This window comes from Marinifilum sp. D737 (genome assembly GCF_026672275.1).
In the GTDB taxonomy this organism is placed as follows: domain Bacteria; phylum Bacteroidota; class Bacteroidia; order Bacteroidales; family Marinifilaceae; genus Marinifilum.
The window spans coordinates 1-47180 of sequence record NZ_JANQCD010000032.1 but is presented as its reverse complement, the minus strand read 5'-3'; the positions used below and the strand labels follow the sequence as shown (position 1 = coordinate 47180).

Genomic DNA, 47180 nt, shown 5'->3' with positions numbered 1-47180 from the left:
TGCAAAATGGCAACTTGTAATTTTGCAGGAAGGAACTATCAGGCCTGGTATACTATTGAAATTCCAATTAGTGATGGACCATATAAGTTTAAGGGGTTACCGGGTTTAATTGTTCGCATTGCGGATGTAAATAAAGAGCATGTTTTTCAGCTGTATAAAATGAAAAATTGTAAAAGGTATGAAGACATGATATATGCCCATGAAAAACAAACGAAAGATGCAACAGCCCCTAAGTTTGCCAAAGCTATGAAAGCCTACATTGCTGATATGTATAGAAGGTATAATGGAAATGCTAACATCCAATATTCGAATTCGGACGGAGAGGCAAAAACCTTAAGAAACATACGCTCATGGAACAATTATATTGAGAAGTATTAGGATGCAGAAAGTACTTTTAACTTTTCTATTTAATTTCAGCGCACTTTTCCTTTTTTCTCAAAACACCATTCAAGGTTATTTATTAATCGATAATCAAGAATCGGTAGAGGGAATTGTAGTTAGCTTGCATGCCGATGCAAATACCAAAAAGTTCCTGGCTTATTCAATAAGCAATGCTGAAGGGTTTTACCAATTAAACTACGATGGTGATATTGAAGGCAAGGCACTTCGCTTGCGTTCTTTAATGTGTCGCGATACCTGTATTATTTTAAGTGGTGCAAAGCATGAATACAATATTTGCCTAAAGGAAAGTATTAAAATGCTAAAGGAGGTGGAGGTAAAGTCGACACCAATTATTGGTAAAGGCGATACGGTCACCTATATAACTGCTGCTTTTGCTCAAAAAAGAGATTTTTCGATAGCTGAAGTGATTAATCGAATGCCTGGGTTTGAGTTAATGGATAATGGTAAGGTGTTGTATCATGGACGTGAAATAGAAAAGTATTATATAGAGGGATCAGACTTGCTAGAGGAAAGGTATGCTTTGGCCAATAAAAATCTACCTCATAAGGCGGTGGCTTCGGTGGATGTAATGCACAATCATCAAAGTAAAAAAATATTTGAGAATAGAATTGCCTCTGATCAAACCTCGCTAAATATTAAACTAAAAAAATCAGTTGCTTTTACAGGGCGTGGTGAACTTGGTGCTGCCTACGAGCCTTGGGGAAGGTATGTAAATCTTACCCCAATGATGTTTACCAAAAAATATCAGTTTATTGGTTCCTATCAATCTAACAATATTGGTTCCGATTTATCCGATCAGATATCTGTTTTAAGGTATAAAAATGGCAAACTGGAAGGTGAAGAGAAAATGCATTTTAGCTTTTTAGGCTTGCCGTCGCTTCATTATCCTAAGATTAAGAAAAGCCGATACTTAGACAATGATGCCAACTTGGTAAGCATTAATGGGCTTCGTAAATTAAATGATAAAACGGAGTTGAAAATTAATTCCGCTTACCTATCGGATAATATCGATGAGCTAAAGAATAGTGAAACGTCTTACTATTTGGATGAGGGTTTGTATAAAACAAATGAGCGTTATGAAAATCGTTTTAAGAACCGTTCCTTTTTTACCGATTTAAATTTAAGGAAGAATCTTTCATCGGTTTACTTTAATAATAAAATAGGTTACATTCAGTTTTGGGACAAATCCAAAGCAATTATTCAGGAAGGTACAACTCAACAAATAAATGCACGAACTCCTCACCGTAGCTTGTATAATATTTTAGATTGTACACTGCCTTTTTTTAAGGGGTTTGCTAGTTTTTATTCATCGGTAGATTTAAACGAAAGCGACGAAGATTTGACTTTTACGCCAAATGTTTTTAATAACATTTTAGAGTATGGAGAAGACATATCCGTAAACAAACAAAACTTGAAGAATAGAAGTTTTGTGAGTAAAAACCATTTTAAATTTACAAAAAAATGGCATGCATTTATTTTAGAATCCTTAGTAGGATTTAATTACGAAAGCCAGGAATTAGAGTCTTCTATGTATTCATCAGAGGGGATTTTAGACTTCGATGGTTTATCTAATGATATCACTTGGAATAAAAAGGATTATGTGTTTAATCCTTGTTTAAAGTACGAAACCAGCGATTTAAAACTATCTTTTGATTTGCCTTTGAATTACTATTTTTTCAAGTATGATGATCACAAATATTCCTCAAAAATCCGACAGGATAAATTACTATTTAACCCTCGATTTTTTTTAAAGTATGAATGGAACTCCGCTTTTGATGCAAGGCTTACGCTAAGTGAAGTAAAATCGATGGGAAATCCCAATTCTATGCTGCAAGGCAATATTGTATACGATCATAGAAGTATGCGCAGTAGAGTAGCTCAAATCGATGAAAGTAAAAGTAGATCGTTTAGGCTTAATATTGGATATAGAGATGCGATTAATGGCTTGTTTATGCGGTTTGGTTACAATAAGCGAATAAAAGAAAAGGACTTCATACTCGATAAATCTATTTTATCGCCAGGCGTATTTCAATATAGCTTAATTGAAAAGGATAATGAGGTTGACATTAACCAACTTACAGGTGATGTTTCGCTTTACCTTTCCAATCTACATTTAAATTTGGCTTTGAAATCTGATTTTACCAATCAAAAATCGGATTACCTATTAAATGGCGATCTTAAAGAATTTAAGTTGAATAGCTACAAGAATCATTTTAAGCTGAATTTTGACAAGTGGAATTTCTTAGCCTTGGATTATGGCTATTCTATATTATGGGCTAGGCAGGAGAGTAATGGAAATAGCACCAAATCAACAGAACAAGTGCATAATGCTCGCATTTGCTACTATTTTAATTCTAAACAATGGCTTGAACTTCGACCGGAGTATACCATTTTTAGTCAATCAGAAAATAAAACACAGGAATCATTATTTACAGACCTAATTTATTCTTTTACGCCCAAAGGAAGCCGTTTTTCTTACTTATTGGAGTGTAGAAACATCTTTAATAGTAAGAATGTATATTCCAGCTTTAATTCGGATTTAAGCTCGGTTTATAGTGAATTTAATCTACGACCAAGGGCTTTTGTGGCCCGAGTAAGGTTTTCTTTTGGGAAGAATTAAAAGCAAAAAAAAAGCTGCCATCAGGCAGCTTTCTTTCTATTATATGGTCATTATATCTTTCTCTTTTTCTGCAAGCATAGCGTCAATTTTTTTACCGTAGCTATCGGTCATGTTTTGCACTTCTGCTTCGGCATCTTTTTCAAGATCTTCTGATAATCCTTCTTTAATCAATTTTTTCAACTCTACGTTGGTATCGCGGCGAGCGTTACGAATACTAACTTTAGCATTTTCACACTCTGCTTTCGATTGTTTTACCAGGTCGCCACGACGCTCCTCGGTTAAAGCAGGAATATTAATACGGATAATTTCACCGTTGTTATCAGGGTTGAAACCTAAGTTTGCATTCATAATTGCTTTTTCGATAGGAGAAATCATAGTTTTTTCCCAAGGTTGAACAGCAATTGTTCTAGGATCAGGAACACTCACATTAGCAACCTGAGCTAAAGGAGTCATGCTTCCATAGTAATCAACCATAACACCATTTAACATGCTAGGGCTTGCTTTTCCAGCACGAATTTTAAGTAATTCTTTTTCAAGATGGTCTACTGCAGATTCCATCTTTTCCTTTGCATCATCCAGATACATTTGAACTTCTTCGGTCATAGGAGAAAGATTTTAATTGTAATTATTGATCAATGTATGTGTTTACAAAAATAATAAAATTTAGCTTTTAGCTGTTGGCTATTGGCCTTTAGCTTCTTGTCTTTCTAGTATTGAGAATGCTTATGTAATGGAGCAATCTCAAAAGTCCTCCTTCAAATATCACTAATAAAGATAACATTTTTTCTTAAAGCTAACAGCTAAAGGCTAATAGCCAACAACTTTTAGTTGTGCACTACCGTTCCAATGTTCTCTCCTTCAATCACTTTTTTCAGGTTTCCTTTGGTGTCCATATCGAACACTACAATGTTCAAATCGTTTTCTTTGCACATGGTTGTAGCTGTAAGATCCATAATACGAAGATTGCGATTGTAAATTTCGTCGAAAGTAATATTTTCAAATTTAGTTGCCGAAGGATCTTTTTCAGGATCTGCTGTGTAAATACCGTCAACACGAGTACCTTTTAGCATTGCATCAGCTTCAATTTCGATACCTCTTAATGAAGATCCGGTATCGGTGGTAAAGTAAGGGTTACCTGTTCCTGCAGAGAAAATGGTAACATAGCCATCGTTTAGGTAATCAACGGCTTTTTGCTTCGAATAAAACTCACCAATTGGCTCCATTCTAATGGCTGTAAGTACTCTTGATTTGCATCCGATTGCATCCAGGGCAGAGTTTAGGGCTAAACTATTAATAACGGTTGCCATCATTCCCATTTGGTCTCCTTTAACACGATCGAAACCTTTGGCTGCTCCGCTTAAACCACGGAAAATATTTCCACCGCCAATAACAATTCCAACTTGAACGCCAAGTTCGGTGATTTCCTTAATTTGTTCTGCATAATCGTTCAAACGTTGCGAATCGATACCATATTGTTGTTCACCCATTAATGATTCGCCACTTAATTTTAAAAGTACTCTTTTGTATTTAGCCATGTTTTATTCAGCTGCAAGCTTCAAGCTTCGAGGCTCAAGCTTTGGTTATTGATTTTTTTAGCTACAGGCTTCAAGCTATCAGCTTCAAGCTTTTCTTATGTAAGAATTTTTGAACACCTTGGTTCACAATAATTTCTTTAAAAACAATTCCTTGATCAGGATCTTAAGAGGCAAGTTAGGAAAAAACTTGCAGCTTGTGACTGATAGTTTGTTGCTTTTCTGATTTATACAGTATCCAACAAGTGTAATTTGGCCTTGTTTTGAAGTAATTACAGTGAAATTAAGATGAATTGGATACAAAAAAAGAGTTCCGAAAAGGAACTCTTTTTATATGTAATAATAATTGTATTAAGCATTCAAAGTAAAACGCTTCATTGCAGTAACAGTAAGGTCTTTGTCAGCATCTGCAAGATATTGCTTCACTGATTTCTTACCATCTTTTACGAAGTCTTGGTTCAATAAAGTAACCTCTTTGAAGAATTTACCTAAACGACCTTGAGCAATTTTGTCAAGGATCTGCTCTGGCTTACCTTCAAGACGAGCTTTTTCTTTACCAATCTCCAACTCTTTAGCTACAACGTCAGCAGGAACTTCCTCTTCGTTAATAGCAATAGGAGCCATAGCTGCTGCTTGCATAGCAACGTCTTTACCCATTTGTTCTTCAACTTCTTTGTTGAATCCAATCAAAGTCGCCAATTTGTTACCTGCGTGGATATATGCAACTGCTGCTTCAGCTTCGATTGTTTCGTATGTACTCAAATCGATTTTTTCGCCGATAACACCAGTTTGCTCAGTAACGTGCGCTTCAACTGTTCTACCATCCATTTCCAAAGCTTTCAAAGCTTCCAAATCAGCTGGCTTGTTTGCTAAAGCAAGATCAAGGATCTGAGTAGCGAAAGCTACAAAGTTTTCATTCTTTGCTACGAAATCAGTTTCGCAGTTCAAAGTAATCAAAGCACCTGTTTTCTTGTCTTCTGAAACTTTTGCTAATACAACACCTTCAGTTGCTTCTCTGTCGGCACGTTTGTTAGCAATTGCCATACCTTTTTTACGAATGATTTCTACTGCTGCGTCAAAATCTCCTTCTGCTTCAGTAAGAGCTTTTTTACAATCCATCATTCCTGCGCCAGTTGCTTTACGCAATTTGGCTACGTCTGCTGCTTTAATAGACATGATATATCGAATTTTTTTGTGTGAATAAATTACTCCTTATCATTCTTTCCTGCTTCAGTAGCTGGGGCTTCTGGTGCAGCTGGAGCTTCTGCTTTAGTCGCTTTTTTAGCTTTAGCTGATTTCTTATCTGCAGATTCTTTTTCTTTCTCTACTTTTCTTTCAGCTAAACCGTCTTTAATAGCTCCGGTAACTTTATCAAGGATAATAGAAATTGAGTTAGAAGCATCGTCATTCGCTGGAATTACGAAATCAACACCTTCCGGGCTTGAGTTAGTATCTACCATAGCAAATACAGGAATACCCAAACGGTTAGCTTCTTTAACTGCGATGTATTCTTTCATTACATCAACTACAAATAATGCCGCTGGTAATCTGGTCAGATCAGCAATAGAACCTAAGTTTTTCTCTAACTTAGCTCTCTGGCGAGATACCTGTAGTCTTTCTCTTTTAGAAAGGTGGTTTAAAGTTCCATCAGACTCCATTTTATCAATAGAAGTCATTTTCTTAACTGCCTTTCTGATAGTAGGGAAGTTAGTTAACATACCACCTGGCCAACGCTCAGTTACATATGGCATGTTTACAGCACTTACTTTTTCTGAAACGATAGCTTTAGCTTGCTTTTTCGTTGCAACAAAAAGAATTTTTCTTCCTGATTTAGCAATTTGTCTTAATGCTGCAGCAGCATCGTCAACTTTAACCGCTGTTTTGTGTAGGTCAATAATGTGGATTCCGTTACGCTCCATGAAAATGTAAGGAGCCATTTTTGGATTCCATTTTCTTGTTAAGTGACCGAAGTGACATCCGGCTTCTAACAATTCTTCAAATGTAGTATTTGACATTTTTTTGTTTTTTTAATCGTTTACATTCATTTTATGGCAATTGTCAAGTAGTTCGAAAAACGAAGTCTTAACAATTTAGATACTAAACCTGCCACAAAAACATTAACGTTTACTAAATTGAAATCTTTTACGTGCTTTAGGCTGACCTGGCTTCTTACGCTCAACCTCACGAGGGTCACGTGTCATGAAACCTGCAGTTCTAAGAGCAGATTTTGATTCTGCATCAATTTTTACTAGAGCTCTAGCGATAGCCAAACGAAGTGCTTCTGCTTGACCTTTTACACCACCACCATCAAGGTTTACTTTGATGTCATACTTGTCAGCAACCTCAAGAAGGTTTAATGGCTGAGTAACGATGTATTGTAGAGTTCCGGTAGTAAAGTACTCTTTAAGCTCTTTTTTATTGATGGTAATCTGACCCTTACCTTCGCTAACGTATACACGAGCAACTGCTGCTTTTCTACGTCCGATAGCATTAATTACTTCCATACCTCTTATTTAATAGTGTTTAAATCTAATTTCTTTGGCTGTTGTGCTTCGTGCTTGTGCTCACCACCTACGTAAACGTGAAGGTTAGTGTAAAGCTTTCTACCTAAACGGTTTTTAGGAAGCATACCTTTTACAGCTTTTTCAATCAATCTCTCAGGGTGCTTAGCCATAAGGTCAGCAGGAGATTTAATTCTTTGTCCACCTGGGTGTCCAGTGTAAGAGAAATACTGACGGTCAGTCATTTTGTTTCCAGTCAAACGAACCTTTTCAGCATTAATAATAACCACGTTGTCTCCACAATCAACATGAGGAGTGTAGTTAGGCTTGTATTTACCTCTAAGTAGTTTAGCTACTTTCGAAGCAAGTCTACCTAACACTTCATTTTCTGCATCGATAACAACCCACTCTTTGTTAGCAGTTGCTTCGTTAGCAGAAACAGTTTTGTAACTTAATGTATCCACTTCTAAAACTTTTAATAATTAATACTTTAATACAATTATTCCAAATTGGCTTGCAAAAGTACAAGAATCTCCCAAATACACCAATTTTTTTCTTGATTAATTGATGGATACTTAACCAGTTGTGGATAATCGGGATGATGTGGAGTGATTAAGTGTATCAAAAAATCAAAATTGATATATTACCCAGTATTGAATTTGGTACTTGCTAAGGGTAGTCAAATCAACATGTTGGGGAGGGATTCGTTCTCAAGAAAGCCCATCGTCACAATTTCACTGCAAAAGTATGAAATAATTTTTGCTTCACCTGTAATTTTTGCTCTTTTTTTAATACAAAATGATTTCTGATTCTTTGATATGCAGTTGGTAAGATGTGAAATTGTTATTTTGGGAATGTTTTATTTTGAAATAGATTCTGATGATAGAAAAATTGGAAAAAGAATTTTTTACACGTGACATTAAATTAGTTGCTGAAGAATTGATGGGGAAATTGATTGTGCACAGGAAACCCGATGGAGAAATCGAAAAATTCAGAATTACCGAGATTGAAATGTATATAGGTGAAGAAGATTTGGCATGTCATGCGGCAAAGGGACGTACAGCCCGTACCGAAGTAATGTATGCTGAAGGTGGTTTGGTGTATGTATATTTGATTTATGGAATGTATTGGCTACTTAATATTGTAACTGGACCAGTAAATAAACCTCAAGCCATTTTGGTTAGGGGAGTAGAGAAAATAAATGGTCCTGGTAGAGTAGGGCGAATTCTAAATTTGGATAAGACTTATTATGGAGAGGATTTAGTTTTGTCCGAAAGGTTATGGCTTGAGGATGACGGGCAACAATGCAGTTTTACGCATCATCCTCGTATTAATATCGATTATGCTGGTGAAATCTGGAAAAATAAAGCTTATCGCTACCTGTTGGTTGAATCGAACTCAGGTTATTAGGCTAAGGTTCGGGAATTAATTGTTTTGCACTTTTACCCTGTCCTTGTCACTTAATCCTTCCAGTATTTCTATTCGTAAGCCGTCGGACAGGCCGGTTTTTACCCCTTTCATTACTGTTGTATAATCTTTAGTTAATATTTCTACAAAAGAGGAATCTCCCTTAAAAATTAAATTTCGTTCACTAACTGTTAGTATGGAATCTTTGCTCTGTAAAACAATATTGGCTATTGCACTATAACCGGAACGAATCATTTTTGTTTGATCTGAAATTTTGATTTTAGCTTCAATTTCAAATTTCATAATCCCGTTTTGCTTACTACCCTTTGGCGAAATTCTTGATAAGCTTGCATTTGATTTAAAATTGTGAAGGGCCGGAATGTTCACATTTAACAATTTGTTTTTCTCCAGGTATAAGATGTCATTTTCGTTTACAAATCCTTTAAAGATTAGATTTTCAAGGTCGGCAATCACAGCTATTGTTGTTCCTTCGTTGTAGGTGTTTCTCTCAATAACCGAAGAGCCTTCGCGCAATGGTAGCTCAAGTATGGTTCCGTTTGATGTTGCAGTTACGATGTTCGAAACCTCTTTTTGTTTTGTTGAAAATCCTTGTTGGATAATTTCATGTTGAATTTTAGCCGACTTGTACTCCTCCTGTGCCAGTTGATAGGTCTCTTCCGATTTTTCGATTTCTACAAGCGGAATAATATTTTTCCTGAAAAGAGATTGGTTGCGTTCATATTTTTTCTTTTCATTTTGTAACCTGATGAATGATGTTTTAAGATTCTTTTGAGAAATTTCCAGGTTATTGGGATCTGCCAGAATCCTAATTCTTGCAACTTGTTCTCCTTTTTTAACTTTATCTCCAATTTCAACATACAATTTATCCAGTATTCCCGACAGTTGTGGTTTGATTGAAATTTCCCTGGCAGGCTCCAGAACACCGGAAATAAGTCGTTCAATTTTTATTGATTTAATTTGCGGTTGTTCTGTTTCGGTATTTTTCAATTTGGTATTATTCTCTACTTTCAGGTAAATCACCAGAGCGATAATGGAAAGAAGAACCAGCGAGAATATTATTTTAAAACCTGTACTCATGATATTACATTTGTCCGTAATTAAGTGCTTTTGCCGGTAAAATTTCCACTGCCTTTTTTGCGGGAATCAATCCTGCCAAACAGCCGGTAATTATTAATAAAATCAAAGCTCCTATACTCATTGGTATATTAATGGTAAATTGTGTGAAAATCGAATCAGGATCATTACTGGTAAAATTTAATATGAGATTGCCCAGTTGTATGATGCCTATCCCCGATATCATTCCTATAAGTCCCGATAATACAGTTATCACAACTGATTCCAGGAGGATGAGTTGAATAATGCTTTTGGGTGTTGCTCCTATTGCTTTTCGAATTCCAATTTCTTTTGTTCTTTCCTTAACAATGATTAGCATGATATTGCCTATGCCTACCATTCCGCTAATCAGGAAACAGACACCGATAAACCAAAGGAAAGCCTTTAAAACAGTAAAAAGTTTATTGAAACTCTTTACCTGTTCTTCGAAGTTGAAGATGAATATTGCTTTTTCATCTAAAGGATCGAAACGTAAGTTGCGGGCAAGGAATTTTTTAAACAGAGACTCAAACGAACGGCTTTTTACATTGCTTTTTAAGGTAAAACCAAACTTCGTGTAATGTTCTGTTTTAGAAAGGCTATTGTTTATAGTTCCAACGGGTAAAAAAATACTGTTCTGATCATTTTGATTAAATATTGACCCGGATTCTAAAATTCCAATCACTAGAAAAAAGCTGCCATTTATATTTATGGAATTGCCAATGGCATTTGAGTTAGGAAATAGTGTTTTCCTTACTTTTTCTCCAATTACAGCTACATGTTTACAATGATTAAAATCATTTACATTAAATAAGCGCCCGCTTTCATTTTTAAGCAGTTTAATCTTAAAGTACCCTTTATTAATTCCAATAACTGGGAAAATTCCTGACTTGTATTGATGGATTACATTTAAATTACCTAAAGAATATTCTACAGAAATATTTTCAATCTCCCGATATCTTTTCTTGATAAGATCAATGAATTCATCGGTAAAAAGGATTTGCTTTCCCTCAGCTTGCCCTTCTGAGTTTATTGAGCTTTGCCCCCCGTAAACCCAAAAGCTATTCTGTGCAAAACCACCAAATAATTTCATTACCCCCTGGTGCAAACCTTCTCCTGCTCCCAAAAGGATGATTAGGATAAAAATTCCCCAGGCAACACCAAAGCCGGTTAAAATATTACGCAACTTGTGTTGTTTTAAGGAGTGGAATATTTCTTCAAATAACAGTCTGTTGAACATGGGCAATATTTTTCCAGTATTGAGAATACAGGTTATTAAAACTCATCAGTTCCCGGTGGTTTCCTTTAGCCTTAATTGTGTTTTCTTCAATGATATATATGCAGTTGCTTATATTGTGAAGAATGTGCAAGCGGTGCGAAATAAAAACAACGGCAATCTCTTTTTTAAGCCTTTCCAAAAGCTGAAGAGTAAACAGTTCGGTTGTGCGGTCCATTGCTGAAGTTGCTTCATCTAAAATTAACAATTGTGGTTTTTTGTATAAAGCTCTTGCCAGTGCTATAACCTGTTTTTGCCCGCCTGATAAATTAATGCCTTCTTCGCCTACAATGCTTAGATAGCTTTGAGGGAATGTTTCAATAATATCATGAAAGCCATATTTTTTGCAAAATTTCAAAGCCTGTTCGGCCTCTTCGTTTGCATTTGCCAGGCAGATGTTATCGAGCACCGTTCCATTAAAAATATGTATCTCCTGTGGTACAACACCAACTATGCTTCTCCAGTTTGTTGTACTGATTTCATTTAGTTCGTATTGTTCATTAATTAATATAGACCCGCTTTCACGGGGGTAAAATTTTTCCATAACCTGGCAAAGTGTGCTTTTTCCGCAACCGCTTTCCCCTACGATTGAGATCAATTCATTTTTTCTCAGGCTGATGTTGATATTGCTAAGCAATTGCTTTCTGCCGGGAAAGCGAAAATTGAGATTTTTAATTTCCAAAGATTCAAACCTGTGGATTTGAAGGCCGGAATCTTCCTGTTCAGGGTTCAGTGAAACAAATTCAAACATTCGGTTAAAAGCAACTTTGGCCTCGTTAACCGGGATTGCAACCAATGCTAAACTTGCGACCGAAGGCAACAGGCTTGAGCTAATGCTGAGAATGGCCATCAGCTCACCTAGCTGTAAATTATCAGCATAAACCATGTAAGAACCGTAGGCAAGAATGGCTCCAAGAAACAAAACACCTGTTATACCTGATAACAAGCCAAGTTTAATATTAATTCTTCCCAGTGAAAATATTTTATCCTGGAAACTTCCGTAAATCATCTTGTTTGTGGATGCGAAAAAACGCTGCTTGTTAAAGTTTTTGATATCCGAAATTCCCTGCATGGTGCTGATGTAATTGCTTTCGGTTTGTGCATAAGATACCATTACCTCTTTTTGTGCCGCTATTATTTTCCTGTTAAAACGATATACCAAAATAAAAAACAGAGGAAGACCAACAATAGCTATTATTCCGGTTTGTAAAGAGTAAATACAAAGGAATACAATTGATATGATTGCAATTAGTGCATCAATAACAATGTTGCCTGCAATTTGGCTGATTACCTGTTGAATTCTTCGTGTATCGTTTAACCTTGCTGTTAGCTCTCCAATTTTACGGGTATCGAAAAATGGCTTTGGCAGGGAAAGTAAGGTACTGTAAAACCGGTCGATAATTCGGTTATTGAAATCCTTACTTTGGGTGATGATTAAAAATTGACGCACAGCTGATAAACCTGCTCTTGCAACAAGTAAAATTACAGCCAGTACGATTCCCATTATTAGTTTGGTCAAATCCTTGGAAGGGAGAATTTCGTCAATCAGTTTTTGTGAAAACACAGCCATTACCATTCCCAGTACAGCTATTGCTATTCCTACGGCAATACTAACCGACAGGATGTTGATATCTTCTTTTATAAGGTTTTTAATCCATTTTAGCTTATTGTTTTTAATGTCTTTGGCTTTTGTGAAATTTTCACCGGGTTCAAGAGTCAGGCAGGCTTTCGATTTCCATACTTTTTCCAGTTCTTCATTGTTGTACTGTACAATGCCTTTTCCGGGGTCGCCAATAACAAATTTTTCATTTTCGTATTGGTAACACACTACATAGTGCTGTAAGTTATTTTCGAGTAACAGGTGAAGAATTACAGGCCGGGCATGTTTTATCAGCTCTTTAATATTGGCTTCGCAACCTTCTGCATCAAAACCCAATTGATTGGCTGCCTGGTACAATCCCAAAAGGCTTGTACCTGTTTTTGTTGTGCCACTTAGCTCGCGTATTTTTTCCAGGCTGGAGTTGCCATTGTAATAATTTACCATGGAGAGCAGGCAGGCAACACCACAATCCGATTGGTCATGCTGCAAAACAAATGTTCTTTCAGGATTGTGCATCTTCTTCATCTTGCAGGTATTTTAGTAATGCTTCTATTTTTACTTCTCCCTTAAAAATCTTTTTCAGTTTGTGTTCTTTGCTGTAAATAAAGCTTGTAGGAATTATTTTGGTTCCGAATATTTTTGGGAAATCACCAGCAGGATCGTGAAGAATGGTAACATTTTCCATCTCATTCAAATGATATTGTTCTTCAAATTGCTTCAGGTTGGGTATAGAATCATACGATATCATTACAATTTGGTAAGGCGATAATTCGGGTGCATAGTTGATGAATTGTTCTGCCTCGTAGCAACAATGTTCACATTCGGGGTGAAAATACATGAGCAAACAGGCCTGGTTTTCCGGTATAAAACTACTTTCAAAAACCTCATTGTATAAATCGGTAAAACTAAACACAGGTAGGTTTTGTATGCGCCTGGTAATTGCTTCTTTTTCTTTTGCAGTGCCAATAATATTAATTGCCATGTAGGCAAGAACTCCTAAAATAAGAACAAGAAGGAATAGTTTAACTGCCCGTTTCATTTCAGTTCAGGTTAATGGTTAAAAACATAACAAATACAATCCAAATTAATAAGCCAACGCCATAAGTACTCATTACAAATTCGAAAGATTTCCAGAATTTAATTTTTAATTCTTTGGATAATAACCAGGAGAGGGTGAACCAGTAAAGAATTTCGAAGGCGTTTAGGGTTTGTAAGGGATAGAGTATCCATCTCTCAATTTCAAATGTATCGAAAAAGTTACTTAAAGCAAGAGGGGAAAAGTTTTGGACGTATTCTAAAGTTAATATGTCCTTATGCCAGTAGAGCCAAATGTATTTTGACAAAATCATGAATAAGAATACAAATTCTGCAAGTAAGACAGTATGTAAAAGTTTCTTTATTTTATAATTTAATAGGATAGTCCCAATTTTTAAGCAAGTTGTTATTATTCCAATTTTTATGAGCAAAATAAATGGGAGCAAAATGTAATTTACCCATTCCCACTTTGAATAATTTGAAATCAATTCTGCAATTCGATCACTTCCTATTTGATCCTTTAAGCTAAGTTGTAGTAGTTTGGTTAGAGATAATGTTTCTTTTAAAAGAAAAAATATTGCAAATTGAAATAATATAATACAGAAGAACAATGTACCATTAGTAATATTTTGTATTGATAATTTCATATGATCCTTAAAATCAAATTTGAATATTAATTATTTTCTGTTTTTGGGGAATTGTAAATCTCTGAAATTGAATTATTGAGTATGGTTAGAGGATAATCTCTTTCATTAAATCATCATATTTGTTTTTCAATGTATCTCTAATGTAAATTTTCTTGCAATCAGCTAGTTCATTTATTCCTTGATTTTCTATAAAGTAATATGTATCACACACCCCTTCCAATACATTAATATTATGAGATGATATGATAATTGTTCTGCCTTTTGATTTAAGGATTTTTATGATTTCTTGAAATATATATAAAGAGTCAACGTCAAGATTTTCAAATGGTTCATCTAATAGAAATATATTTCGATTGAGGAGTAGAATTCCAACCAGAGCCAATTTTTTTTTCATTCCAGATGAATATTCTTTTATAAACTTGTCTAAAGGAAGATTAAAAAGTGCTTGGAACTCATTAACTTTCTTTTGATTACTTTTTTTTGAAAAAATACTAAGATATTCTCTACCGGTAAGATTGTAGTAATAGTAGTTCTCTGAAGGTAGGTAGGCAATATTTGATCGCTTAACTTTTTTTTTGTTAATGGTAATAGTGCCTTGGTAATTTTTAAATTTGTAAAGAACATTAAATAGTGTTGTTTTACCAGAACCGTTTAATCCTAAAATTCCATAACACATTCCTTTTTGAAAATATGCACTTGAATTATTAAAGATAAGATTACTTCCATATCTTACCGTTAGATTCTTAATATCAATCATTTGTAAAGTTTTTTAGGTTATTAATAGCAGGTTTGAAATAATAGGTGAGAAAAACAATTGAAACGAACAGTAAAAAGCTAAATGGAAAAATACAAACACCTATTATACTGCCAATTAATTCATTTTTGAAAGAGTGAGAATTAGGCTTGTAGTAATAGTATTTTGAAATATTAAACCAAACAATAAGTACAACTGAAAAAGCAAATAAGATTGCAATCAAATAAGTGTTATTAAAATTTAGTACTATATATGGAAGGGATATGAGAAAGTAAATTCCATTTAATTTTATGTGTTCTGTTATTTTTCTTCTTAACAGTTTATTTGCTGATAAATTCTGACATTCAAGAAATATGCTTGGTTCAAAATACTTGTAGAATCCTTGAATTAAAAGAATATAAAACCCAAGAAAAATTAATGAAAGATAAGAATGCCAGGAAAAACTAATTGTTAAAATAATTAAAAGAGTAATGCTCAAATAGAATTTCCTAACTCCGGCAATCCATTCATAATTATTATATAAAATCCATAATGTTGATGCTTTTTTTAGCAGTTTAAATGGGTTTTTATTAGAACTTTTTACTAATGGTATGAATAGAATATTTGGGAGTGTAGCCAATTGCAACATTGACCAGTTATTCAAAAAACAGATCCACAGGAAAGGCAAAGAGATAATCAGGTAATCAAAAACTTGCAGCAAATAAATACTTTTAAAAACTGTCTTTAAAAAAAACAGATCTCTTCTATTGGCTTGTATTGTTATTAATAAAATAAAATGACATGCAAATACAAAAAACTCAAGATTATTAATTGTTACTTTTTGTAATTGGCTGTTAATTGCCAACATTAGCACAAAAAAGGCACATAAAATTAATAAGCCATATAAAAATCCTATGTCTTTCAATATGTTTATTAATTGTCTTATTCTAAGCTGTACGTATTTTGTCATCAGGAAAATATAAAAGCTGCCTTAATTGATGAATGAGGTAAGATTATTCGGAAACTAAGGCAGCTAAAGGAATTAATTAGTAAGCGTCATAAGCACCATAAGTCATATGACAAAGAATGCCAGACGCGACACCAACAACTGGGGTGAATAATATTCCTAGTGTTGCCCCAACTACAGCACAAACAATACCTCCCTCAAACTTCTCCATTTCTTCTACGTGTAATTTTCTCATAATTTTATATTTTAATTTGATAAAAAATAATTCACCCACATTGCCACGAAGTAACTGTGGGTATGCACTATAAAGTTAACTACTGTAAATTATAAATACAAATTATGTTAATATAGTGCCATAATGTGGCAGGGAGTAAATTTTTATTTAGTCCAGATAGTGTTGTAAGAATATTGTTGGTAGTAGGTTTTACATATTTCAGATAATAATTTTTTATATTATTCTAAATTAGGACTTTAAATGAGGCTTCTTTTTTGTGGTGGGGGGTGATTTTTAATATCTGAACATTCACAATATGAAATTGCCCATTTCATCATTACAGTGGTAAAGAGATTATTTTTTTAGGGATTGATGAATTAAAATTCTGGTAATGACAAATGCAATAGCAAGATACTTTTTGGTGTTTATTAGGTTAATAATCACTGCGTACAGTATGATTAATTCAACTAATACCAGGATGGCGATGTGTTTGTTGATTTTCTGTAAATCTTGGTTTATATTGAACAGTTACATAGTTATCCAACTATTATTAGTAATAACGCTTTGCTTCTAAGATATCGCATGTTTTCACTGTGTTTAACCTGCTCTTTTAAAAATCTGTCGGCATTAACTCCCTAATAATATGGGGGGCAGATTATTGTAAGATATAAAACCAGTGTTACATGACATTTTACATTGAAATTCGTGTAACATTACCCAAATGGTTGAACAGGTTTAGACTTTCTTATCAGTAAAATAATATTGACGATTGGTTCTGTCGTACTTTAAATTACCATATTTTTTTTCAACGATATTACGTATCCTGTAAAATGTGCGCTCCGATAAATACAGTTTTTTAGCAAATTCTTTGGGGCTTGCTTTGTAACCACTATGAATTAATTTGTAGAATTGAGCTACTTTTTCGTCAAGTTTTAAATATTTCATGAATCGTTAGCTTTGTATTTACATCATAAAATTTTAGTTAAAACAATCCTTATTTATAGTTATAAGGTAAGTATGAGAGATTTGAGGCGATATTTCTTTTCTTTATTCGTATTTTAAGCGGTTAAAATGTGCTTTGGTATTGTAAAATGCAAAAGCAATAAACTGTTTAATAATACTTAAATTTATAAAACAGTTAAGAAATTAGATTTATAATAAACGTTTATTTTGGTGGAGCTGTAATTTTGTTTGACAGAATGAGGTTTATTGTTGGCGGTTGTGTTCTGTTAATCAGAGAGTTCTAGGAGAAATAAGTTTCCTTTATTATTGTGTAGGTGCCGTTTTTTAGTTTAGGTACAGAATTGTTTGTAATTTTTATAAAGACCATGTGACTACTGCCACGTGATTTTTTTCAGGAAGAAATCACCATTAATTCTTAGGTAGATGGCAGCAGCCCAATTCTCCGAAGAATTTTTAAGATCATAGTAAACATCTAATTTGCCACCAAAGTGAATGCCATTGGCAATTTTATGCTCGTGGTAATAGTTTAGTGTAGCCAATTCTCTTCTGTCTTCGAAATATCCTGGAGTATCCATTGCGATAGATTGGAATAATTTTGATCCGCGTGAAGATGCAAAATGATATGCGTTCCAGTAACCCAGGTTTAGTTTAGACTTTTTTGTTGTGATACCCACTTGTGGATAAAACGCATGTCCTTTATCGAATAGGTAGTCTTTTACTGAGGAGTTATCCGAAAAGAAATAGCCCATTGCTTTTACATACCATGATGTAATTTTTGAATTCGATATGTTTTTCGTCAATACAAGTCCCGAGCCATAATTCCCTACGGTTTGAACCGATCCTTCCGAACTATCAATTTCACCACCACGATGTGTAAAAATCGCCTCAAGCGGTATAGATAACTTGGTCTTAGAAGATTGGTTTACTTGCCAGTTTCCTGATAAACCAAAGGTAAATCTTTCTTGAAAAGGATCATTTTCTAAAATGAACTTTTCCCAGTTTATCCAGGTTTGAAATTGCAATTTGGGCGCATTGTATAAGAATTGAAATCCATTTTCGGCAGTTTCCATAAAGTATCTTTCTGGTTCGAACATTGGTTCGGAAAGATTATGGTTGTTGTTCTGATTTAAACTACCCATAATAAACTCAATTTTATCCGAAGGTTTATAGATAGCCGAAAATATAGGTTCTGTTTCAGTAAAATCTTCTCTGCCCGAATATTTTTGGAGACGAACGCCAGCTTCAATTCTAAAATTAGAACTTGGATAATAAACTAGCTTGGGTGATGCAACATATCCAATCCAGGTAGCACCTTTTGAGAACTCACCACTATATTCGTTGTTTTTTACAAAGTTTAGGTTTTCGAAACGAAAAAACAGCTTATTGCTGTCAGCTACCTGAAACTCTTTATGGTGTATGTAAGGAGTGTTGACTTGGGCAAAAGTGTTATTGATAAAAGTTGTAAGGGACAATATCAATATTAGGGCATTTAGTTTTTTCATCTGTTTAGTTTACTTTTTACGCTGCAAAAATACGATTATCTATCTTGATTGATTGTTAATAATATATAAAAAGTTTAAATCGAATTTAAATAACGAAGGCTTTAGTTAAAAAATGTAAAAAAAGATATGTAAATATAAGGCAATTTGTAAATTTAACAATTAACGGATTATATTATAATATACTTCGAAGATTAATAAACTAAACCAAAACAGGTTATGTGGATCGCACAAGGTTTAAAATCTTTTGCGAATAGAAGGGTTTGTGGATGTTGTGTGGTTGACATGATCATTTAAAACCAAACAAACAATGAAGAAAGTTAATGTTCTTTTTGCCTTTATGTTGGGAGTAATTTTATTTGCTTGCACGCCAAAGGAAAAGTATCAAACTGTTCAAAACACAGACAAGAATGGTTATCGGTACGAAACAGTTACCAATGATCCCATGGGAGTAAGAATTTACACTCTTGACAATGGATTAAAGGTATACTTATCCGTTAATCGAGACGCTCCAAGAATTCAAACCTTTATTCCGGTAAAAGCTGGTTCTACCTATGATCCTTCAGAAACTACAGGACTTGCTCACTATTTAGAGCATATGATGTTTAAAGGTACTGATGATTTTGGTACTGTAGATTGGCAAAAAGAGGAAGCCTTAATTCATGAGATTTCTGATTTGTATGAGGAGCACAAGTTAGCCTCTACAAAAGAGGCAAAAGCAAAAGTTTATGCAAAAATCGACAGTATATCTGCTTTGGCTTCAAAGTTTGCTGTAGCAAACGAGTATGATAAGCTGGTGTCATCAATTGGTGCTAAGGGAACTAATGCTTATACTACTTACGAACGAACAGTTTATATGAATGATATTCCATCGAATGAACTTGAGAAATGGTTGAATATCGAAAAAGAAAGGTTTAGTAAACTGGTTCTTCGTTTATTCCATACCGAATTGGAAACGGTTTATGAGGAGTTTAATATGTCTCAGGATAATGACTTTAGAAAGTTGCGTTATGCCTTAATGTCTGGTTTGTATAAAAAACACCCTTACGGAACACAAACTACATTGGGAAGAGCTGAGCATCTTAAAAATCCATCGATGGAAAATATTCACAAGTATTTTGATACTTATTACGTTCCTAACAATATGGCAATTGCCATGTCTGGAGATTTGGATTTTGAAGAGACCATTAAATTAATTGATCAGACTTTTGGAAAACTAGAATCAAGAGAGGTTCCTAAGTTTGTTGCTCCGGTAGAAGATCCAATTACAAAGCCAATTGTTAAAGAAGTATTTGGTCCTGATGCAGAAAGGTTATCAATGGCATTCAGATTTGATGGAATTGGTTCGGAAGATCAGAAATTTGTAACTCTCATTGATGGGATCTTAAATAATTCAAAAGCGGGTTTAATGGATTTGAACCTGAATCAGAAACAAAAAGTGCTAAGAGCTGGTTGTTACGCAAGTTTTAATATTGACTATGGAATGCATTCATTTTATGGGGTTCCTCGTCAGGGTCAAAAAATGGAAGAAGTAACAGAATTGATTCTTGGTGAAATCGAAAAAATCAAAAAAGGAGAGTTTGAAGATTGGATGCTTGAGGCTGTAATTAATGATTATCGTTTGGGTAAAATTAGAGGACAGGAATCAAATGGAAGAGCTCATGAATTTGCAGTTGCTTTTGCAAACAATGTAGCTTGGGCTGATAACCTAAAAATGCTTGATGAACTTGAATTGGTAACAAAAGAACAATTGGTTGAGTTTGCAAACAAGCACTACAATAACAACTATGTTGTAGTTTACAAGAGAAAAGGTGAGGATAATAAGGTTGTAAAGGTTGAAAAGCCGGCTATTACTCCAGTTAAAATCGACCGCAAAAAACAATCGGAATTTTATAAGGAACTAACAGCAAAAGAAACTCCTGCATTAAAACCTTTGTGGGTTGATTTTGAAAAAGAAATCCAGTCGGAAGAGCTGAAACCTGGTGTAACTTACGATTACTTGGAAAACAAATCGAACGAGCTATTCAAGTTGATTTACATTTACGAAATGGGTAAAAATCATGATAAAATGTTGCCTATAGCTGTAAATTACTTGCCATACATTGGAACCGATAAGTATTCGGCTGCTGAATTGCAAAAAGAATTGTTTAAGTATGGTTTATCCTTTGGTGTTGAAGCTGGTGATGACAGATGCTATGTATATATCTCTGGTTTGAAAAAATCATTCGACAAAGGAGTAGAGTTAATGGAACATGTGTTGGCCAATGCCAAGGCTGAGAGTGATTCTTACTCAAAGTATGTTGATGGTATTATTAAGGATCGTGCAGACAGTAAGCTAAACAAGGGTGAAATTTTGTGGGGTGCAATGTATAGTTACGCAAAATATGGAAAAAAATCGCCTTATACAGATATCTTGTTGGAAGATGAATTAAGAAGTGTGGATCCAAATCAGTTAACTGAAATGTTGTCACAGCTGAAAGACTATAAACATAGAGTATTTTATTATGGAGCTGAAGGAAAACAACAAATTGCTGAGAATTTAAAGGCAAAGCATAAAGTTTCGGAGCAGTTAAAAGAAATTCCGGAACCAACAAAATATCCTGAATTGGATTACACCAAGAATGAAATCTTCTTTGTTAACTATGATATGGTGCAGGCAAACATCATCATGTTGGCAAAAGATGAAAAGTTGGATATGAACCTAATGCCAGAAATCAGATTATTCAATGAATATTATGGTGGAAGTATGGCATCAATTATTTTTCAGGAAATTCGCGAGTCAAGAGCTCTTGCATATTCTGCATTTTCATCTTACAGCACTCCTTCAAAATTGGATGATTATGGCTACTCATTCTCATATGTTGCAACAAGCGCTGATAAAGTGAAAGATGCTACTGAAGCATTGGTTGAGTTGTTAAATGAAATGCCTTACGAGGAGAAGCAATTTAACGAAGCCAAGACGAACATGCTTAAAAAGATTCAATCAGAACGAATCACTAAAGAAAGAGTTTACTGGACATATTTGAGTAACCTTAGAAAAGGTGTGAAGCATGATTACCGAAAAGATGTTTACGAGAAGGTGAAGAATCAGAATATTGATGATTTGAACAAATTCTTTAAGGAACATATTGCCAATAAAAACCATTGTTATTTGGTGGTTGGTAACAAGAAAGATATCAATATGAACGTACTTAAAAAATTAGGTAATGTTCATGAGTTGAGCTTGGAAGAAGTATTTAATTTTTAATAGAACTTAGGTAATTAAATGAAAAGGCCTCTTCCGTAAATGGGAGAGGCCTAACTTTTTGAATACTTTTGGTAAAGCAGGTGAAAAAGACAAACCCTTCTTCACCAAATTGGGGTAAAGATCGCATTCAAATTTATACCGTTTCGCAGTTTGTGTCGGGTAGCACCATTGCCAGAATAAAATAAACCAACAACATTAACGGATTGAATAATGATAGAATTAGATATCCTGCTCTAATAATTACCGGATCGAGTTCCGGATTGATGTATTGAGAAATACCACCGCAAACACCTGCTATCTTTTTATCTCTTGATTTGAATAATCGTTTCATAGTATACTGTTTTAATTACTCTTCATCTTTGTCGATGCTGTAATGCGACAAAGTTTTTAATTCGTCCACATGGAAGTCTCCAAAAAATGAAATCAATGATGTTCTGTGTTCATTGTAGTGAAGGATGTGGAATTCGCTAAACTTCTTTCCTTTTCCTTTGGCAAAGAAATGAACTTCGTCGCTATCTTTATCTCTATCCTCAGTCAACACTTCTTTGTAAGAGTTCCCTTTCGAAAGCTGCGATACTACAATCTTTTTAAACTTAGATTCATCGCCGGTTTCGTGTTTAAAACTTAAGAGTTTAATGGATTTACAATCGCCTGTTACATTTTTCTCCAATTCATCCTCGTCGACGTCAAAGTCCAGGTTTTTTAAGAATGATCCTGCGAAACTAAAACTATTGAAGCCATCAAGATTTGAATATTTGGCATGTAATTTTTCTCCCTTGGTTTGAGCCTGTGAAAGGATTGGTAGGGCTATTGCAATCAGAATTACTACTAATTTTCTCATAATGTTTGTTTTAAAATTAGCCATGTTTGCACCGATTGTTGTGTGTGATGAAACGAGCCTTCAGGAATTGCCTAATTACCGCATTGCTTTATTTAGGCGACTTCCATCTGGTCGTAAGGAGAAAATGATCTCCAGATGAAAAAGGTATCGGTGCAAAACATGGATAGAACAACTATTTATTATTCAACTAGGCTTAAGCCTTCTTTTTTCATGATCCATTTTTCGCCAAGCATGTCGAAATCCCAGGTGTTACTAACGTTGTCGATGTCGTGAATAATTTTGCTCATTGAATCATCGAGGTAAATAACTTTTCCTTCCGGAACTTTAACCGTAATATGTAATCTTTGATTTCTCCATTTGGAATCATTTTCCAATGTGAAAAATTGATTGAATACGATTATAGAATCATTTTGAACCCATTTGTAATTAATTCCTTCTGCGTTTTCCACAGCTCTGTCTAAAGTTCTTCCGCGGGCTTTTTTCTTTAGTTTGATCTCGAAATTATCCGAATAACTTCTTTCTATATCCAAAGTTGGTTCACCTACAATAATTTCTTCATCATCATTCATGTATACTTTAACATTGTCCAGGTCAATATGGCCTTCATACCAATGGTCTCCAATGTTATTTGTACTTTGTAAATACAATGTATCATTGGCTATTTTTTCGATTGGTTGATTTTCAGAGTATCTGGTGCTGCTGTGCATGTAACCTTTGATCTGTGAAAAACTCAGGCTAATTAAAAGTATAATCCCTGTAAGCCAAACTGCCAGAGCTGTAAAACCTATAATCTTGTTGTTGGTTTTGAAGTTAAAAAGCAATTTAATTCCTGCAAAAATCAATAGCATTAAAGGAATGGCAATTACAACAATGATTCCAATGGTAAATAAAGTAATGCTTGTTCCATCAAGAAATAATTTGGGAAACATTGCACCTGGAAAATGGAAATCTGCAAAAGGTCCAAAGAAGCTATGAGCAAATATCATCGATCCAATAAAGCTTATAAGCGAAACAAATCCTGCAAAGATAAACCCAATACCGAGTAAAATGATAATCACTTTAAGTACCAAGCGGAGAGCAGAGCCAAGGAAGTCAACAGATCTATCGAAACCATCTTTTACCTGAGGTCCGTTTTTTTCTCTCATTTTATCGAAGTTTTCTTTTACTTCGTTGTATTCGTCTTTAATAGATTCTTCGATATTGGATATGTTGACCTTTTTGCCTTTCATCTCAAGCTTTTGACTTGTAGTGGTTGCTTTGGGAACAACAATCCATAAGATGATGTACAGTAGGAAAGCAAAACCATAACCAAGGAAGAAGAAGAGTACGAATAGCAATCTGAATACGACTACATCTATACCAAAGTATGCTGATAAACCACTTGATACACCTCCAAATACTCTTTTGTCTGGATCGCGATACAATCTACGTTTCTTTCTGCTGGTAGTTGTGGTTTGTGATTGATTTTGTGAATCTTCGGTAGTTTCATCATCAGTTTCGAAAATTTCTTCCGGTCTACCCATAATGGTTATTACCTCTTCAACCATATCAACATTTACGACCTGGTCTTTGCTACTTAGTTTTTCCTGGAAAATCTCAGCAATTCTGGATTCGATATCAGAAATGATTTCTCTTCCTTCTTCGCCAGCGCCATAGTGACTATTGATCGTTCGCAGGTAATCTTGTAATTTTTCAAAAGCATCTTCATCTATGTGAAATATACTTCCGCTTATATTAATTGTTAATGTCTTTTTCATAGTGTTAACAGTTTTTGGACTTACTTTTTAATCGTATTTACGGCATCAACCAATTCTTGCCAGGAACCATCCAGTTCTTTTAAAAATTCATTGCCTACTTCTGTACTTGTGTAATACTTTCTTGGAGGTCCTTGTGTTGACTCTTCCCATCTGTAGCTTAATAATCCAGCGTTTTTTAGCCTGGTTAGTAAGGGATAAAGTGTCCCTTCCACTACAATCATTTTGGCTTCTTTAAGTTCCTTAATGATATCTGATGCATAAGCATCGCTTTTTGAGAGAATGGAAAGAATACAATATTCCAGCACTCCTTTTCGCATTTGGGCTTTTGTGTTTTCTATTTTCATACTTGGAATATTTATATTGATTAAATTGTTGATCTGATGTTACCAGGGAAATTCCTGAAATTTTTAGATCTTTTCTTTTTTGATGTTATTATCGTTGTGTTCTGTTTTACAGTGATCGTATCCTTACAAGTCTTACATCTCACTGATGTATCGATGTTTAGCTTTGGAGAGATGTAATCTTCCTTATTTCCTGATACGATGTCTTTACAAACTTTAAGATTTTCTTTAAAGATTAAGATTCCATTATCTAAATATCCTCTCTCATTAGTTATTTCCTCTGCTGGAGATTCACCGCTATTATTGTATTCGATTTTAAAAAATGGTAGAAGAAATTTATCGATTGTTAACAATTGAGCCTTAGACTCAATGGAGAAAGCTACTACTGTTAATGTCAGGAGTGAATATCTCAATATTTTGTCTTTTAATAAGGATTTCATTTGTCTTCGTTTTTTTTATAATACTATCTCTAACCTATAAGTTTGTATTACAAATATACGGACAAAAAAAGGTAATATGCAATACATAGTACTAGATATTTTAAAACAAAAACGTTAACTAGCTGTAAATCAGGATGAAAAATTTTAAAATATTTTATCCTATATTTGAGATTCTCTTGAATTTTTATTAAAACAGTAATTTTTGTGATGATGAAACAGGTGTATCAAAAAAGAAGTAAGTGCATTGGATGTGCGTATTGTGTAGGGGTGGCACCTGGATTTTGGCTTATGAATGAGAGTGATGGGAAATGTGATTTATTGGGAGCAAACCTCGTAAAAGATGAATTTGTACTTGATCTTTTTGATGATGAGCTAGAACAAAATCAGAAAGCTGCAGAAATATGTCCCGCCAATTGTATTAGAATAAAGTAAGTTTTATTTGAAAGTCTATTCATGAAGTAAAAAAGTAGAAAAGTAGAAAAGTGAAAAAGTAGAAAAGTGAAAAAGTAGAAAAGTCAATGATCAAACGCCAACGGCTGATTGTAGCTATCAAATAGATAAAGTATCTGAAAGTAGTTGAGGTCAGTAATTAGAGGCAAATGCTTTCCGAAATCGAACTCAGGTTAATATTAGGGCATAAAAAAAAGGAACTTTATAAATAAAGTTCCTTTGTGTATATCTCAATTGTTTAGCTTATCTATTCTTTCGAAGCTCTTTTTCTGTCGTGTTCAGAAAGTAAGATCTTACGAAGTCTGATATTATTTGGCGTTACTTCAACATATTCATCACCTTGAATATACTCTAAAGCTTCTTCCAATGAGAAAATCACTGGAGGAGCCAATCTAATCTTATCATCAGTACCTGAAGTACGCATGTTGGTAAGCTTCTTTGTTTTGGTAACATTGATATCCAAATCACCAGCACGAGTATTTTCACCCACAACCTGTCCTTTATAAATTTCGGTTTGAGGAGCTACAAAGAATCTACCACGATCCTGTAGTTTACCCAATGCATAAGCAAATGTAGTACCTGTTTCCATTGCAATTAATGAACCATTAATACGTCCTGGAATTTCACCTTTGAATGCTTGATACTCGTGGAAACGATGCGACATTACAGCTTCACCTGCAGTTGCAGTCAAAATCTGGTTTCTTAAGCCAATAATTCCTCGCGATGGAATGTGGAATTCAAGGTGAATACGATCAGCCTTACGTTCCATGGTTAACATTTCACCTTTACGCTGAGTAATTAATTCGATGGCTTTTCCTGATACATCTTCCGGAAGATCGATGTATAGAATCTCCACTGGTTCACATTTTTCACCAGCTATATCTTTAATAATTACCTGTGGCTGTCCAACCTGAAGTTCGTAACCTTCACGTCTCATAGTCTCTATCAATACAGACAAGTGAAGTACACCACGACCAAATACATTGTATGAATCGGCCGAATCAGTTGGAACAACGCGTAAAGCCAAATTCTTTTCTAATTCTAATTCCAAACGATCGATCAGGTGACGAGAGGTTACATATTTACCATCCTGACCGTAAAATGGAGAGTTATTAATGGTAAACAACATACTCATTGTTGGCTCATCAATAGCAATTGGATCCAATGGTTCAGGATTTTCTACATCACAAATTGAATCCCCAATATCAAAACCATCGATACCTACTAAAGCACAAAGTTCACCAGATTTAACACTTGATACTCTTTCTTTACCTAAACCGGTAAATACGTGTAATTCTTTTATACGAGATTTTTTAATGCTACCATCGCGTTTGGCAAGGCTAACATTCATGCCTTCTCTTAATTCACCTCGATGAACTCTACCTACGGCAATACGGCCAACATAGTTCGAGAAGTCAAGAGATGTAATAAGCATTTGTGGTGTCCCTTCCAAAACTTTTGGCTCAGGAATGTATTCAATAATTGCATCAAGAATAGCGGTAATGTCATTGGTTGGTTTTTTCCAATCTTTCGACATCCAACCTTCTTTAGCAGAACCATAAATAGTTGGGAAATCAAGCTGTTCTTCTGTAGCTTCAAGGTTGAACATTAGTTCGAACACTTGCTCCTGTACTTCTTCAGGACGACAGTTTGGTTTGTCAACTTTGTTTACAACAACTACAGGTTTAAGGCCTAATGCAAGCGCTTTAGACAATACAAAACGAGTTTGAGGCATGGTTCCTTCAAAGGCATCTACCAATAAAAGTACTCCATCTGCCATATTCAAAACACGCTCAACCTCTCCTCCAAAGTCGGAGTGACCAGGGGTATCGATGATGTTAATTTTCACATCCTTGTATTCAAGAGATACGTTTTTCGATAAAATGGTAATACCTCTCTCTCTTTCCAGGTCGTTATTGTCAAGGATAAGGTCACCCGGATTTTCATTCTTTCTAAAAATGTTACTGTGCATTATCATTTTATCAACCAAGGTGGTTTTACCGTGGTCAACGTGAGCGATAATTGCAATGTTTCTTAGTTTCTTCATCTCGTATCTTCTTTATGACTCTGTGTCTTAAAAATCAGTCAATATCACTGAAAAAGGATGCTTTCATTGTAAAGCTTCTCCTTGTAAATGTCAAGATTTGCACACAAATTTTGTGAATTAATTGTGGCAGAATCGATTGCGCTGCTAAAAATGCGGCTGCAAAAGTACGGTTTATTTTTGTGAATCAATCTATTTAGATGGAATAATTTAAAACTTAGGAGAATTAGCCTCTAAACTTATCGCTTAATTAAAATTAATTTAACATGCAGTTCTGTATTATCTGATAGATTTGTGTTGGGGTTTTCTAACGAGAGAATATAATTTAGAATCATATCAATTAAACTAGTGATAAAAGGAAAAAACTGTACCTTCGCAGAATTATTGACGAGTTCAAGAATTACATTGTTTTGCAGATGGAATGGAATTGCTTTTAAACTAAATATTTGGGAGGTTTTAGATTGTGTAAATTGAATAAAAAGCACTATCTTCCGATTCCTAAATTTTAGAAGTGATGAACTTATAATTCGATATAATTTTTAGGTTTTTAGAAAAAATTGCCTCGGTATTTTAATGTCAAAATATTTTTTCGACGAACTGCATATTTTATCGGATGAATCCCAAGCAAGTGATTGTTGATTATTTGTTAATAAGTTTTAAACGAACCATTTTTGTAATCCTTTTCTCCAAGGAATGTGAGATGATTTTGTAGCAATTTTGCTACACTATTACTAACCTAACAATTCATTTTATGAAAAATGCAATGAGAAGTATTTTGACAATGGCGGCTGTATTGATGCTGTCCGTTGCAGCTATTGCTCAAACCACCGTAAAAGGTGTAGTCGTGGATGGAGATTCTGGTGAAAGTTTGCCAGGAGCTTCAATTGTTGTACCAGGAACCACTTCGGGTACAGTTTCAGGTTTTGATGGTTCTTTTGCTTTGCAAGTGCCTCAAGGAGCATCAAAAGTTATAGTAAGTTTTGTTGGTTTCCTTGATAAGGAAATCGCTTTGTCAGGAGCTCAGGATTTGGGGACTATTAAACTTGAGTCTGATGCTGTTGGTTTGAATGAAGTAAGTGTTATGGCTTCGATCGTAACAGACAGACAAACTCCTGTATCTGTGTCAACAATTTCTACTGAATTAATTGAAAACAAATTGGGAACTCAGGAATTTCCTGAAATCTTAAAGTCTACTCCATCTATTTATACTTCGAAAGAGGGTGGTGGATTTGGAGATGCTTCAGTTTATGTTCGTGGATTTGACTCAAACAATGTTGGAGTATTGATTAACGGTATCCCTGTTAACGATATGGAATCAGGTAAGGTTTATTGGTCGAACTGGGCTGGTCTTTCTGATGTAACTCGTACAATGCAGGTGCAAAGAGGACTTGGAGCTTCTAAACTTGGACTTTCTTCTGTAGGGGGTACAATTAACGTGCTTTTAAAATCGTCAGATGCTAAAAAAGGTGGTGTTGTTAAAACAAGTGTAGCAAACGATGGTCGTAAAAAGCAATTGTTTTCTGTTTCAACAGGGCTAATGGATAATGGTTGGGCTGTTACTTTATTAGGATCTCATACCTATGGAAGTATGTGGGCTAAGGGTACTGAGTTCGATGCTTGGGCTTATTATGCAAATATCTCTAAGAAAATTAATGAAAAGCACTCTCTTGCTTTCATGATAACAGGTGCACCTCAATGGCACAATCAACGTGGTAACAAGCACACAATTCAGCAGTATAGAGATCATAAGGATGAATTTAAATACAATTCAGATTATGGTATTCGTGATGGAAAAGAATATGGTGGAGCTTACGGTTACAACTACTACCACAAGCCACAAGCTCAGTTGAATCACTACTGGAATATCGATGATAAAACAAATCTGACGACTTCTCTATATGCTTCTATTGGTTCAGGTGGAGGACGTCGTGTAGATGGTGCTCAGAAAAATTGGTTGGGTGTTAACAGATATACTGGTGCTGACTATGATGAGACAATGAGAACTGGTGATGGTTTACTTGATTTTGATGGAGTTGCAGCAAGAAATGCAACTTACGTTGCTGAAGGTTCACAAGCTATTATTGGTAACTCGGTAAATAATCACACTTGGGTTGGTTTGTTATCGACATTCACTAAGGATATTGATAATTTAAAGCTAACAGCTGGTTTTGACGGACGTTACTATAAAGGAGAACACTATAAAGAAATTGATGATTTATTAGGTGGTGCTTTCTTCCTTGATGGTCATAAGAACAGAGATGATTATACAAAATTGAAGAAAGGGGACAAATATTCTTACTACAATGATGGTGAGGTATTGTACACCGGAGTATTCGGACAAGGTGAATATGTTGCAGATGATTATTCAGCCTTTGTTTCTGCTGCAATTTCAAGAAAAGCATACAAGCGTGTTGATTACTTCAACTACCTTCCAGGTGAGCAGGAATCAGATTGGGAAGATTTCTTTCCTTGGAACGTAAAAGCAGGTTTCAATTATAAGATTAATTCAGTTCACAATGTATTTGTAAACGGAGGTTACGTTCAAAGATCACCTTATTTTAGAAATGTATTCTTGAATTATACCAATGAAGTGAATGAAGATGTGAAGTATGAGAAGATCATTACTGCTGAATTGGGTTATGGATATACTTCAACAAATTTTGATGCCAAAGTAACAGCTTACTGGACCAATTGGATTGACAAAGGTTTGGTAATGAGTCTTCAGGGACAAACTGCTAATATTACAGGTTTGAATCAATTACACAAAGGGATTGAAATTGAAGCGACTTACAAGCCTAGCAAGAAGTTAACTGTTAAAGGTATGTTATCAGTTGGAGACTGGGTTTATGAAGATGATGTAAACTTTAGTTTATATGATGATAACAATGTATTAATCGATGAGTTTAATGCATATATCAAGGATGTACATGTTGGTAACTCTGCTCAGTTAACAGGAGCTCTTGAAATTAATTATGAAGTACTTCCTAAATTAAGAGTTGGAATTGATTACTTATACAATGGAAGACACTTTGCTGATTTCGATCCTACAAACAGAACCAATGGTGCTGAAGATAGAGTAGATTCTTGGGAAATGCCAGATGTAAGCTTGGTAGATATGAACTTCGTTTACAAGTTTAAAATTGGTAACCTTGATGCATCGGTTAATGGTAAGGTAAATAACTTGTTTAATGTAGAGTATGTTTCTAAAGCTGATGATGGAAACCAACACAATGCAGCTTCTGCTTTGGTATGGTATGGTTACGGAACAACTTGGTCAACAGGTTTAAAAGTTAAATTTTAATCATTATCAAAACCTTTAAATTAATTAAGATGAAAAAATTTATATATATGCTTTCATTACTTGCAATTGTATTTGCAAGTTGTGATCCGATGGAGGACACTTATGATGAGCTTGATGCTTTGGATAAGGTGACTTTCGACCCAACTCAGCTGGAAATTACATTAAACGCTGATCAATATGCAGCTATTAGCAAGTTGGCTTTAGAAACAGCTAAAAATGCAGAAGATACTGCAAGAGCAAAAGAAATCGCTTCTTTATTAAGTTTTAGCGATAACAGACCTGCTTCTGCTTATATGCCTGCAGCTTTAAATGCTGCGTACCAAACATTGGATGAAACATCTTCAATTAAGGTGAACTATAATTTTGATACAAGAGATTTGGCATATCTAACAGCTTATACTGATGCTCCTTATTTTAAATTAGGAGAAGATCAGTATGCAATGGTAAACGAATTGATTGCTGCTGCTCAGTATTTCTCTCCAAGTTATCCGGCAAATGACTTCTTGCCTGAAATTCTTGCAGCAAAATATCCTGATGCTGTAGACGGAGATGTTAGCTTGGTTCGTTATGACTATAGAAATGTAGATCCAGATCCAAATGAGTACTCTGAAGTTACCCTTTTCTCTGCTAGCTTTTCAGATTTATCTCAGTTTACAACAGTATCTGTAACAGGAGATGATCAAGAATGGTATGATTCAGGTTATGGTGGAGTTGATTATGCTAAAATTTCAGGTTATTCTAGTGGTACACGCTATGAAAATGAAGATTGGTTGATTTCTGCTGAAATTGATTTGGCTGATGTAGTTGATCCATTCCTTAATCTCTCACAGGCTTTAAATTATTTATCAGGAGATTGGCAGCAAACTTTTGTTTACGTTTCAGACAAGTATGATGCAACCCAAGCACCAGATGTTGCAGATTGGACAGAATTAACCATTGAGAATGCACCAGCGGGTGATAGCTGGACTTTTGTTGAGTCTGGAAATATTGATTTGTCTGCTTACGCAGGTAAGAAAATTCATGTTGCTTTTGTATACAAATCTAACGCTACTGATGCGGCAACCTGGGAAATTTCTCAACTTGATGTAAAAGGTGTAACTCAAGGAGCTGAAGGTGAAAAAGTAGAAGAGTATTACGAGTTTGACGGAAGCGAATGGGCAAAATCAGATGTATACTACTTACAAAGAGGTGATTATACTGAAATGGGAAGTGGCCCTGGTAAATATGGTAACTTCTCTAGTTCTGTTCCTGCTGAAGATTACCTTCCAACTTTCTTAAGTATGAAATATCCATACGCACAAGAAGGTGAAGTAAAGGTAATGATTTACAGATATTATGCTGGAGGTACTAGAACCGTTGCAGCTGAATATACTTATTCAGAAGGTGTATGGAGCTCGATGCCAACCAAAATGGATCAGTTTGTATTCTATGGAGCTGAAGGTTGGAAATTTGATCCTACAGTAACCTATACAATGGTTTCTGAAGATTACCAGATTATTGTAGACTATTCGGTAGATACACATGGTAAGACTTCTGATTATAGCGATTCTGAGTATTATTATGGTGCAGGTTCTAAGTATGTAAACTTTGACATTAGAAGTGGAAAATTCGATGAGAGTTTTGCTACTTGGCAAGATGCGGTTAAGGAAGGTATTAAAACAGCTTACCTGCCAAACAAATATCCTGACGCTGTAACTCAAGTACAAGGAGTAGATGTACATTATATTATTGGATTTACAACTTATGATGGATCAAATACCAATTATACTATTGAGTTCAAGTGTACTAAATCAGGTCCAAATCCTGAATTTGAGTACGTAGAAGGTCCTACATTGAAGTAATTATAATTACAATATTTTTAAAACCCCGAATCATTGCGATTCGGGGTTTTTTGTTTCAGAAAAGTAAAGTTCAATGACGTATTAATGAGGGTCTTATTGTATAAAATCCTGTGTTTAATGACATGATAAATATCCTTGACATTGTATGTAAACTGTATGAACTTGTTTAGTGTTTAATAAAAAATAATCAAATCACTAAAATTTTAAGTTATGAATAGAATTGATTTATGGTTACAAGACAACCCTTTAACACCAAGACCTAATGATTTTTTATGCCCGGGTAAAACCAATGGGGAATATTAAAATTGAGGACATTGCCAAAGAGATTATTAAAGGGGGATCGGAGCACAACGAGGCAACCATTATTGATATCCTTTCGCGTAGCAATCAGGTGATTATTGAAAAGATGGCGCAGGGCTATAGTGTGAATACAGGAGTGTTTCATGGCCACCTTACCGTAAATGGAGTTTTTAATGGGGTTACCGATAGATTCAATCCCGAACAGCACCGTTTAATTGCTTCTTTTACCTCAGGTAATGAATTGCGCGAAGTGCTAAAGAAAACACAAGTAGAAATTCTTGGGAAACAAACTGGTGAGCCTGTAATAGGGAAAGTAATTGATAGCCTAAGCGAGAAGGAGGACAGTATCATCACTCCTAACAATGTAATTATTGTGAAAGGCAATCGCTTAAAAGTTGCTGGTGAAGATGCATCTGTGGGGGTTTACCTTATCAACCAATCCGATGATATACGCCACAAGTGCGATCAAATCATATCCAATGACCCTAAACAGTTAATGGTAATGGTTCCGGCCTTAAGTGCCGGCAATTACGAATTGGAAATTATAACGCAATATTCATCGGGACATAATTTTAAAAAGACAGTGAGTAAAACTCAGTTTGAGCACATCTTGATTGTTGAATAAGGATACATTTGCCTATAGAAAGTCCGAATGGCTCAAAGCAGTTCGGGCTTTTATTTTTTGGGGACGCCATCCCCTCGTTGCAGGGAGCAGTTTCCCCAGCAAGCAGGGAGTACTTTCCCCTCGAGGCTGGGGATGTCATTTGCTCGAGACAGGGGATACTGGTGTCGTGTCATGCTTGCTCTAACGTTCCAGGTAAAAGTCAAAAGGTGACTCTTTACATCTTGCAAATCAGTCACCCTTTAACTAAGGCAGACCAATAACAGCAGATGAGAAAAGACTCATGTAGCTATGGCTATGCTTACTTTTTCTATCTGGCAACTGCCGGATCAAAAAGCGATTGCAACTTACCCGTATTTTCACAAATCACTTGACACTAGCTAGCCTGTTTAATAAATAAAGTCACCATTCAATTCAATATTCGGTTTTTGCACATTTTGTCAATTTTTCAATGATAAAGCTATTATATAAAGCTACAGCATATCCTTACCTATTTTCGTAAGATTTGTGAATAAAAAAGGCTGAACCCATTACAGGTTCAGCCTTCCTAAAAATATTATCAGTGTTTCTATTTCTCTTTTACAAGATAAACAAACACTGGCAGGTGATCGCTATAACCACCTACGTAGTTGTCAAATGAAAAAGTTCTTTTAGGATATCCTTTGTAACGTCCACTCTCGGTAAACATGAATTTTTCTCTTAGTATTTCCGATTTCAGGTAAGTGAATCCGCCCTTTGTGTGTACCAAAGGATTTGAAAGAAGAATTTGATCGAACAAATTCCAGCTATCGCGGTAAGCAAGGGTTCCAATTCCATTTTTGTATAGATTTTCCCAAGGATTATAGAATAAACCTCCTTGCACCTTCTTTTTGCTTGCTTTGGTACCAATTACTTTCTTCACACTTTCGTTGATTGGGTCGTCGTTTAAATCGCCCATGATAAAGATTTTTGCGTTGGCATCATCTTTTAAAAGTGAATCGGCAATAGAACGAGTAACTGCAGCAGCACCATTTCTATTAGGACGGCTTTTCTTTTCACCACCATATCGCGATGGCCAGTGATTTACAATTACATGTACCTTATCGCCAAATAACAATCCGCTTACCAATAACTGATCTCGAGTGTAAAGAGTATCTCCATTTTCTTTAAGTGGCTGATACTTGTATTTTTTCTGATCCAAAAGTTTAAAATGTTTCGGATTGTACAACAAACCTACATCAATACCACGTTTGTCAGGCGATTCGAAATGTGCAATTTGGTAGTTTCTGTTTTTAATTGGTGACTGTTGTACCAAATCCTCCAATACATTACGATTTTCAATCTCCGAAACACCAAGAATTGATACTCCCTCTTGTACACCATTTTTTCCCATTAGAGAAATGATGTGAGCCATATTGAAAAGTTTGTCTTCATATCTGGCTTTGCTCCATTTTCTTTTTCCTCCTGGCAGGTATTCTTCATCGCGTTTGTTTGGATCGTCAATCGTATCGAAAAGGTTCTCCAAATTGTAAAAACCTACGCAGGCCACTTGGTAGTCTTTCTTTTGTGCGAACGACTCACCAGATGAAACCATCAAAAAAGCCAATAATAAGGCTGCTATTGTTCTCATTCTTATCATGTGAATTCTGTAATTATGGCAGAAAATGTTCTGCAATAGTTTGATTCTAAATTTCTAAATAAAACAAGGGAATGGAAACTATCCCAATCAATCGGGGAGAATAGATTGATTTTACAGTCAAAATGGTTGGCAACGAATTGCCTTGCAATATTAAAGCTTTTTTAGCGATTATAAAAACGGAATGAGTTAGTAGAGGATATAAAATTAGGAAAAGGAGATTTGTCCTTTAATAACATATTCGTTTTAGTAAGGAAAATCTAATAGCTTTTAGTGCAAAATAGAATAAGGATAAGATATTAATTATACGAATCAAAGGTTGAAAATATTTTAAAAACAAGGCTCTATATGATTTTTAGTGGGTGAGTTACTAAATAGTACTTAAAATTAAAATGTATGGTATAAACATTACAATTACTCATTTAAGCTTGTATTGAATAAACTGATTTTAAAAATATTATAGTGTTAATACTTTAAGTACTCCAAGTATTCTAAGTACTTTAGGCACTTCTTTAGAATTACCCATTGTAAATCACACAGCACCAAAAACAATAGTAAGGCTTATATAGAAATTCTTCCCTTTTAGGGAAGATGGCGACAGCCAGAAGGGTGTTTTTGATTATATTGTTTTGATTTCACCCTTTTCCCTGTAGGGATTTTGTTCACATTAAAATCATTTTTCAATTGTGTTCACGAGCTCCGCTACGCTACGGTTCCATAGTAGGGAAAAACTCAACTTGAAAAAGTGATGAAATTCATTACGGTCTAATTTTAACCATTGATTGGCATTAATTATTCTTTTTAACAATGATTTTAGTCTATGTAATCTTTGATATATGGTTGTTAATCAAAAGTTATGCGTTAAACTCGACCATTGATAACAGATATTGCAACACTTAATCAAATTAACCCATTCTTAATATGAGATTGTGATTAATATTATTAGTTTTGCAATCGTTAAAACACACCATTTTATTATCCCTCAACAAATACTTCGTTGAAAGCAAATTTGTGGTTTTTTGGAATTTGCTTTTACCAGGGGAGAGGTAGGTAGCTTCCAAATGCCTAACTGTACTAATCAAATTATTTAATTTCATGAAAAAGATTCTTCTGTTTCTACTAATGGGAGTACTTTCATCTTTTGCATTGCATGCCCAAACCGGGAATGTTAGTGGTAAGGTGAGAAACTCTGTAGACAGAAATTATCTATCTCAGGTAAAGGTTGAAGTATTGGGTACCAACTTAAGTGCTTTTACTGATGCTGAGGGTAATTTTCTGATCTCTGAAGTTCCGCAAGGCAAACACTTGTTGGAGTTTATTTTACAAGATTTTAAAAGCGTGTCGATGGCAGTGAATGTTGTCGCAGGAAGCACACTTGACCTTAAGGTGGTTGAGTTGGAGCCAAGCGCTTTGAGTCAATCTTTTAAGGATTTTGACTTTTCTTCCTTAACCGATGAAGAATTAGATGATGAAGGTTCGAAAGAGAACATCTCAGGCTTATTGGCAAGCTCAAAGGATGTGTTTGTTTCGAATGCAGGTTATGTCTTCAGTCAGTTGCGATTCAAAACTCGTGGATATAGCACCGACAATACCAGCATCCGTATGAACGGAATGTTGATGAACGACATGGAGAATGGTAGAGGATACTGGTACAAGTGGGGTGGTTTGAACGATGCTACTCGTAACCAGGAAATATATTACGGTTTAGGTTCAAATGATTTTGGATTTGGCGGTGTTGGTGGAACAACAAATATTAACACCAGTGCAATCGACCAAAGAGTAGGAACCAAATTGGTTTACTCTCGTTCAAACAAAAGTTACGCTAACCGTGTAATGGCCACGCATTCAACAGGATTAATGGAGAATGGTTGGGCATTCACAGTATCTGGATCGCGTCGTTGGGGTGATGAAGGATATGTTGATGCAACTTTTTATGATGCTTACAGCTATTTCCTATCTGCTTACAAGCAGTTGAATGATAATCACAGCTTAAACCTAACAGTATTTGCTGCTCCTAGCGAAAGAGGTAAAGGTGGTGCATCAACTCAGGAAGTTTACGATCTTGTTGGCGATAACTATTACAACCCATACTGGGGATATCAGAATGGTGATAAAAGAAACTCAAGAGTGGGCAAGTCTCACCAACCAGTTTTCATGTTGAACCACGATTGGAAAATCAATGAGAAAAGCAATTTGAAAACAGGTGTTTCATATACATTTGGGCGTAATGGTAGCACCAGATTAGGATGGTTTAATGCTCCTGATCCACGTCCGGACTACTATAATAAGTTACCTAGTAACTCAGCAAATCCTGAAGAGGTTGCAAGACTATGGAAAACTGATCCAAAAGTTCGTCACATCGATTGGGACAGAATGTACCAGGTGAACAGCAACGATCCTAATGCACAGTATTATGTGGAAGAGAATCGATATGATGCTGAACAGTTAATGGCCAATACAACATATACAAAGGAAATTAACAACAACTGGAATTTAACAGCTGGCTTGGATTACACTTATTACATTGGTAGCCGTTTTAATGTAATGGACGATTTGTTAGGTGCTGAATACTTATTGGATTACGACAAGTATGCTCCAACTTCAATGAGAGATAACGATTTGAATAATCCGGATAGAAAAGTAAAAGAAGGTGATACTTTTGGTTTCGATTACGATGTTCATTTGAGAAAAGCAGGATTCTTTGCACAAACTGATTTCGTTTACAACCAGTGGGAAGGTTACATTGGTGCTGAAGTAAGTCAGACAAAAATGTGGAGAGAAGGTAACATGAGAAAAGCCATCTTCGCCGATCAATCATACGGAGAAAGTAGTAAGAAAGATTTTACTAACTTTGGCGTTAAAGGAGGTTTAACTTACAAATTGAACGGACGTAACTACTTTACTGCAAATGCTGCTTATCAAACTAGAGCTCCTTTCCTGAGAAATGCATTTGAATCAGCAAGAACAAGAAATAAGTGGGTTGATAATCTTGAGGAAGAAAAAATCATGTCTTTCGATGCAGGTTACCAATTACGTTCACCTTTTGTTAAGGCAAGCATAAAAGGTTTCTACACTCGTTTCGAGGATCAAACTCAAGTTAGAAACTATTTTACAAGTAACTTCCAAAACGGACAAAGTGCTTTTGTAAATGCAATTTTAACAGGCATTGATAAAGAACACATGGGAGTTGAATTGGGTGTTGAAGCAAAATTGACACCAACCTTAACAGCGATTTTCGCAGCATCTAAAGGTCAATACATTTATGATTCAAGACCTGAAATGAAAGAAGTTGCAGTAGATATAGACTTGGAAAGTGAAACCAATACAGTATATGCTAAGAACTTCTATGTTCCGGGGACTCCGCAAACAGCTGCTACTGTTGGATTAAAATACTCTTCACCAAAATATTGGTGGGCTGGTATTAATGCCAATTATTACGATGATACATACTTGGATTTCCATCCTGCAAGAAGAACTTCTAAAGCTGTTGAAGGTCTTACTCCAGGATCAGATGATTGGAATACTACGATCAATCAGCGTCAGCTTGATGAAGCTTTCACTTTAGATTTGAACATTGGTAAATCATGGAAAATTAATGATTACTACATTTCTTTAAATGCAAGTGTAAACAATGTTTTGGATGATACAGATATCACTACCGGAGGATACGAACAGAGTAGATCTTCTGTAGATTCAGATCGTAATTTTGGAGATAAATTGTACTACTATTATGGTCGTACTTATTTCGTGAACCTAAGTGTTCGTTTTTAATCTAAATTCTATAAAAACTAAGATATGAAGAGCATTAAAAAGTTTTTCTACGCTGCATTAATTACAGCGGGTCTTGCAACCAGCTTTGTAGCTTGTGTTGATAATGATTTTGACCAACCAGAGATTATGGTACCTGAGTATGAAGGTGCTTCAAATACATCAATTACTGACTTGAAAGCAAAACATACCAATGGTGAATTTGAAACTATTGAAGAAGATTTGGTAATTGAAGGATATGTTGTATCTGACGATACTGAAGGAAACTTCTACAAGCAAATTATCGTTCAAGATAGCCGTGAAGGTGCTACTGGTGGTATCGAAGTAAAAATTAATGAAAAAGGTCTTTCTTCAATGATGAAACCTGGACAACAGGTATTCATTAAAGTGAAAGGTTTGGTTTTGGGTGATTACAATGGATTGGTTCAACTTGGTGGAGGAACTTTCCAAAATGGTAAGTATACAAACCTTGCAGGTATTGATCCAGGTTTAATTAAAGATCATATCTTCTTGAATGGTCTACCTATAGAGCTACAGCCAAAAGAAGTTTCTCTTGAGGAGCTTAAAGACAATGATTTGTACAATTCATTGGTTAGTACATTAGTAAAGATTACTGCTGCTCAGTTCGAAGATGCAGATGGTACTTTGACTTATGCAGAAAAGGATAAGAGTTCGAACCGTGATCTTGTTGGTCCCAAAGGAAACAAACTAATTGTACGTAACAGTGGTTACAGCAACTTCTACGATGAAGTTTTACCTCAGGGATCAGGTACCATTGTTGGTGTTTTAAGTAAGTTTGGTAATGACAAGCAGATGATGATTCGTTCTTTGGAAGATGTTGACATGACTGGAGAGCGTTTCGATGGATCTACTGGTGGTGGATCTGCTGGTGAAGTTACTTTAGGAAACGCAGTTACCAGTTTAAATGAAACTTTTGACGCGATCGTAAATTACGAAGATGTTGCATTTGAAGGATGGAATAATGTATATACTGAAGGAACACGCAAGTGGCAAGGAAAAGAGTACAATGGTACCAAATATGCTCAGGCTTCGGAATACAATTCTGAAGATGCGAAAAATGTTTCTTGGTTGATTACTCCAGGTTTGGATGTTACCAATGCTGAGAATAAGATTTTTAATTTCGAGACTAAGAATGGATACAATACCGGTGCTACTTTGAAGGTGTTGATTTCTACTGATTTGGCAACAGATGTGAATTCTGCTACATGGACAGAATTGTCTGCTAATATTGCCAGTGGAACAGCTGATAAGTATTCGGACTGGGTAAAATCGGGAGATATTGATCTTTCCGGATATAATGGTACTGTTTATATTGCCTTTAAATACGAAGCGGAAGCTGGTACAAAAGGTGGTACTTTCCAAGTTGATAATGTGAAGTTTAACACTGTAGCAGCTCCTCCTGCTGATGTTACTGTAACAGAATTAAATGAGGCATTCGATAATGTTACTGCAGAGAGCGATGTGGCATTGGAAGGTTGGTTTGTTGGAGCCACAGCAGGTGATAGAAACTGGATTGGTAAAGAGTACAGTGGTAATAAGTACATTCAGGCATCAGGTTATAATTCAGAATTGGATGCTATGGAGGCTTGGGTTGTAACTCCGGGTTTAGATCTTGATGCTGCAGCTAATAAAAACTTTAGCTTCGAAACAAAGGCAGGTTATTCTAAGGATGAGACTTTAGAGGTATTCATTGCAACTGATTTTAATAAGGACTTAGCTGCTGCTAATTGGCAGCCACTAACTGTAACACTTGCTCCTAAAAACGCAACAGGTTACAGCAGTGAATTTACGAACTCGGGTGATATCGATCTTTCATCATATTCGGGAACAGTTCACATTGCTTTTAAGTATACAGGAAGCAAAGATAACAGCGGAACATGGCAACTTGATAACGTGAAATTCAATTATACAGAAGGTGGTGGCGACACTGGCGGTGGCGATAATGGAGGTGATACCAATGCAGCAAGCCTTTTCCCAGGTTCTGATTTTGAAGATTGGAATGCTTTTACAGGAGCTTTGAATAATTATGGTTTAAAATCCTATGTAGAACAAAGTACTGAAGGAAGAAATGGTGGTAAAGCCATGCAGATTAAGACTACCCCTACAGGTAATGATTATGTATTTACTGCAACTGTACCAGAAGGATTCGATGCTACAGGAAAAACTAAAATTGTATTCTACATTAAAGGAACTTCAGGTAAATCGTTATCTTTAAATGTTTACAAAGCGGATGGATATGCTCGATTCAATTTAGGTGACTATTCTGCAGAAGCAACTATTGAACCTTCTTCGTCTAATTCCTATACTGGAACAATTGATACAAGTGGAGAATGGGTTAAAGTTACATTAAACATTACTGATGTTGCTCTTCAAACAACAGCAGGAGAATCTCTATTTGCCTTAAAAGTTGGTAAAGAACAAGCTTACGATTTATTAGTTGATGACATTACAATTGAATAAGTAAGTTTATAATATAATTTTAGGGCATTGTTCTTTAACAATGCCCTATTTTTTAATAAATTGTTAGAACGATGAAAAAGATTTTATTGTTGCTGTTAATGTTCAACTTCTTCCTGTTCTCTTGTGATTCAGGAAGCGGCGATAATTCAGCACCAGATACTGATATCGAACAACCAGATCAGCCAGACCAACCTGATGATAATAAGAATACGGATAGAGAGAACTATTTGACTCCTAACGTAGACTCAGAAGGTAAGATTATTGTGAATTATACTCCCAAAGAGTATGTAGCAACTGTTGAAGAGGGACAGCACATGATGTCTGTACGAATTCCAAAGAACTATTATACCTCTGCATCTACTCTTAAAGGTGATGATTTAAGAGAGGAATTGCAAGAAATTATCTCCACTGGCGCTATTAAATTGGAGTATACAAGCAGTTCATCATACGATGTTTGGGACATGTGTGAAGCAGGTGACCAGAATCCAGCAGATGAAAGACAAGTATGGCAGATTTATACGGAAACTGGAAGAGCTAAAAATGATCATAGTGCTGGTGTAAGCGACGAGTGGAACAGAGAGCATGTTTGGGCCAAATCACATGGTGATTTTGGTACATCTCCAGGAGCAGGTACCGATGGTCATCATTTAAGAGCATCATACAGTAGAGAAAATAGTACCAGAGGCAATAAAAACTTTGGCGATGTGAATGGCCCTAGAACATCTAATACTCAATTTTATGAACCGCCATTAAGCGCTAAAGGAGATGTCGCCCGAATGATTTTTTACATGGCAGTTCGTTATGACTTTAAAGTTGATAACTCAGGAGTTATAGATAAAGAAGCTCGTATGGGTAAGTTGGATGATTTGTTGAAGTGGAATGAGTTGGATCCGGTTGACCCTTATGAAATCAGAAGAAACAATATCATTTACGGTTTCCAGAAGAATCGTAACCCATTCATCGACCATCCTGAATTGGTGAAGTACGTATTCGGCGACAAGAAGGATGCAACCTGGAAAGAGTAGTGATCAATTAATAATGAGTAATGAACAATTAGTAATTGTTTTTACTTGAAAGAAAAAGCGGTTGAATCATCAACCGCTTTCTTTATTTCTTGATTAGTTTTTTCGAGATTCTTGTTCCATCCTTCATGGAAAATGTTAGGATGTAAATGCCTTTTGGAAGGCTGGATAAGCTTAAAGAAGTTTGTCCGCTTTCTTCTATGATTGGTTTCCCTGTAAGGTTTATAATTCTAATTTTTTCAACATTTTGTTGATTGGTAAGATAAATGGTTCTACTACTTGGATTAGGATAGAATGCAGGTTTGGCATCATTGGTAAAAGGATCATCTATGCTTGTGGTTCTATCTGTTGTAAAAGTCCATTCCGTTTTATCCGAAATACCTTTGAAATAATTGCCTGCAGCATCCTTCACAGCCTTTTCATCAATTAAGATGTAATAGCTTTCACCTTCTTCCAATTCGTTGCTTAAACTAATTGTAATCACATTGTCATCATACTCAATGCTCGTATTGGAAGCACCCAAATATTCTATCAGATCATCCTCTGAATTGTAAACTTTAAATCCATCACTATCATTTCCAGCACTTACAGAATGATTAAAATCCATACTAATTTCAATATCTGAGCTAACATTTTCTGCTTCATTTAGAGGAACTCTGGCAGTAATTTCAAGAGGATCGAGTACTAAATTACCTGTTGAGAATGCCCATGTGTAATTATTATCAATTCCTTTAAAATATTCCCCATCAGCATTCTTAATGGCATTGGTTTCTATTTTGATATAGTAGCTATTTCCAGCCTTAAAATTATTGTAAGGGAGTACTTTAACTGTTTTGCCATCGAAAGTTACCAATGAAGTATTATTCATTTTAATGGTTTCGAAAATACTATTATCATCCTTATTGTGAATAATTAAATTTCCTTCTCCCGCCGAAACTTCTTGAGTAAAATTCACCATTAATTCCGCATTCACTTCCACATTAGAAGTGTTGTTAACAGGAATGGTAGAGGTAAGATTGAACTCAGCTGGACTTTCGTTTAGCCAAATGTAATTGGCATACTCTGGGTGATCGATGAAAGGATTTCTATTTTCTTGAATTTCGTAGATTTTCTCATTTCGTTTACGTTCCCATTCACTTACAGGATCTTGTTTGTGCCATTCCAATAATGTTGCCTTTCGGCCATGAACAGTTTCACCTGAATTGTATAGGTTCATATCATTGGTCATCTCGCAATCAGGTTCACCATTGGTTCCCTCATAACGTACTGTCATGTAAAAAATCATTCGGGCAACATCACCTTTCACCTCATCTCTTGGTTCCCATGAATCTCCATCTGAATAACATCCTGTTGCTTCTGAGTTTTGAGTTCCCCCATTATCAAAAAACTTATTCCATCGATCAGTATTTACACTCCTGTCGGCAGGGCGCAATGCGTGTATGTCGGTGGCAGCTCCTGGATCATCATAAGGATTGCCTAATCCATAGGATTTTGCCCAAATATGCTCGCGATTCCAAGAATCCGGATCATCGCTTTTCCCATCATCTTGTCGAGATTTTTTTTCACTCCTACCTGTGTATATTAGAATTAGATTGTTTGGATTATCTGGATCTTCATCGGTTTGTTTTAAAGCATCCCAAACGCTTGGATTACCACTGCTGTATTCAAGCACTTTTTGTGATTTAATGATGTTGTGAAGAGCTGTCTTTAATTCAATTCCTGATTTACCTTCAGCATTTTGATAATATTGCTCAACGGAAGTTTGGGCCAGTGTAGAAAATACACTAGCTAAGAGAATAATTAATATATAGAGTTTTGTGCGTAGAATTCTAATCATATACAAATCCTTAGTACGTTATTAATACCTTGGTTGAGAGCATAAAAATGGTTGTGGTTGTATATACTACGAACAAATCACGGAAAAGTGACTACTGTTGCACGGAATATTGAGGCCAAATTATGAAATATCTGCTAGATAGCCTTATTTTTCAATAATATTTTGATGAAAAAGACATAAAAAAATCCCGCTGAAGCGGGATTAAAAATTGTTAACCATTTTACGATGGTAATTGTTAAGATTTTTTATTTAATAGTAATTTATCGTAGAAATAAAGAGCAATAACAGCAAATAAGCCAATTGCTAAAATCACATACCAGATATTATCTGGATTGTAGGTGTTCCAAAGGAATTGAGTCAATTCGTTTTGGTTCATACCCATTAATTCACCAGCTCTATTGAAATATTCTGTAGCTGAAAAATCTTTAGAGATAGCAGGAATATCCAAACCTCTTTTTTCCACTTCTTTAACCAATAGGTTCACCTTATCTGACATGCTGCCATATACATTACCTGAGATTACTCCACCAAGAGTACTACCTGCAAAAACAGGTAGGAAAGAACATCCCATGTATAAGCCAACTTTATCTTTTGGAGCAATTCTACCAATGTATTCTGTAATTTTTGGAGAACTGGCCATTTCACCAATCGAGAAAATAAAGATTGCTGTAATTACAAACAATACATTTTGCGTGTAAAGGGTTAGTGCCATACCAATGGTACAAACCAAAATTCCACCCATCATTGCTTTTAATGGCTTTAGTTTCATTACAATTGATGAGATAATAATCTGGAAGATGATGATGAACATGGCATCGAAATTCACGATAAACTCTGAGTCCATTTGTCCACCTTTACCATAAGTTTCCGTTACTGCTGGCATAAAACCTTCAAAGAAATTGTAAACTGATGAAGTATCAACCCACTGTGTAATAAATACAGGCAAGGTAAAGAACAATTGATAGTACATGCTCCAGAATGCTGCAACAAGAAGAAGAAAAATCACAAATTTAAAATCGCTTAGGGCGGTTCCTATATTTTTGAATACATTACCAATTGCTTCCCCTAATGATTCTTGTTTGATTTCTCTTTCAGGCTCCTTGTAGAACAGAATCAAGATAAAATTGATTAAGATTACACCAGCCGAAATGTAGAAAACAGTAGTGTAGCCACTGTCTTTGTATGCGAGTGTCACCAAAGGACCAATAAATGCTCCAATGTTAACCATCATATAAAAGATTCCAAAACCAATGGATGAGGTTTCTTCGTCGGTTGTTTTTGCTACAGTGGCAGATATAATAGGCTTAAACAAAGCTGCACCTAATGCCAAGTATAGATACATGGCAAATACTCCTGCAAAAGTATTGAATAGAGGCAGGGCAATAAAAGCAGTGCTGTATACAACAAATGAAATTCCTAAAACACGTTTATACCCATATTTATCTGCAATTGCACCAGTAATAACAGGAAGGAAGTATAAAATACCTGTTCCAACTCCCATGATAATTCCTTTTTGTGCCTGCGATAATCCAAGTGCTCCAATATCTGTTGATCCTGTAAGGTAGTTGGCAAATAACATGAAAAAGCCGTACCAAGCCCATCGTTCGAAAAGCTCAATGGTGTTGGCTACCCAAAAGGTTCTGGGAAATTTTTTAAATACTTTAGTAATACTCATAACTAAAATTTTTTGGTTGTGTAGGTTGTTTGTGTTGTTGTTTAAAATTTGATTACTATTCCATTTCCACTAAATAATACCCTCTGATTTTTGCGTTTGTGAAAATAAAGGCCTGCAAAATAGCCAATTCCTCCACCTAAAACAACATCTGAGAACCAGTGTCTGTTTCGGTACATTCTTGCTAAACTTACCGATGCTGGAATTACATAGATCCATTTGCTATATTCTTCGGCAAAAGGTGTGAACACAGACCATGCCACAAATGCATGTCCTGACGGAAATGATTTGGTATTGTTGGAATTTCCTCCAAAAGCATCAAAGTGCATATTGCCATGCATCTGATCAGGACGAGAACGACCAGCAATAATTTTAATCCCTTCGGTTAAAATTGCTCCAGTAGCCAATGCTTTCGCAGAGTTGAGTGCTGTATTGGAAAGTCTTTCATCTTTTATTATTGCACCAATTGCCCATGTTGCTACTATCGAAGGAGCAATGATCTTTTTTTCACCAAATTCATTAAAGAAATCCGTGTATTTGCCTGCAAAAGAAGATTGGTTGTCCTTGATTTTATCGCTGGCCCATTCATCTATTAAGAAAGCTCCTCCTAATAAACCACCAAAGATAATCAGGTTTTTGCTGCTGAAAACTTCTTTGCCCAAACCTGGATTTAAGATGTTTCTGGAGTTTTTAAAATAGGGAATAGAATCTTGTTGAACAGGATTAAAAGCTTTTGATTGGATTGATATGACCAAAAGGAATAGAAGTGCTAGTAACTTATTTTTCACGGGTTATATTTTTGAACCCAACAAAATTAGAAGATTTTTTGAATAGGAGAGGAAGGATATGAAAAAAGCCACCCAAATTGGATGGCTTCTTTTTGCTCCCCCTCTAGGACTTGAACCTAGGACCCCCTGATTAACAGTCAGGTGCTCTAACCAGCTGAGCTAAGGAGGAGTGTATAACTCCTAATATATTTTTAAACCCATTAAGAAAGGTTTTTTGCTCCCCCTCTAGGACTTGAACCTAGGACCCCCTGATTAACAGTCAGGTGCTCTAACCAGCTGAGCTAAGGAGGAGTATAACTCCTAA

General features: G+C 35.4%; 36 protein-coding genes and 2 tRNA genes. 11 read left to right on the top strand and 27 right to left on the bottom strand.

The genetic code is table 11. The features are described from left to right. Both NQ163_RS16510 and NQ163_RS16505 read left to right on the top strand, forming a co-directional pair. Positions 1-378 (top strand): GLPGLI family protein (locus NQ163_RS16510; protein ID WP_268191434.1); only part of this gene is annotated, 378 nt, incomplete at its 5' end. Position 379: 1 nt separating this feature from the next. Continuing rightward, the gene (locus NQ163_RS16505) at positions 380-3022 is read left to right on the top strand and encodes a hypothetical protein (protein ID WP_268191433.1); all 2643 of its coding nucleotides are present in this window, start codon (positions 380-382) and stop codon (positions 3020-3022) included. A 39-nt stretch (positions 3023-3061) separates the two neighbouring features. On the opposite strand, the gene frr is transcribed toward NQ163_RS16505, so the two are convergent. The 6 genes from frr to rplM all read right to left on the bottom strand — a co-directional run bounded on the left by frr (position 3062) and on the right by rplM (position 7519). After that, positions 3062-3625, bottom strand: a complete 564-nt coding sequence (frr, locus tag NQ163_RS16500) for a ribosome recycling factor (RefSeq protein WP_268191432.1) — start codon at positions 3623-3625, stop codon at positions 3062-3064. A 221-nt stretch (positions 3626-3846) separates the two neighbouring features. After that, positions 3847-4557: a UMP kinase gene (gene pyrH / locus NQ163_RS16495; protein WP_054715517.1), complete on the bottom strand. Its 711-nt coding sequence runs from the start codon at positions 4555-4557 to the stop codon at positions 3847-3849. 348 nt (positions 4558-4905) lie between these two features. After that, entirely contained in the window at positions 4906-5730 is an 825-nt protein-coding gene (gene tsf, locus NQ163_RS16490; RefSeq protein ID WP_120238211.1) for a translation elongation factor Ts, read from the bottom strand. A gap of 29 nt (positions 5731-5759) precedes the next feature. Then, positions 5760-6569 carry a 30S ribosomal protein S2 gene (rpsB, locus tag NQ163_RS16485; RefSeq protein WP_110363654.1) on the bottom strand — a complete coding sequence of 270 codons (810 nt, stop codon included), beginning with the start codon at positions 6567-6569 and terminating at the stop codon, positions 5760-5762. A gap of 102 nt (positions 6570-6671) precedes the next feature. Further along, a complete protein-coding gene (gene rpsI / locus NQ163_RS16480) occupies positions 6672-7058 on the bottom strand; it encodes a 30S ribosomal protein S9 (RefSeq protein ID WP_054715526.1) in 387 nt (128 codons plus the stop codon). Positions 7059-7063: 5 nt separating this feature from the next. After that, the gene (rplM, locus tag NQ163_RS16475; RefSeq protein ID WP_110363652.1) at positions 7064-7519 is read right to left on the bottom strand and encodes a 50S ribosomal protein L13; all 456 of its coding nucleotides are present in this window, start codon (positions 7517-7519) and stop codon (positions 7064-7066) included. A gap of 415 nt (positions 7520-7934) precedes the next feature. On the opposite strand from rplM, the gene NQ163_RS16470 reads away from it, so the two are divergent. After that, complete coding sequence (locus NQ163_RS16470) at positions 7935-8465, top strand: DNA-3-methyladenine glycosylase (protein ID WP_268191431.1); 531 nt, start codon at positions 7935-7937, stop codon at positions 8463-8465. Between the two features lie 15 nt (positions 8466-8480). Here the strand turns inward: NQ163_RS16470 and NQ163_RS16465 are convergent, their stop codons facing one another. The 9 genes from NQ163_RS16465 to NQ163_RS16425 form a co-directional block, all read right to left on the bottom strand. Continuing rightward, on the bottom strand, positions 8481-9560 hold the full coding sequence (locus tag NQ163_RS16465) for an efflux RND transporter periplasmic adaptor subunit (RefSeq protein ID WP_268191430.1): 1080 nt from the start codon (positions 9558-9560) through the stop codon (positions 8481-8483). Between the two features lie 4 nt (positions 9561-9564). Next, positions 9565-10815, bottom strand: coding sequence for an ABC transporter permease (locus NQ163_RS16460; RefSeq protein WP_268191429.1), 1251 nt, complete (start codon positions 10813-10815; stop codon positions 9565-9567). Beyond that, the gene (locus NQ163_RS16455; RefSeq protein ID WP_268191428.1) at positions 10793-12976 is read right to left on the bottom strand and encodes a peptidase domain-containing ABC transporter; all 2184 of its coding nucleotides are present in this window, start codon (positions 12974-12976) and stop codon (positions 10793-10795) included. Before NQ163_RS16455 ends, NQ163_RS16460 begins: the two co-directional genes overlap by 23 nt. Continuing rightward, positions 12954-13490, bottom strand: coding sequence for a peroxiredoxin family protein (locus tag NQ163_RS16450; protein WP_268191427.1), 537 nt, complete (start codon positions 13488-13490; stop codon positions 12954-12956). Before NQ163_RS16450 ends, NQ163_RS16455 begins: the two co-directional genes overlap by 23 nt. Before the next feature lie 728 nt (positions 13491-14218). Then, on the bottom strand, positions 14219-14890 hold the full coding sequence (locus tag NQ163_RS16445) for an ATP-binding cassette domain-containing protein (protein WP_268191426.1): 672 nt from the start codon (positions 14888-14890) through the stop codon (positions 14219-14221). Next, positions 14883-15836: a hypothetical protein gene (locus NQ163_RS16440; RefSeq protein ID WP_268191425.1), complete on the bottom strand. Its 954-nt coding sequence runs from the start codon at positions 15834-15836 to the stop codon at positions 14883-14885. The genes NQ163_RS16445 and NQ163_RS16440 overlap by 8 nt, the downstream gene beginning before the upstream one ends. A 76-nt stretch (positions 15837-15912) precedes the next feature. Further along, the gene (locus tag NQ163_RS16435) at positions 15913-16068 is read right to left on the bottom strand and encodes a hypothetical protein (RefSeq protein WP_268191424.1); all 156 of its coding nucleotides are present in this window, start codon (positions 16066-16068) and stop codon (positions 15913-15915) included. Between the two features lie 714 nt (positions 16069-16782). Beyond that, on the bottom strand, positions 16783-16992 hold the full coding sequence (locus NQ163_RS16430) for a hypothetical protein (RefSeq protein WP_268191423.1): 210 nt from the start codon (positions 16990-16992) through the stop codon (positions 16783-16785). Positions 16993-17381: 389 nt separating this feature from the next. Beyond that, entirely contained in the window at positions 17382-18512 is a 1131-nt protein-coding gene (locus tag NQ163_RS16425; protein WP_268191422.1) for a hypothetical protein, read from the bottom strand. Between the two features lie 307 nt (positions 18513-18819). On the opposite strand from NQ163_RS16425, the gene NQ163_RS16420 reads away from it, so the two are divergent. Beyond that, positions 18820-21756, top strand: a complete 2937-nt coding sequence (locus NQ163_RS16420; RefSeq protein WP_268191421.1) for a M16 family metallopeptidase — start codon at positions 18820-18822, stop codon at positions 21754-21756. Positions 21757-21889: 133 nt separating this feature from the next. On the opposite strand, the gene NQ163_RS16415 is transcribed toward NQ163_RS16420, so the two are convergent. The 5 genes from NQ163_RS16415 to NQ163_RS16395 form a co-directional block, all read right to left on the bottom strand. Continuing rightward, positions 21890-22087, bottom strand: coding sequence for a PspC domain-containing protein (locus tag NQ163_RS16415; RefSeq protein ID WP_268191419.1), 198 nt, complete (start codon positions 22085-22087; stop codon positions 21890-21892). Positions 22088-22102: 15 nt separating this feature from the next. Continuing rightward, positions 22103-22597: a DUF4252 domain-containing protein gene (locus NQ163_RS16410; protein WP_268191418.1), complete on the bottom strand. Its 495-nt coding sequence runs from the start codon at positions 22595-22597 to the stop codon at positions 22103-22105. 179 nt (positions 22598-22776) lie between these two features. After that, positions 22777-24354, bottom strand: coding sequence for a PspC domain-containing protein (locus tag NQ163_RS16405; RefSeq protein WP_268191417.1), 1578 nt, complete (start codon positions 24352-24354; stop codon positions 22777-22779). 20 nt (positions 24355-24374) lie between these two features. Next, a complete protein-coding gene (locus NQ163_RS16400) occupies positions 24375-24698 on the bottom strand; it encodes a PadR family transcriptional regulator (protein WP_054715551.1) in 324 nt (107 codons plus the stop codon). A gap of 20 nt (positions 24699-24718) precedes the next feature. Next, positions 24719-25135 (bottom strand): hypothetical protein, encoded by a 417-nt coding sequence (locus tag NQ163_RS16395; RefSeq protein WP_268191416.1) that lies wholly within the window; start codon positions 25133-25135, stop codon positions 24719-24721. Positions 25136-25342: 207 nt separating this feature from the next. On the opposite strand from NQ163_RS16395, the gene NQ163_RS20835 reads away from it, so the two are divergent. Next, positions 25343-25567 (top strand): ferredoxin, encoded by a 225-nt coding sequence (locus NQ163_RS20835; RefSeq protein ID WP_120238219.1) that lies wholly within the window; start codon positions 25343-25345, stop codon positions 25565-25567. A gap of 265 nt (positions 25568-25832) precedes the next feature. On the opposite strand, the gene typA is transcribed toward NQ163_RS20835, so the two are convergent. Then, the gene (gene typA, locus NQ163_RS16390; RefSeq protein WP_268191415.1) at positions 25833-27632 is read right to left on the bottom strand and encodes a translational GTPase TypA; all 1800 of its coding nucleotides are present in this window, start codon (positions 27630-27632) and stop codon (positions 25833-25835) included. A gap of 748 nt (positions 27633-28380) precedes the next feature. On the opposite strand from typA, the gene NQ163_RS16385 reads away from it, so the two are divergent. The 3 genes from NQ163_RS16385 to NQ163_RS16375 all read left to right on the top strand — a co-directional run bounded on the left by NQ163_RS16385 (position 28381) and on the right by NQ163_RS16375 (position 33696). Beyond that, positions 28381-30930, top strand: a complete 2550-nt coding sequence (locus NQ163_RS16385) for a TonB-dependent receptor (protein WP_268191414.1) — start codon at positions 28381-28383, stop codon at positions 30928-30930. 29 nt (positions 30931-30959) lie between these two features. Then, positions 30960-32771 (top strand): choice-of-anchor J domain-containing protein, encoded by a 1812-nt coding sequence (locus NQ163_RS16380; protein WP_268191412.1) that lies wholly within the window; start codon positions 30960-30962, stop codon positions 32769-32771. A 262-nt stretch (positions 32772-33033) separates the two neighbouring features. After that, complete coding sequence (locus NQ163_RS16375) at positions 33034-33696, top strand: DNA-binding domain-containing protein (RefSeq protein WP_268191411.1); 663 nt, start codon at positions 33034-33036, stop codon at positions 33694-33696. Between the two features lie 565 nt (positions 33697-34261). Here NQ163_RS16375 and NQ163_RS16370 read toward each other — a convergent pair. Continuing rightward, the gene (locus NQ163_RS16370) at positions 34262-35302 is read right to left on the bottom strand and encodes an endonuclease/exonuclease/phosphatase family protein (RefSeq protein WP_268191410.1); all 1041 of its coding nucleotides are present in this window, start codon (positions 35300-35302) and stop codon (positions 34262-34264) included. Positions 35303-36403: 1101 nt separating this feature from the next. Here NQ163_RS16370 and NQ163_RS16365 point away from each other — a divergent pair. The 3 genes from NQ163_RS16365 to NQ163_RS16355 all read left to right on the top strand — a co-directional run bounded on the left by NQ163_RS16365 (position 36404) and on the right by NQ163_RS16355 (position 42582). Continuing rightward, on the top strand, positions 36404-39079 hold the full coding sequence (locus NQ163_RS16365; RefSeq protein WP_268191409.1) for a carboxypeptidase-like regulatory domain-containing protein: 2676 nt from the start codon (positions 36404-36406) through the stop codon (positions 39077-39079). A gap of 24 nt (positions 39080-39103) precedes the next feature. Further along, entirely contained in the window at positions 39104-41557 is a 2454-nt protein-coding gene (locus NQ163_RS16360) for a DUF5689 domain-containing protein (RefSeq protein WP_268191408.1), read from the top strand. Positions 41558-41628: 71 nt separating this feature from the next. Next, positions 41629-42582: an endonuclease I family protein gene (locus NQ163_RS16355; protein WP_268191407.1), complete on the top strand. Its 954-nt coding sequence runs from the start codon at positions 41629-41631 to the stop codon at positions 42580-42582. A gap of 82 nt (positions 42583-42664) precedes the next feature. Here the strand turns inward: NQ163_RS16355 and NQ163_RS16350 are convergent, their stop codons facing one another. The 5 genes from NQ163_RS16350 to NQ163_RS16330 form a co-directional block, all read right to left on the bottom strand. Next, positions 42665-44416, bottom strand: a complete 1752-nt coding sequence (locus NQ163_RS16350) for an endonuclease (RefSeq protein ID WP_268191406.1) — start codon at positions 44414-44416, stop codon at positions 42665-42667. 235 nt (positions 44417-44651) lie between these two features. After that, positions 44652-46091 carry an MFS transporter gene (locus tag NQ163_RS16345; RefSeq protein ID WP_268191405.1) on the bottom strand — a complete coding sequence of 480 codons (1440 nt, stop codon included), beginning with the start codon at positions 46089-46091 and terminating at the stop codon, positions 44652-44654. Between the two features lie 41 nt (positions 46092-46132). Then, positions 46133-46876 carry a phosphatase PAP2 family protein gene (locus NQ163_RS16340; protein WP_268191404.1) on the bottom strand — a complete coding sequence of 248 codons (744 nt, stop codon included), beginning with the start codon at positions 46874-46876 and terminating at the stop codon, positions 46133-46135. A 95-nt stretch (positions 46877-46971) separates the two neighbouring features. Beyond that, positions 46972-47045 (bottom strand) — tRNA-Asn (locus NQ163_RS16335). Positions 47046-47093: 48 nt separating this feature from the next. Then, a tRNA-Asn gene (locus tag NQ163_RS16330) sits at positions 47094-47167 on the bottom strand. Between the last annotated feature and the right edge of the window lie 13 nt (positions 47168-47180).

Coding starts and splice junctions, on each gene's coding strand:
- tsf (WP_120238211.1), bottom strand. CDS start 5,730: ATGTCTATTAAAGCAGCAGACGTAGCCAAATTGCGTAAAGCAACTGGC.
- pyrH (WP_054715517.1), bottom strand. CDS start 4,557: ATGGCTAAATACAAAAGAGTACTTTTAAAATTAAGTGGCGAATCATTA.
- NQ163_RS16470 (WP_268191431.1), top strand. CDS start 7,935: ATGATAGAAAAATTGGAAAAAGAATTTTTTACACGTGACATTAAATTA.
- NQ163_RS16395 (WP_268191416.1), bottom strand. CDS start 25,135: ATGAAATCCTTATTAAAAGACAAAATATTGAGATATTCACTCCTGACA.
- NQ163_RS16455 (WP_268191428.1), bottom strand. CDS start 12,976: ATGAAGAAGATGCACAATCCTGAAAGAACATTTGTTTTGCAGCATGAC.
- NQ163_RS16375 (WP_268191411.1), top strand. CDS start 33,034: ATGATTTTTTATGCCCGGGTAAAACCAATGGGGAATATTAAAATTGAG.
- NQ163_RS16465 (WP_268191430.1), bottom strand. CDS start 9,560: ATGAGTACAGGTTTTAAAATAATATTCTCGCTGGTTCTTCTTTCCATT.
- NQ163_RS16410 (WP_268191418.1), bottom strand. CDS start 22,597: ATGAGAAAATTAGTAGTAATTCTGATTGCAATAGCCCTACCAATCCTT.
- typA (WP_268191415.1), bottom strand. CDS start 27,632: ATGAAGAAACTAAGAAACATTGCAATTATCGCTCACGTTGACCACGGT.
- NQ163_RS16445 (WP_268191426.1), bottom strand. CDS start 14,890: ATGATTGATATTAAGAATCTAACGGTAAGATATGGAAGTAATCTTATC.
- NQ163_RS16345 (WP_268191405.1), bottom strand. CDS start 46,091: ATGAGTATTACTAAAGTATTTAAAAAATTTCCCAGAACCTTTTGGGTA.
- frr (WP_268191432.1), bottom strand. CDS start 3,625: ATGACCGAAGAAGTTCAAATGTATCTGGATGATGCAAAGGAAAAGATG.
- NQ163_RS16425 (WP_268191422.1), bottom strand. CDS start 18,512: ATGAAAAAACTAAATGCCCTAATATTGATATTGTCCCTTACAACTTTT.
- NQ163_RS16365 (WP_268191409.1), top strand. CDS start 36,404: ATGAAAAAGATTCTTCTGTTTCTACTAATGGGAGTACTTTCATCTTTT.
- rpsI (WP_054715526.1), bottom strand. CDS start 7,058: ATGGAAGTAATTAATGCTATCGGACGTAGAAAAGCAGCAGTTGCTCGT.
- NQ163_RS16450 (WP_268191427.1), bottom strand. CDS start 13,490: ATGAAACGGGCAGTTAAACTATTCCTTCTTGTTCTTATTTTAGGAGTT.
- NQ163_RS16355 (WP_268191407.1), top strand. CDS start 41,629: ATGAAAAAGATTTTATTGTTGCTGTTAATGTTCAACTTCTTCCTGTTC.
- NQ163_RS16440 (WP_268191425.1), bottom strand. CDS start 15,836: ATGACAAAATACGTACAGCTTAGAATAAGACAATTAATAAACATATTG.
- NQ163_RS16435 (WP_268191424.1), bottom strand. CDS start 16,068: ATGAGAAAATTACACGTAGAAGAAATGGAGAAGTTTGAGGGAGGTATT.
- NQ163_RS16430 (WP_268191423.1), bottom strand. CDS start 16,992: ATGAAATATTTAAAACTTGACGAAAAAGTAGCTCAATTCTACAAATTA.
- NQ163_RS16385 (WP_268191414.1), top strand. CDS start 28,381: ATGAAAAATGCAATGAGAAGTATTTTGACAATGGCGGCTGTATTGATG.
- NQ163_RS16380 (WP_268191412.1), top strand. CDS start 30,960: ATGAAAAAATTTATATATATGCTTTCATTACTTGCAATTGTATTTGCA.
- NQ163_RS16505 (WP_268191433.1), top strand. CDS start 380: ATGCAGAAAGTACTTTTAACTTTTCTATTTAATTTCAGCGCACTTTTC.
- NQ163_RS16400 (WP_054715551.1), bottom strand. CDS start 24,698: ATGAAAATAGAAAACACAAAAGCCCAAATGCGAAAAGGAGTGCTGGAA.
- NQ163_RS20835 (WP_120238219.1), top strand. CDS start 25,343: ATGATGAAACAGGTGTATCAAAAAAGAAGTAAGTGCATTGGATGTGCG.
- NQ163_RS16370 (WP_268191410.1), bottom strand. CDS start 35,302: ATGAGAACAATAGCAGCCTTATTATTGGCTTTTTTGATGGTTTCATCT.
- NQ163_RS16360 (WP_268191408.1), top strand. CDS start 39,104: ATGAAGAGCATTAAAAAGTTTTTCTACGCTGCATTAATTACAGCGGGT.
- NQ163_RS16415 (WP_268191419.1), bottom strand. CDS start 22,087: ATGAAACGATTATTCAAATCAAGAGATAAAAAGATAGCAGGTGTTTGC.
- NQ163_RS16405 (WP_268191417.1), bottom strand. CDS start 24,354: ATGAAAAAGACATTAACAATTAATATAAGCGGAAGTATATTTCACATA.
- NQ163_RS16420 (WP_268191421.1), top strand. CDS start 18,820: ATGAAGAAAGTTAATGTTCTTTTTGCCTTTATGTTGGGAGTAATTTTA.
- NQ163_RS16350 (WP_268191406.1), bottom strand. CDS start 44,416: ATGATTAGAATTCTACGCACAAAACTCTATATATTAATTATTCTCTTA.
- rpsB (WP_110363654.1), bottom strand. CDS start 6,569: ATGTCAAATACTACATTTGAAGAATTGTTAGAAGCCGGATGTCACTTC.
- NQ163_RS16460 (WP_268191429.1), bottom strand. CDS start 10,815: ATGTTCAACAGACTGTTATTTGAAGAAATATTCCACTCCTTAAAACAA.